The sequence below is a fragment of the Pseudomonas syringae genome (assembly GCF_002157375.1).
GTDB lineage: Bacteria > Pseudomonadota > Gammaproteobacteria > Pseudomonadales > Pseudomonadaceae > Aquipseudomonas > Aquipseudomonas syringae_T.
The window spans coordinates 115,344-160,631 of the sequence record NZ_MTSA01000015.1 but is presented as its reverse complement, the minus strand read 5'-3'; the positions used below and the strand labels follow the sequence as shown (position 1 = coordinate 160,631).

Annotated in this window: 41 protein-coding genes (1 of these 41 cut by a window edge); 14 read left to right on the top strand and 27 right to left on the bottom strand. The window is 58.7% G+C overall.

Annotation, left to right across the window (positions count from 1 at the left end):
- On the bottom strand, nucleotides 1–85 hold an 85-nt coding region (locus BW686_RS27235), incomplete at its 3' end, for a hypothetical protein (RefSeq protein WP_256898946.1).
- Nucleotides 86–250: 165 nt separating this feature from the next.
- Here BW686_RS27235 and rpiA point away from each other — a divergent pair.
- Nucleotides 251–922: a ribose-5-phosphate isomerase RpiA gene (gene rpiA, locus BW686_RS19685; protein WP_084919171.1), complete on the top strand. Its 672-nt coding sequence runs from the start codon at nucleotides 251–253 to the stop codon at nucleotides 920–922.
- A gap of 43 nt (nucleotides 923–965) precedes the next feature.
- Here the strand turns inward: rpiA and BW686_RS19680 are convergent, their stop codons facing one another.
- The 4 genes from BW686_RS19680 to BW686_RS19665 all read right to left on the bottom strand — a co-directional run bounded on the left by BW686_RS19680 (nucleotide 966) and on the right by BW686_RS19665 (nucleotide 5,182).
- Entirely contained in the window at nucleotides 966–1,871 is a 906-nt protein-coding gene (locus tag BW686_RS19680) for an SdiA-regulated domain-containing protein (protein WP_084919170.1), read from the bottom strand.
- A 110-nt stretch (nucleotides 1,872–1,981) separates the two neighbouring features.
- Nucleotides 1,982–2,914, bottom strand: a complete 933-nt coding sequence (locus BW686_RS19675; RefSeq protein ID WP_084919169.1) for an SdiA-regulated domain-containing protein — start codon at nucleotides 2,912–2,914, stop codon at nucleotides 1,982–1,984.
- A 153-nt stretch (nucleotides 2,915–3,067) separates the two neighbouring features.
- Nucleotides 3,068–3,733: a fumarylacetoacetate hydrolase family protein gene (locus BW686_RS19670; RefSeq protein WP_084919168.1), complete on the bottom strand. Its 666-nt coding sequence runs from the start codon at nucleotides 3,731–3,733 to the stop codon at nucleotides 3,068–3,070.
- A gap of 54 nt (nucleotides 3,734–3,787) precedes the next feature.
- The gene (locus BW686_RS19665) at nucleotides 3,788–5,182 is read right to left on the bottom strand and encodes an FAD-binding oxidoreductase (RefSeq protein WP_084919167.1); all 1,395 of its coding nucleotides are present in this window, start codon (nucleotides 5,180–5,182) and stop codon (nucleotides 3,788–3,790) included.
- 158 nt (nucleotides 5,183–5,340) lie between these two features.
- Between BW686_RS19665 and serA the strand changes: the two genes are divergently transcribed.
- Nucleotides 5,341–6,570, top strand: a complete 1,230-nt coding sequence (serA, locus tag BW686_RS19660; protein ID WP_084919166.1) for a phosphoglycerate dehydrogenase — start codon at nucleotides 5,341–5,343, stop codon at nucleotides 6,568–6,570.
- Nucleotides 6,571–7,676: 1,106 nt separating this feature from the next.
- Here the strand turns inward: serA and BW686_RS19655 are convergent.
- Entirely contained in the window at nucleotides 7,677–8,114 is a 438-nt protein-coding gene (locus tag BW686_RS19655) for a DUF4399 domain-containing protein (RefSeq protein WP_084919165.1), read from the bottom strand.
- Between the two features lie 140 nt (nucleotides 8,115–8,254).
- A complete protein-coding gene (locus tag BW686_RS19650; RefSeq protein ID WP_179149321.1) occupies nucleotides 8,255–8,890 on the bottom strand; it encodes a 2OG-Fe(II) oxygenase in 636 nt (211 codons plus the stop codon).
- A gap of 141 nt (nucleotides 8,891–9,031) precedes the next feature.
- Between BW686_RS19650 and BW686_RS19645 the strand changes: the two genes are divergently transcribed.
- Entirely contained in the window at nucleotides 9,032–9,790 is a 759-nt protein-coding gene (locus tag BW686_RS19645; RefSeq protein ID WP_084919163.1) for a DUF2059 domain-containing protein, read from the top strand.
- 51 nt (nucleotides 9,791–9,841) lie between these two features.
- Complete coding sequence (locus BW686_RS19640; protein WP_084919162.1) at nucleotides 9,842–10,033, top strand: hypothetical protein; 192 nt, start codon at nucleotides 9,842–9,844, stop codon at nucleotides 10,031–10,033.
- Here BW686_RS19640 and BW686_RS19635 read toward each other — a convergent pair.
- Nucleotides 10,030–10,971: an alpha/beta hydrolase gene (locus BW686_RS19635; RefSeq protein WP_084919161.1), complete on the bottom strand. Its 942-nt coding sequence runs from the start codon at nucleotides 10,969–10,971 to the stop codon at nucleotides 10,030–10,032. The two genes, BW686_RS19640 and BW686_RS19635, sit on opposite strands and share 4 nt — an antisense overlap.
- A 279-nt stretch (nucleotides 10,972–11,250) precedes the next feature.
- Between BW686_RS19635 and BW686_RS19630 the strand changes: the two genes are divergently transcribed.
- Nucleotides 11,251–13,638, top strand: coding sequence for a penicillin acylase family protein (locus BW686_RS19630; RefSeq protein ID WP_084919160.1), 2,388 nt, complete (start codon nucleotides 11,251–11,253; stop codon nucleotides 13,636–13,638).
- Between the two features lie 1,289 nt (nucleotides 13,639–14,927).
- On the opposite strand, the gene BW686_RS19620 is transcribed toward BW686_RS19630, so the two are convergent.
- The 7 genes from BW686_RS19620 to BW686_RS19590 form a co-directional block, all read right to left on the bottom strand.
- Nucleotides 14,928–15,809, bottom strand: a complete 882-nt coding sequence (locus tag BW686_RS19620) for an ABC transporter permease subunit (protein ID WP_084919158.1) — start codon at nucleotides 15,807–15,809, stop codon at nucleotides 14,928–14,930.
- Nucleotides 15,806–16,726, bottom strand: coding sequence for an ABC transporter permease subunit (locus tag BW686_RS19615; RefSeq protein ID WP_005896142.1), 921 nt, complete (start codon nucleotides 16,724–16,726; stop codon nucleotides 15,806–15,808). The genes BW686_RS19620 and BW686_RS19615 overlap by 4 nt, the downstream gene beginning before the upstream one ends.
- Entirely contained in the window at nucleotides 16,723–17,865 is a 1,143-nt protein-coding gene (gene potA / locus BW686_RS19610; protein WP_084919157.1) for a polyamine ABC transporter ATP-binding protein, read from the bottom strand. The genes BW686_RS19615 and potA overlap by 4 nt, the downstream gene beginning before the upstream one ends.
- A gap of 55 nt (nucleotides 17,866–17,920) precedes the next feature.
- Entirely contained in the window at nucleotides 17,921–19,015 is a 1,095-nt protein-coding gene (locus BW686_RS19605) for a polyamine ABC transporter substrate-binding protein (RefSeq protein WP_084919156.1), read from the bottom strand.
- 172 nt (nucleotides 19,016–19,187) lie between these two features.
- The gene (locus BW686_RS19600; RefSeq protein WP_084919155.1) at nucleotides 19,188–20,285 is read right to left on the bottom strand and encodes a polyamine ABC transporter substrate-binding protein; all 1,098 of its coding nucleotides are present in this window, start codon (nucleotides 20,283–20,285) and stop codon (nucleotides 19,188–19,190) included.
- A 129-nt stretch (nucleotides 20,286–20,414) separates the two neighbouring features.
- Nucleotides 20,415–21,782, bottom strand: coding sequence for an aspartate aminotransferase family protein (locus tag BW686_RS19595; protein WP_084919154.1), 1,368 nt, complete (start codon nucleotides 21,780–21,782; stop codon nucleotides 20,415–20,417).
- 69 nt (nucleotides 21,783–21,851) lie between these two features.
- Nucleotides 21,852–23,210: a glutamine synthetase family protein gene (locus tag BW686_RS19590; RefSeq protein WP_084919153.1), complete on the bottom strand. Its 1,359-nt coding sequence runs from the start codon at nucleotides 23,208–23,210 to the stop codon at nucleotides 21,852–21,854.
- A 599-nt stretch (nucleotides 23,211–23,809) separates the two neighbouring features.
- Between BW686_RS19590 and BW686_RS19585 the strand changes: the two genes are divergently transcribed.
- Complete coding sequence (locus tag BW686_RS19585) at nucleotides 23,810–25,186, top strand: glutamine synthetase family protein (RefSeq protein WP_003413528.1); 1,377 nt, start codon at nucleotides 23,810–23,812, stop codon at nucleotides 25,184–25,186.
- Between the two features lie 724 nt (nucleotides 25,187–25,910).
- On the top strand, nucleotides 25,911–26,552 hold the full coding sequence (locus tag BW686_RS19570) for a TetR/AcrR family transcriptional regulator (RefSeq protein WP_084919151.1): 642 nt from the start codon (nucleotides 25,911–25,913) through the stop codon (nucleotides 26,550–26,552).
- Here BW686_RS19570 and BW686_RS27230 read toward each other — a convergent pair.
- The 8 genes from BW686_RS27230 to BW686_RS19525 form a co-directional block, all read right to left on the bottom strand.
- A complete protein-coding gene (locus BW686_RS27230) occupies nucleotides 26,542–27,672 on the bottom strand; it encodes an RHS repeat-associated core domain-containing protein (RefSeq protein WP_084919150.1) in 1,131 nt (376 codons plus the stop codon). The two genes, BW686_RS19570 and BW686_RS27230, sit on opposite strands and share 11 nt — an antisense overlap.
- Nucleotides 27,673–27,985: 313 nt before the next feature.
- Complete coding sequence (locus BW686_RS19560; RefSeq protein WP_084919149.1) at nucleotides 27,986–29,098, bottom strand: RHS repeat-associated core domain-containing protein; 1,113 nt, start codon at nucleotides 29,096–29,098, stop codon at nucleotides 27,986–27,988.
- A gap of 133 nt (nucleotides 29,099–29,231) precedes the next feature.
- The gene (locus BW686_RS19555) at nucleotides 29,232–29,447 is read right to left on the bottom strand and encodes a TOBE domain-containing protein (protein ID WP_002555770.1); all 216 of its coding nucleotides are present in this window, start codon (nucleotides 29,445–29,447) and stop codon (nucleotides 29,232–29,234) included.
- A gap of 26 nt (nucleotides 29,448–29,473) precedes the next feature.
- A complete protein-coding gene (ssuB, locus tag BW686_RS19550) occupies nucleotides 29,474–30,289 on the bottom strand; it encodes an aliphatic sulfonates ABC transporter ATP-binding protein (protein ID WP_084919148.1) in 816 nt (271 codons plus the stop codon).
- Nucleotides 30,286–31,083, bottom strand: a complete 798-nt coding sequence (ssuC, locus tag BW686_RS19545; protein ID WP_084919147.1) for an aliphatic sulfonate ABC transporter permease SsuC — start codon at nucleotides 31,081–31,083, stop codon at nucleotides 30,286–30,288. Before ssuC ends, ssuB begins: the two co-directional genes overlap by 4 nt.
- 28 nt (nucleotides 31,084–31,111) lie before the next feature.
- Entirely contained in the window at nucleotides 31,112–32,077 is a 966-nt protein-coding gene (locus BW686_RS19540) for a sulfonate ABC transporter substrate-binding protein (RefSeq protein ID WP_084919146.1), read from the bottom strand.
- A 972-nt stretch (nucleotides 32,078–33,049) separates the two neighbouring features.
- Complete coding sequence (locus BW686_RS19530) at nucleotides 33,050–33,688, bottom strand: peroxiredoxin (RefSeq protein ID WP_084919145.1); 639 nt, start codon at nucleotides 33,686–33,688, stop codon at nucleotides 33,050–33,052.
- Between the two features lie 169 nt (nucleotides 33,689–33,857).
- Nucleotides 33,858–35,216 (bottom strand): OprD family porin, encoded by a 1,359-nt coding sequence (locus BW686_RS19525; protein ID WP_084919144.1) that lies wholly within the window; start codon nucleotides 35,214–35,216, stop codon nucleotides 33,858–33,860.
- Between the two features lie 758 nt (nucleotides 35,217–35,974).
- Between BW686_RS19525 and tauA the strand changes: the two genes are divergently transcribed.
- From tauA to tauC, 3 genes are read left to right on the top strand one after another with little or no spacing between them, the layout of a single operon-like run.
- On the top strand, nucleotides 35,975–36,952 hold the full coding sequence (tauA, locus tag BW686_RS19520) for a taurine ABC transporter substrate-binding protein (protein WP_084919143.1): 978 nt from the start codon (nucleotides 35,975–35,977) through the stop codon (nucleotides 36,950–36,952).
- A gap of 26 nt (nucleotides 36,953–36,978) precedes the next feature.
- The gene (gene tauB / locus BW686_RS19515; protein WP_084919142.1) at nucleotides 36,979–37,764 is read left to right on the top strand and encodes a taurine ABC transporter ATP-binding subunit; all 786 of its coding nucleotides are present in this window, start codon (nucleotides 36,979–36,981) and stop codon (nucleotides 37,762–37,764) included.
- Nucleotides 37,765–37,775: 11 nt separating this feature from the next.
- Nucleotides 37,776–38,600, top strand: a complete 825-nt coding sequence (tauC, locus tag BW686_RS19510; RefSeq protein ID WP_373271042.1) for a taurine ABC transporter permease TauC — start codon at nucleotides 37,776–37,778, stop codon at nucleotides 38,598–38,600.
- A gap of 347 nt (nucleotides 38,601–38,947) precedes the next feature.
- On the opposite strand, the gene BW686_RS19505 is transcribed toward tauC, so the two are convergent.
- Nucleotides 38,948–39,388 (bottom strand): hypothetical protein, encoded by a 441-nt coding sequence (locus BW686_RS19505; protein ID WP_084919141.1) that lies wholly within the window; start codon nucleotides 39,386–39,388, stop codon nucleotides 38,948–38,950.
- Between BW686_RS19505 and trmL the strand changes: the two genes are divergently transcribed.
- On the top strand, nucleotides 39,387–39,842 hold the full coding sequence (trmL, locus tag BW686_RS19500) for a tRNA (uridine(34)/cytosine(34)/5-carboxymethylaminomethyluridine(34)-2'-O)-methyltransferase TrmL (protein ID WP_084919140.1): 456 nt from the start codon (nucleotides 39,387–39,389) through the stop codon (nucleotides 39,840–39,842). The two genes, BW686_RS19505 and trmL, sit on opposite strands and share 2 nt — an antisense overlap.
- A gap of 128 nt (nucleotides 39,843–39,970) precedes the next feature.
- On the opposite strand, the gene secB is transcribed toward trmL, so the two are convergent.
- Genes secB through BW686_RS19485 form a run of 3 tightly spaced genes read right to left on the bottom strand, consistent with a single transcriptional unit; the run spans nucleotide 39,971 to nucleotide 41,167 of the window.
- Nucleotides 39,971–40,459: a protein-export chaperone SecB gene (secB, locus tag BW686_RS19495; RefSeq protein WP_084919139.1), complete on the bottom strand. Its 489-nt coding sequence runs from the start codon at nucleotides 40,457–40,459 to the stop codon at nucleotides 39,971–39,973.
- Between the two features lie 40 nt (nucleotides 40,460–40,499).
- The gene (gene grxC, locus BW686_RS19490; RefSeq protein WP_084919138.1) at nucleotides 40,500–40,751 is read right to left on the bottom strand and encodes a glutaredoxin 3; all 252 of its coding nucleotides are present in this window, start codon (nucleotides 40,749–40,751) and stop codon (nucleotides 40,500–40,502) included.
- 2 nt (nucleotides 40,752–40,753) lie between these two features.
- A complete protein-coding gene (locus tag BW686_RS19485) occupies nucleotides 40,754–41,167 on the bottom strand; it encodes a rhodanese-like domain-containing protein (RefSeq protein ID WP_007252710.1) in 414 nt (137 codons plus the stop codon).
- A gap of 144 nt (nucleotides 41,168–41,311) precedes the next feature.
- On the opposite strand from BW686_RS19485, the gene gpmI reads away from it, so the two are divergent.
- The 3 genes from gpmI to BW686_RS19470 form a co-directional block, all read left to right on the top strand.
- On the top strand, nucleotides 41,312–42,844 hold the full coding sequence (gene gpmI, locus BW686_RS19480; RefSeq protein WP_084919137.1) for a 2,3-bisphosphoglycerate-independent phosphoglycerate mutase: 1,533 nt from the start codon (nucleotides 41,312–41,314) through the stop codon (nucleotides 42,842–42,844).
- Between the two features lie 152 nt (nucleotides 42,845–42,996).
- Nucleotides 42,997–44,322: a murein hydrolase activator EnvC family protein gene (locus tag BW686_RS19475; RefSeq protein ID WP_084919136.1), complete on the top strand. Its 1,326-nt coding sequence runs from the start codon at nucleotides 42,997–42,999 to the stop codon at nucleotides 44,320–44,322.
- 33 nt (nucleotides 44,323–44,355) lie between these two features.
- Nucleotides 44,356–45,288, top strand: the 5' portion of a protein-coding gene (locus tag BW686_RS19470) for a S41 family peptidase (protein ID WP_084919135.1). Its footprint extends 405 nt past the window's final position; only the first 933 of its 1,338 coding nucleotides appear in the window; the start codon lies at nucleotides 44,356–44,358; its stop codon lies off the right edge, out of view.

The window sequence follows — 45,288 nt, the reverse complement described above, 5'->3', positions numbered from 1 at the left end:
GCTGACGAGCGCCCTGCAACGGCGTTTCAATGGCAACGTCGTAAACGCGGGAGGTGAGGATCTTCTTGACGTAGTGCTCAAGCATTGGGGCGGCATCACTGACGAAGCGGGCAAGGTCGGGAAGTCTACCCTGCGCACACAAGCACGACCATACGAATGACAGGGCTTTGCGGCGCACTCGCCGCTATAATGCGGGCCTTTTTGCTACCCCTCACTCTCTTTTACCTACATCAGGCACCGTGGAGCCCGCATGACCCAGGATCAACTCAAACAGGCAGTCGCCCAAGCCGCTGTCGATTTCATCCTTCCAAAGCTCGATGACAAGAGCATTGTGGGTGTCGGCACCGGCTCCACGGCCAATTGCTTCATTGATGCACTGGCGAAACACAAGGCAGCCTTCGACGGCGCGGTCGCCAGCTCGGAAGCCACCGCTGCCCGCCTGAAAGGGCATGGCATTCCGGTCTATGAACTGAACACCGTCAGCGACCTGGAGTTCTACGTCGACGGCGCTGATGAAAGCGATGAGCACCTGAACCTGATCAAGGGCGGCGGCGCAGCGCTGACTCGCGAGAAGATCGTTGCGGCGGTGGCCAAGACGTTCATCTGCATTGCCGACGGCAGCAAGCTGGTGCGGGTGCTGGGCGCGTTTCCGTTGCCGGTCGAAGTTGTTCCGATGGCCCGCAGCCATGTGGCAAGGCAACTGGTAAAGCTGGGCGGCGACCCGGTATATCGCGAAGGCGTGTTGACCGACAACGGCAACATCATCATCGACGTGCATAACATGAGCATCACCAACCCGGTGGAGCTGGAAGCCAGCATCAACGCCATCGTCGGCGTGGTCACCAACGGCCTGTTCGCTGCACGTCCGGCTGATCTGCTACTGCTGGGCACCGCTGAAGGCGTGAAAACCCTCACCCGCTGACAAACCCGCTCATGCCCACTGACAGTGGGCATGAGCCTTGGCCTCAAGGCTTGCGGAACACGTAGAACAGGTTCGGCTCGCTCACCAGATACAACGTCCCTTCATCGTCCATCGCCATGCCTTCGGCCTGTGGCACGCCCTTGCTCAGCCCCATCGACCCCTTTGCCAACGAGCCGCTGCCAATAGGGTGACCGCTGGTGTCGAGCTCCAGAATCCGCTTCGACTCATCGGACAGCGCCAGCAAGTGACCACTCGCGTCATCGAATTGCAGGCTGGACAGGTCACGGACGGACAGCTTGCCGTCGCGCTTGCCGTCCGTGATGACCTGAAGATTGCCCGGGGCACCGGCATTGACCCTGGGAAAGCCGCGCACCTCGATGATCTGCACCGGATCGCGCTCGCGAGCGACAAACAGACGCTTGCCACGCGCGTCATAGGCCAGACCTTCGTAGCCCTTGTTGCCGCTGGCCGTCAGCCCCAGCGTCAATTGCTCGGCATCCGCGGCGTTCAGGCTTTTTGTGCTGTCATCGACGTGAATCTGAATCAGCCGTAACTGACGCTCGTCACTGATCACGTAAACGCCTGGGCTGATGTATTCGACCGCTTCGGCATCCCCAAAACCGATCAGCGGAATACGCCGCAACACGCGACCGTCCAGGCTCAGCTCGACCAGTTCGGGGTTCTGATTGGTCACTGTGAACAGGCTTTTGCGGTCAGGGTCGTAGCTCAGGCCCGACACATCATCTTCAAGCCCGACGATGACCTGCCCTTCTGTCACAGCTCGGTATTGATCAAGGCCGATGGCCTGGAGCGAGTCGGACTGCCAGAACACCTGCCAGTCGAACAGTACGCGCTCGACATAGCGGTACCGTTCATTGGCGAGCATGAACAGCCCTGCCAGCGGGACAAGGGCGAGGACCAGGAGTAAAGAGCGGGTAGAGCGGCGCATTGAGGTGACTCGGGCAGGTTAAGCGGGCGGCATTGATACCACGCCATTCTGAAAGCAAACTGAATGGCGTGGCGCTATTTGATGACCAGTGATGTGGCTGCCGTCCTGGCTCAGTGCTTGCGGAAAGAATAGAACAGGTTCGGCTCGCTCACCATGTACAGCGTCCCGGCCTCGTCCAGCGCGACCCCTTCAGCACGGGGGATCGTGTCTTTCAGGCCGTTCATGCCGCCCAACAGGGTCATGAAACTCACCTGTTCGCCCTGCTCGTCCACTTCCAGCAACAAATGCGAATCTGCCGAAAGCGCCAACATATGGCCGGTGCGCGGGTCGATGCTCAGCGAGGACAGGTTGCGCATGTCCAGCGAACGGCTGGGAAGCTTTTGCTTGTCGCCTTGCAGCACATCGCTGCCGTTGCTTTTCCAGGTGTACAGCGCAGGGGGGCGTTCTTCACCCAATATCAACTGTTGACGAAGCGGGTCCCAGGCAATGCCTTCGAAACCCTTGTTCTGGTTATCCGATTTGCCCAACTCGTACTGAGGAAAATCCGCGATGTTCAGGGTGGCGGTATCTGCCGTCACCTTGACGACAGTCAGCTTGTGCTGACGCTCATCGGTGATGGCAATAAGGCCATCGTTCATGACCGCCACGCCTTCAGGGTTGCTCCAGCCCACCAAGGGGATCTTGCGCAATACGTCGCCCTTGAGCGTCAACTCGACCAGAAACGCGTTCTTGCCCATGACCGCAAACAGCGTTTTGCTGACCGGGTTATACGACAGGTCCGATGCCTCGTCCTTTTCCATGCCCGGCAACGCTTTGGCGTCGATGTCCACGTGATAGTCCGGCAGCCAGATACTGGCGTGGCGGCCAGCCTTGGTCTCGAACCGCTCCTGAAACCAGAGCAGCGCGCGGTCGTCCCAATGCATCGCAAACGCCAGGCCATAGCCCATCAGGACAACCACCAACAGCCATGAATACCAGCGCATGTTTCGTATGAAGGCGAGGCGTTTTTTGGCGCGAGGCGGCTTTGAGGCAGGAATGGCCATTCAAGTGTTCCTGAGCAAGTGAGACTTCGTGACGACGTGGATGCCCGCGCAGGGCCGGCGGGATTATCCAGAGCAGGTGTGAAAAAAACGCAAAACCGGCCACCCGAGAAGGCTCTCGCGTGGCTTGCGGTATTGCCTGATGCGCGTCTGCGATCAGCGAACAACGCTCTCGAAAGGCGTCTGACCGGTCAGCTCCAGGACGATTTCGTCGCCTGCTTCGAACGGACCTACACCGGCAGGCGTACCGGTCATGATGAGATCACCGGCCTGCAACGAGAAGCTGGCTGCCATGTGCTGGATCATCGGCACAATCGGGTTGAGCATCAGGCTGCTGTTGCCGTCCTGAACCACTTTGCCGTTGATGGTCAGGCGAATGCCGATGTCGGTCAGGTCAGGAAAGGTGCCCGCCGGAACGAACGGAGGAATCACTGCTGCACCGTCGAAACACTTGGCCAGCTCCCACGGCAGGCCTTTTTCGCGCAAACGCGACTGGACGTCACGCAGCGTCAGGTCCAGCCCTGGCGCGAAGCCGCTGATTGCATCGAGCACTTCTTCGCGAGAAGGGTTCTTGCTCAGGGGCTTGCCGATCAACACCACGATCTCGGCTTCGTAATGCACCGAACCACGGTCTGCCGGGATGGTAAAACCGCCCTCAAGCGCAACCACTGCACTGCCGGGCTTCATGAACAGCAGCGGCTCGGTAGGCACCGGGTTACCCAGCTCTTTGGCATGCTCGGCATAGTTGCGACCGATGCAGACCACTTTGCCCAGCGGGAAGTGGATGCTCGTTCCATCGACATATTTGTGCTGGTAGCTCATGACGTCTCCTGAGTCTGATAAGTGTGGCGTGGCTGTATAAGGTACGACAGGAACTCAAACCGCGAATATCTTTCCCGGGTTCATGATGCCGTTGGGGTCAAAGACCGCCTTCAACGCCTTCATGTATTCGATTTCTACTGGCGAACGACTGTACGTCAAGTAGTCACGCTTGGTCATCCCGACGCCGTGTTCCGCAGAGATAGAGCCGTTGTACTTCTCTACCGTCTCGAACACCCATTTGTTGACCCGCGCGCATTTGACGAAGAACTCGTCCTTGTCCAGGTTCTCGGGCTTGAGAATGTTCAGGTGCAGGTTGCCGTCACCGATATGGCCGTACCACAGCACTTCGAAGTCCGGGTAATACTCGGCAACGATAGCGTCGATCTCAGCCAGAAACTCCGGCACTTTCGAGACAGTGACCGAGATGTCGTTTTTATAGGGCGTAAAGTGCGAGATGGTCTCGGAGATGTATTCGCGCAGCTTCCACAGGTTGCGCAGCTGCTGTTCGCTCTGGCTCATCACGCCGTCAAGTACCCAGCCCTGCTCGACGCAGTGCTCAAAGGTCGCCAAAGCCTGATCGGCAAGGTCCTCGGTGGTCGCTTCGAATTCCAGCAAGACGTAAAACGGACACGGCGTGTCGAAAGGCGACGGCACATCGCCGCGTGCCATGACCCGGGCGAACGACTTGTCGGAGAAGAATTCGAAGGCGGTCAGGTCGAGTTTTCCGTGAAAGGCATGCAGCACCGGCATGATCGAATTGAAGTCGGTGGTGCCCAGCACCATCGCGGTGAGATTCTTCGGCGCACGGTCCAGACGCATGGTGGCCTCGACCACGAAACCCAGCGTGCCCTCGGCGCCGATGAACAACTGCCGCAAGTCATAACCGGTGGCGTTCTTGATCAGGTCCTTGTTCAGCTCAAGCAGGTCGCCCTTGCCGGTCACCACCTTGAGGCCCGCGACCCAGTTGCGGGTCATGCCGTAGCGAATGACCTTGATCCCGCCGGCATTGGTGCCGATGTTGCCACCGATCTGGCTGGAGCCCGAGGACGCGAAGTCCACGGGGTAATAAAGGCCGTTGTCTTCGGCCAGCGCCTGCAACTGGCGAGTGATCACACCGGGCTGGCACACCGCCGTGCGGTCAGTCAGGTTCAGGTCCAGCACCTGGTTCATGTAATCGAACGACACCACCACTTCGCCATTGGCCGCCACCGCCGCCGCAGAAAGCCCGGTGCGCCCGCCAGACGGCACCAGCGCCACCAGACGCTGATTGGCCCAGCGCACGATAGCCTGAACCTGTTCAGTGGTCTTTGGAAACACGATGGCCATTGGCGCAGGTGTGAATTGCTTGGTCCAGTCCTTGCCGTAGGTTTCCAGAGAACCGCTGTCCGTCAGCACTTTGCCGGGGTCGACCAGGGTCTTAAGCTCATCAATCAACGCGGGATCGGTCATCGACTCAACTCTCGAACAATTCATGGGCATCCTGAGAACGGTTCACGTTCTGGAATGGGGTTTCGCGGGGCTCGTATGCTAGCATATGCCCCCCGTGAATCGTGCCCAGCGCCGATCCGGCCCCCCTGCCATTTTCTCCGGGACACAGGTTTACGCAGATGAGCAAGACTTCCCTCGACAAGAGCAAGATCAAGTTCCTTCTTCTCGAAGGCGTTCATCAATCCGCTGTCGATGTCCTCAAGGCAGCCGGCTATACCAGCATCGAGTACCACACCAAGTCTCTGCCGGAAGCCGAACTGAAGGAAAAGATCGCCGACGCTCATTTCATCGGCATCCGCTCCCGCACCCAGTTGACCGAAGAGCTGTTCGATTGCGCCAAGAAGCTGGTTGCTGTCGGCTGCTTCTGCATCGGCACCAATCAGGTTGATCTGAACGCAGCGCGCGAGCGCGGTATCGCGGTGTTCAACGCGCCCTACTCCAACACCCGTTCGGTCGCCGAGCTGGTGCTGGCCGAGGCGATCCTGCTGCTGCGCGGTATCCCCGAGAAGAACGCTTCCTGCCACCGTGGCGGCTGGATCAAGAGCGCTGCCAATTCTTTCGAGATCCGTGGCAAAAAGCTGGGCATCATCGGCTACGGCTCGATCGGTACTCAATTGTCGGTTCTGGCTGAAGGCCTGGGCATGCAGGTGTACTTCTACGACACGCTGACCAAGCTGCCGCTGGGCAACGCCACTCAGGTTTCCAGCCTGACCGAGCTGCTGGGCATGTCCGACATCGTGACCCTGCACGTGCCGGAAACCATTGAAACCCAGTGGATGATCGGCGAAAAAGAAATCCGTGCGATGAAAAAGGGCAGCATCCTGATCAACGCCGCACGCGGCACGGTCGTCGAACTGGACGCCCTGGCCGACGCGATCAAGGACAAGCACCTGATCGGCGCCGCCATCGACGTGTTCCCGGTCGAGCCACGTTCGAACGACGACATTTTCGAAAGCCCGCTGCGTGGCCTGGACAACGTGATCCTGACCCCGCATATCGGCGGTTCGACGGCTGAAGCACAAGCCAACATCGGTCTGGAAGTCGCGGAAAAACTGGTCAAGTACAGCGACAACGGTACGTCGGTGTCCTCGGTCAACTTCCCGGAAGTGGCCTTGCCGGCTCACCCTGGCAAGCACCGTCTGCTGCACATCCACGAAAACATCCCGGGCGTGCTCAGCGAGATCAACAAGGTCTTCGCCGAAAACGGCATCAACATCTCCGGTCAGTTCCTACAGACCAACGAGAAGGTCGGCTACGTGGTCATCGACGTCGACGCCGAATACTCCGACCTCGCCCAAGCCAAGCTGCAACAGATCAAAGGCACCATCCGCAGCCGCGTGTTGTTCTGATCAGAGTGTTCTGATCAGCGCCATATCCACGCTGCGCCAAACCTCCTGTGGGAGTGAGCTTGCTCACAAAGGCGGCGGTTCGAGCACCCTGTTTTCGAGGGGCTGTACTGGGCTAATTCGCGAGCAAGCTCGCTCCCACAAGGATCGCCTCCAGACCAGCGCTCTGCGTCACCCATCATCAATTGCAGGGTGCGCTGGCCCGGCGGCAGGTTGAGTTCGGTTTCGGCCTGGCCGCTGTGTGGGAGTGAGCTTGCTCACGAAGGCAGCGGTTCCAGCACCCTGTTTTCGAGGGGCTGTACTGGCCTAATTCGCGAGCAAGCTCGCTCCCACAAGGATCGCCTCCAGACCAGTGCTGAGCGTCACTCATCATCAATTGCAGTATGTGCTGGCCTGGGTTCGGTTTCGGTCTGGCCGCTGCGCCAAGCCTCCTGTGGGAGTGAGCTTGCTCACGAAGGCGGCGGTTCAAGCACTCTGTTTTCGGGTGCTGTTCTGGCCTATTCGCGAGCAAGCTCGCTCCCACAAGGATCGCCTCCAGACCAGCGTTGAGCGTTAGCCATCATCAATTGCAGAGTGTGCTGGCCTGGGTTCGGTTTCGGTCTGGCCGCTGCGCCAAGCCTCCTGTGGGAGTGAGCTTGCTCACGAAGGCGGCGGTTCCAGCACTCTGTTTTCGGGTGCTGTTCTGGCCTATTCGCGAGCAAGCTCACTCCCACAAGGATCTCTTCCAGACCAGCGCTGAGCGTCACTCATCATCAATTGCAGTATGTGCTGGCCTGGGTTCGGTTTCGGTCTGGCCGCTGCGCCAAGCCTCCTGTGGGAGTGAGCTTGCTCACGAAGGCGGCGGTTCAAGCACCCTGTTTTAGAGGGGCTGTACTGGCCTATTCGCGAGCAAGCTCGCTCCCACAAGGATCGCCTCCAGACCAGCGCTGAGCGTCACTCATCATCAATTGCAGTAGGTGCTGGCCTGGGTTCGGTTTCGGTCTGGCCGCTGCGCCAAGCATCCTGTGGGAGTGAGCTTGCTCACGAAGGCGGCGGTTCGAGCACCCTGTTTTCAGGGGCTGTACTGGCCGATTCGCGAGCAAGCTCCCACAAGGATCTCATCCAGACGCCTATTTCACATTGATCGTGATCTTCTTCGATTCGACCGGTGGGTTCAGTGGCATGTGGCCTTTGTCACCCATCATCAACTGCAGGGTGTGCTGGCCTGGCGGCAGGTTGAGTTCGGTTTCGGTCTGGCCTTTGCCAAAGTGGCGGACGTTGTCGCTGACCGGCAACGGTGCATCCATCGCAGGCTGGTTTTTGACGTCGATCAGCAAGTGATGGTGACCGGTGTCAGGAACGTCCACTCCCGCTGGCGCGACGCCCATGCCTTTCAGGCCGAACTGCACAGTGAACGGCGAGGTCACGGTTTCGCCGTCCTTGGGCGAGATGATGTACACCTCGGCGCCTTCGGGCGATGCGGTGCGCGGGATGTCTGCGGCGCTGGCCAGCATGGACGCGCTCAGCAACAGGCCCGCCACTGTCGTTCCAGAAAATAAGGATTTCATGATTGCTCCAGGTCCAGATTCAATTGACGTAAGTCCGACCCTGCACCAGGCCTCCCGGTTCAGGAGCATTCACGATAGCCCGCAACCGGGTTCAATGGCTGGCAGCGTTCATGAAACAGTTTTCATGGAAACTGCTGAGGTCAGGAGAACAGTTCGTTACCGCGACGCCGGAACCAGCCGGTCAACGAGAGACGGTCACGGCTGGCGGGCATGACTTCGTGGGGGATGTCGCCGGACATGAATACCACCAGACACCCGCCCGTAGGCTGAACGTCGTACGCCACATTGTCCTTGAGGTACATGCGCAACTGTCCGCCATGCTCGGGCAGCCAGGCGTTATTGAGATAGAGCACCGCTGACACCATGCGCCGGTCATCGTCGCGAAAGCGGTCCACATGCCGAAGGTACCGCGCGCCCGGCGGATACAGCGCAAAGTGGCTTTCATAATCTTCCAGACCCAGAAACAGCCCGCGATTGAGCGCCTGGCGCAAGCTGTCCATCAACTCCAGATAACTGTCGCAGCACTGCACCTGACCGGCTTCGAGCCACTGAATGCGATCACCGCGAATTCCCTCGCGTATTTCCAGTGCAGGCCCTTTGCCAACACCGGCAGGCTCAAGCTCGCCTTCAGCAGCGCGCTTGCGGCACTCTTGCTCCAGCTCAAGGGTCAGAGCTTCGGGCAGGAAAATGTTCTGCTGCGACCAGCCATTGGCAACCAGGTCGTCGACGATTCGCAGCAGCAATGGGTGGTCAGAGGGTATGCGCATGGCGTGCATAGTATCCATAAGCCCTGAAATCCGACAGTGGTGCATATGCGCAGCGTCACGGGCATGAGATTTCATTCGCCAAGGGCAGTCATAACTCGACAAATCCACGCGAACACCCGGAGAATAGCGGCCTGCCGACAGGAGTCCCCAATGCGTCGTTTGTTTGTTTTGCTGTTGATGTTCTGCACCGTACCTGCCTGGGCAGACAACTACGATCAGCTGTACAAGGCCGCTGGCTGGCCGGATCAGCGCGCGCATTTCAACGATGCCCTCAAGGCCGCTCAACAGCGCTACAGCAACAACCTGCCGCCTGCGGTTTATCAAGCGCTGGTGAATAACAGCAATCAGCGCTTCGACCCTCAGGCAATGGACCAGCGCGCCGCAAAACGTCTACGCGAAAGCCTCAAGGACCCGACCCCTGCACTGCAATTCTTTCAGTCTCCGCTGGGTCGCAAGATCGTCAACGCCGAGCTGACCGCAACCCGCGCCGATCAACTGGCCAAACACGCGCAGGGGCTGCCGCACATTGAAGCGGATGCAACACGCCAGTTGCTGATCGGCCACCTTGCCCAGGCGCTGCCCGCCAAACAGGCCGGTGCCGAAGTCAGCCTGGCCATTGCAGGCGTCGCCGCCGACAGCCTGAGCCAGATGATTCCCGGACTCTTGGGCGGCGGACAGGCGCAAGGCATGCTCGAAGGCCAGCGCGAACGTTTGATGGCACAGATCAGTGCCGACCTGAACAACACGCTGCTGTACGTCTATCGAGACCTGTCGGACCCTGAGCTGGAGGAATTCTCGACCTTCGCCGAATCACCGGAAGGCAAGGCCTACTATCAAGCCGCACTGGCCGCAATTCGTGCGGGGCTGGCAGTCGGGCAAAGCGCATCGAGCCTGAATCCCGGGCAGTAAACACCGCTCAGGCGTTGACGCGCCTGAGGTCAAAGGAATGGACGCACTCGAATGAAAGACGCTCTCGCTTTACTCGCCACCGCCGTCGTCATGGCCTTTTTCGCCTCTTTGTTCTGGCGTTCGCTGGGGCAAGACGCCTTTGCCGTCCTCGGGACGTTGATGCTCGTTGTGCTGGCCGTTGACAACTTTCGCCTGCGCCGACAAGTGAAAGCGCTTCAAACCGGCAAGACCGGGAGCGCCTAGCGCAACCGCGTGGACACAAAATCCAGATACCTCTCCCGCATCTCCGGCGTTTCATTGGCCAGGTGATGCCGAGCCTGGCTGAGCATGAGGATTTGCGGCTGACTGAATTTATCTTTCAGGACCGTCAGGTTATGTGACCAATCGACCGTCATGTCGGACTCCCCCTGAATGATGATCGGACTGCGACGGCTGCGGGGCGCTCGCTCGATACGCGTGATCCACTTCGCCAGCGCGCCGACCCAGGCGGTCGGCAGGCGATTCGGCTGCAAGGGGTCTGCGAGCAGAAAGGGCAGGAATGCCGGGGCATTGGAGTTTTCAGTGAAGCGCCGGGCGATGCCGGTCACGAACGGTCTGAGCGCGTGATAACTCAGGCGCGACCAGCCCCATGCCCGCGGCCGCACCAGCGGAGCCAGCAGGATCACCTCGCCCTGCGCCGGTGTCTGTGCGTCTTGGTGAAGCAAGTGATCGATCACAATCGCGCCGCCCATGCTTTGCCCGCACAAATGCCAGGGGTGCGGCAGCCCGAGCCCTTCGGCCTCAAGCAGCAGGCGCTGCAACACGGCCTGATACTCGGCAAAATCACCGATGCTGGCACGACTGCCGCTGGACAGCCCATGCCCGGGCAGGTCACAGGAGATCACTGCAAACCCGTGGGCCAGCGCCCACTCGACCACATGCCGGTACAGCCCCATGTGGTCATAGAAACCGTGAAACAGGAACACTGTCGCAACCGGGCTTTCAGGCAGCCACACCTGCCCGACAATCTCGTACCCGTCGACGTCGAGGCGGCCGAGCCAGCTGCGCACCACATTCTCACCACCGAGACCGCCAAGACCGTAGAAGCGCTGATACGCCTGGCCATCCAGCGAAAGCGGGTCAACGGCGTTCAGCGGCAGCAGGCTGGCTCTCAGGTTGTCAGGGTCGAACGTGACGGACATGTATTTTCCAGACTCCGGCGAGGGGCTCGTAAAGTTGTGTAACGATATTCTTCTGTATGCTTCGGCATGGCAAGCTGCGCAGCTGTGATCGCCCACCTCTGGCACGAGGCCAGCCTATCGCCAAGGCCGGCATGATAGCGAACACTATCTTAATGCCTGCACTGCGCTCGATCACGGTAGGCTTTCGTGTTGTGCGCGGCCCGGCTGCATGCCGGCCTGCTGCCATGTTGCACAACCATAGCCGTCACCCCTGCCTCACGCCACTCACAGAGAACCCGGATGAAACGCAGCCTCGTCATTCTTGCCATCATCATTGCCATTCTCGCTGGCGGCGCTGGCTGGTACGTACACAGTAAACAGCCGCTTCGCGATGGCGAAATCGCCATGAGCCGTCTCGAGGCCCCTGTCACCCTGCGTTACGACGAGCGCGGCGTGCCGCACATTAGCGCCGAAAACGAAGCGGACCTGTACCGCGCGCTGGGTTACGCCCATGCGCAGGACCGGCTGTTCCAGATGGAAATGCTGCGCCGTCTGGCACGTGGCGAGCTGGCTGAAATCCTGGGACCGAATCTGGTCGAGACCGACAAGCTGTTTCGCAGCCTGCGCATTCGTGAACACGCCGATGCCTATGTCGCTCGTCAGGACAAAAACACGCCCACCTGGAAGGCGCTGGAAGCCTATATCGATGGCATCAATCAGTATCAGGACACCCACGCAAAACCGATGGAGTTCGATGTGCTGGGCATCCCGAGAAGGCCTTTCACGACTCAGGACACGATGAGCATCGGTGGCTACCTGGCTTACAGTTTTGCGGCGGCGTTCAGGACCGAGCCGCTGATGACGTATGTGCGCGACCAACTCGGCCCGCAGTACCTGAACGTGTTTGATCTGGACTGGCATTCGGACGGCGTGCTGAACGCCAAGCCCGCTCTTGCCGACAGCGACTGGAAAAGCCTGAACGAGCTGGCTCAGGTGAGTCACAAGGCGCTTGAAGACGCAGGCCTGCCGCAATTCGAGGGCAGCAATGCCTGGGCGATTTCCGGCAGCCGTACGCAAAGCGGCAAGCCGATACTGGCGGGCGATCCTCACATCCGCTTTTCGGTGCCTTCCATATGGTACGAAGCGCAGTTGTCAGCGCCGGGCTTTGAGTTGTACGGGCACTTCCCTGCGCTCAATCCGTTCGCGTTCCTTGGGCACAACATGGACTTTGGCTGGAGCCTGACCATGTTCCAGAATGACGACGTGGACCTGATTGCCGAGAAGATCAACCCTGACAACCCCAATCAGGTCTGGTATCACGGGCAATGGGTGGACATGACCCGCACCGAACAGCAGATTGCGGTCAAAGGCGAGGCGCCCGTTAGCCTGACCCTGCTTGAATCGCCGCACGGCCCCATCGTCAATAACGTGATGGGCAAGAACGCTGGCCATACGCCGATTGCCATGTGGTGGTCGTTCCTGGTGTCCGCTAACCCGGTGATGGATGGCTTCTACGAGGCCAACCGTGCCGACACGCTGGAGAAGATGCGCAGCGCCGCCGAGAAGATCCAGTCGCCGGGCCTCAACATCGTATGGGCCAACGCCAAGGGCGACATCGGCTGGTGGGCCGCGGCACAACTGCCGATCCGTCCGGAAGGCGTCAATCCGGCGTTCATTCTGGATGGCAGCACTGCGCAGGCCGACAAACTCGGCTTCTACCCGTTCAGCGCCAACCCGCAGGAAGAAAACCCCGCGCGCGGCTACATTATTTCGGCCAATTTCCAGCCACTGTCGCCGACCGGAATGCAGATTCCCGGTTATTACAACCCGCCTGAGCGCGGACAGGAACTGAACCGGCAGCTGAGCGATTCCAGCATCAAGTGGGACCTGACGAGCAGCAAGGCGCTGCAACTGGGCACGCAGACCGATTACGCACCGAGCATTCTCAAACCGTTGATTCCCGTGTTGCGCAGCGTGGTCAGCGACCCGGACGAGCTCGCGCTGGTGGAACGCCTGGCCAGCTGGAAAGGTGATTACCCGGTCGATTCGGTCGGTGCCACGCTGTTCAATCAGTTTCTGTTCGATTTGACTGAAGAGACTTTCCACGACGAGCTGGGCGATGCGCTGTTTGACACCCTGTTGTCGACCCGCGCGCTGGATTCCGCCCTGCCGCGACTGGCTGCCGATGCCAATTCGCCTTGGTGGAACAACCGCAATTCGCCTCACGAAGAAAGCCGCGCCAATACCGTCAAGGTGGCCTGGCGGGCCAGCGTTTCACACTTGAAGTCGCTGTACGGTAACAACCCGGATGAATGGGTCTGGGGCAAGGCCCATACGCTGACGCAAAGTCATCCTCTGGGTTCGCAGCCGCCGCTGGACAAAATCTTCAACGTGGGTCCGTATGCCGCGCCAGGCACCCACGAGGTGCCGAACAACCTCTCATCGAGCATCCGCCCTGCCCCGTGGCCCGTCGGCTATGGCCCCTCGACCCGCCGCCTGATCGACTTCGCCGACCCGGCCCACAGCCTGGGCATCAACCCGGTGGGACAAAGCGGCGTGCCGTTCGACAAGCACTACTCGGATCAGGCCAAGGCGTTCGTCAATGGCGAGTACGTGCCGCAGCGCTTCAGCGAGAAAGACGTGGTCGAACATACGGAAGGAGTGTTGCGGTTGGTGCCGGGGGTGTAGCGACACTTTCTGCGCCGAGCCCGGAATGGAGCTGAAATTCGTGGGAGCGAACCTGCTCGCGAAGAGGCTGGTACAGCCCCCAAAAATAGGGCGTTTGGACCAACGTCTTCGCGAACAAGTTCGCTCCCACGCCCTCCGGGCAGAATCAAGAGCGGACTTGCGCATCGCGCACGATCAGGTCGGTTGGTGCCGGGGGTGTAGCAACACTCTCTGCGCCGAGCCCGGAATGGAGCTGAAATTCGTGGGAGCGAACTTGTTCGCGAAGAGGCGGGTACAGCCCCCAAAAATAGGGCGTTTGGACCAACGTCTTCGCGAACAAGTTCGCTCCCACGCCCTCCGGGCAGAATCAAGAGCGGACTTGCGCATCGCGCACGATCAGGTCGGTTGGTGCCGGGGGTGTAGCAACACTCTCTGCGCCGAGCCCGGAATGGAGCTGAAATTCGTGGGAGCGAACTTGTTCGCGAAGAGGCTGGTACAGCACCCACAAATAAGGCGTTTGGACCAACGTCTTCGCGAACAAGTTCGCTCCCACGCCCTCCGGGCAGAATCAAGAGCGGACTAGCGTATCGTGCGCGATCAGGTCGGTTGGTGCCGAGGGCCTAGAAACACTCTCTGCGCCGAGCCCGGAATGGGGCTGAAAGTCGTGGGAGCGAGCTTGCTCGCGAAGAGGCTGGTACAGCCCCCAAAAATAGGGCGTTTGGACCAACGTCTTCGCGAACAAGTTCGCTCCCACGCCCTCCGGGCAGAATCAAGAGCAGACTAGCGTATCGTGCGCGATCAGGTCGGTTGGTGCCGGGGGCGTAGCGACACTCTTTGCGCCGAACCACGGAATGGAGCTGAAATTCGTGGGAGCGAGCTTGCTCGCGAAGAGGCTGGTACAGCCCCCACAAATAAGGCGTTTGGACCAATGTCTTCGCGAACAAGTTCGCTCCCACGCCCTCCGGGCAGAATCAAGAGCGGACTTGCGTATCGCGCACGATCAGGTCGGTTGGTGCCGGGGGTGTAGAAACACTCTCTGCGCCAAGCCCGGAGAAAGTCGTGGGAGCGAGCTTGCTCGCGAAGAGGCGGGTACAGCCCCCAGAAATAGGGCGTTTGAACCAATGTCTTCGCGAACAAGTTCGCTCCCACGCCCTCCGGGCAGAATCAAGAGCGGACTTGCGTATCGCGCACGATCAGGTCGGTTGGTGCCGGGGGTGTAGAAACACTCTCTGCGCCGAGCCCGGAATGGAGCTGAAGTTCGCTCCCACGCCCTCCGGGCAGAATCTTGCGTATCGCGCACGATCAGGTCTTCAGGCAGCCGGAGCGCGCCTCGGATCAGGCTGCTTCCAGGCGTCTGCGGCGCTTTCCTCGATAGCCTGCTGAATCGCCCGTTTGCGGTTGTTTTCAGCGCGTCGGGTGAAGAACCAGACCAGGAAGGTCGCCAGTGAAACCGCCAGCAGGATCAGGCTCGCGACGGCGTTGATTTCAGGTTTCACGCCCAGTCGCACGGCGGAGAATACTTCCATCGGCAGGGTCGTCGAGCCAGGCCCGGAAACGAAGCTGGCGAGTACCAGATCGTCCAGCGACAAGGCAAACGACATCATGCCCCCGGCTGCCAGCGACGGCGCGATCATCGGGATGGTGATCAGGAAAAACACCTTCCACGGACGCGCCCCCAGATCCATCGCTGCTTCTTCGATCGACAGGTCCAGCTCACGCAGCCGCGCCGACACCACCACCGCCACGTAGGCCGCGCAGAACGTCGTGTGGGCGATCCAGATGGTCATGATGCCGCGCTCCTGCGGCCAGCCGATCAACTGCGCCATCGCCACGAACAGCAGCAACAGCGACAGGCCGGTGATCACTTCCGGCATCACCAGCGGCGCCGTGACCAGCCCGCCGAAGAACGTCCGGCCCTTGAAGCGGCTGATACGGGTCAATACAAACGCCGCCATCGTCCCCAGCGCCACCGCGGCAACGGCGGTGTAGCAGGCGATTTCCAGCGAGCGCATCACCGAGCCCATCAGTTGCGAGTTGTCCAGCAGGCCGACGTACCACTTCACCGACCAGCCGCCCCAGACCGTCACCAGTTGCGAGGCGTTGAAGGAGTAGATGACCAGAATCACCATCGGGGCGTAGATGAACAGCAGGCCGAAGATCAGCATCAGGTTCGAGAATCGAAAGCGGTTCATGCCTTGCCCTCCAGCTCTTTGGCCTGACTGCGGTTGAACAGGATAATGGGCACGATGAGCACCAGCAGCATGATAACCGCCAGCGCCGAAGCCACGGGCCAGTCGCGGTTGTTGAAGAATTCCTGCCACAGCACACGGCCGATCATCAGGGTTTCCGGGCCACCCAGCAGCTCGGGAATCACGAACTCGCCGACCACCGGGATGAACACCAGCATGCAACCGGCGATCACCCCGTTCTTGGACAACGGCACGGTGATTTTCCAGAAGCTGTTGAAGGTGCTGGAACCCAGGTCGGACGCAGCTTCCAGCAGGCTGGTGTCGTGCTTCACGAGGTTGGCGTAGAGCGGCAGGATCATGAACGGCAGGTAGGAATAGACCACGCCGATGTACACCGCCAGATTGGTGTTGAGGATTTGCAACGGCGAATCGATCAGGCCCAGCCACATCAGGAAGGCATTGAGCAGGCCGTTGTTGCTGAGGATACCCATCCAGGCATAGACGCGGATCAGGATCGCGGTCCAGGTCGGCATCATGATCAGCAGCAACAGCACGGTTTGCAGGTCTTTACGGGCACTGGCGATGGCATAGGCCATCGGATAGCCGATCAGCAGGCAAAGCAAGGTGCTGATGAATGCCATTTTCAGCGACCCGAGGTACGCCGAGACGTACAGGTCATCGCCACTGAGCAAGGTGTAGTTGGCGAAATTGAGCACCATCTGCAGCTTTTCGTCGGCGTAGCTGAAGATCTCGGTGTACGGCGGGATCGCGACATCGGCTTCGGCGAAGCTGATCTTGAGCACGATCAGGAACGGCAAGGCAAAGAACAGGAACAGCCAGAGGAACGGCACGCCGATGACCATCTGCCGCCCGTTGGGCTTGATGCGCTCGAACGCGCGCTTGATCTTGCGGATCTTCATGAGCGCAGCACCACGCCACTGTCGTCTTCCCACCAGACGTAGACTTCATCGCCCCAGGTAGGTCGCGCGCCCTGACGCTCGGCGTTGGCCACGAACGACTGCACCAGTTGGCCGCCCGGCAGTTCGACGTAGAACACCGAGTGACCGCCCAGATACGCGATGTCGTGGACCTTGCCGCGTGACCAGTTGTACTCGAAGCCAGGCTGCTCGGTGGTGATCAGCAGTTTTTCCGGGCGCAGCGCGTAGGTGATGTGTTTGTCTTCAACCGACGTACTGACGCCGTGGCCGACGTAGATATTGCGCTCCAGCTCCGGGCTTCGGATCAGCGCGTGGCCTTCCATGTCCTCGATCACTTCGCCTTCGAACAGGTTGACGCTGCCAATGAACTCGCAGACCAGACGGCTGGTCGGGGTTTCATAGATGTCGATCGGGCTGCCGATCTGCGCAATCCAGCCCAGGTGCATGATCGCGATGCGCTCGGCCATGGTCATGGCCTCTTCCTGATCGTGAGTCACCATCACGCAGGTCACGCCAACGCGCTCGATAATCTCCACCAGTTCCAGCTGCATTTGTGAGCGCAGCTTCTTGTCCAGCGCGCCCATCGGCTCGTCGAGCAGCAACAGCTTGGGTTTCTTGGCCAGCGAACGGGCCAGCGCGACGCGCTGACGCTGACCGCCGGAAAGCTGATGCGGCTTGCGCTTGGCGTATTGGGTCATCTGCACCAGCTTGAGCATCTCGGCCACACGGGCTTCGATTTCCGACTTGGCGAGTTTGTCCTGCTTCAGACCGAAGGCAATGTTGTCCGCCACGGTCATGTGCGGGAACAGCGCGTAGGACTGGAACATCATGTTGATCGGGCGTTCGTACGGCGGCATGTCGGTGATATCGACACCGTCGAGGTAGATGCGCCCCTCGGTCGGACGTTCGAAACCGGCCAGCATGCGCAGCAGTGTCGACTTACCGGAACCCGAGCCGCCGAGCAGGGCGAAGATCTCACCCTTGTTGATCTGCAGGGACACGTCGTCCACGGCAATCGTCTCGTCAAACTTCTTGGTGACCCGGTCGATCTTGACCAGCACCTCTTTGGGTTGCTGACCGCCTTCAATGGCTTTCTTGTAGGCGCCGGAGGCAACTGCCATGGGTGAAACTCCCAACTGGTAGGCAACCCGGCCAAAACGGCCGGGTGCTGAATATTTATTTGCCCGACTTGACCTTGGTCCAGCTGCGGGTCATGAGGCGTTGCACTTTGGGTGGCAACTCACTGTTCACGAACAGGCGGTCCAGCACTTCTTGAGGTGGATAGACCGCTTCGTCGGTACGAATGCTCTGCTCCATGAACTCCCCGGCGGCGGGATTGGGGTTGGCATAGCCGACTTCATCGCTGACCTTGGCGATTACTTTGGGGTCGAGCATGTAGTTGATGAACGCGCTCGCCGCCTTGACGTTCGTCGAGTCAGCCGGGATCGCCAGCATGTCGAACCACAGGTTGCCGCCCTCTTTCGGAATGCTGTAGGCCAGCTTCACGCCCTTGCCTGCTTCCTCGGCACGGGACTTGGCCTGAAACACGTCCCCCGAAAAGCCGGCCGCAACACAGATGTCGCCATTGGCCAGGTCGGTGATGTATTTGGAGGAATGGAAATAGGTCACGTAAGGACGAATCGCCATCAGCTTGGCTTCGGCCTTTTTGTAATCGGCTTCCTTGGTGCTGTTGGGGTCCAGCCCGAGGTAGTTGAGCATGGCCGGCAGCATTTCATCGGCGGAATCAAGAAACGCTACGCCGCAACTGGAGAGTTTCTTGATGTTTTCAGGCTCGAACAGCACCGCCCAGGAGTCGATCTTGTCGACACCGAGCACCGCTTTGACCTTGTCGACGTTGTAGCCGATGCCGTTGGTGCCCCACAGGTACGGCACGGCGTACTGGTTGCCCGGATCATTCTTCTCCAGACGCTTGAGCAGCGCCGGGTCGAGGTTCTTGTAGTTGGGCAGCAACGACTTGTCGAGCTTCTGGAACGCGCCCGCCTTGATCTGCTTGCCGAGGAAGTGATTGGACGGCACCACCACGTCGTAACCGGTGCGCCCGGCCAGCAACTTGGCTTCCAGGGTTTCATTTGAGTCGAACACGTCGTACATCGGCTTGATGCCGGTAGCCGCTTCGAAGTCCGCCAGCGTGGTCTTGCCGATGTAATCGGACCAGTTATAAATATGCACGGTGGATTCAGCCTGAGCACTGACCGTCAGTGTCAGCCCGGCAGCCACCAGCAAGGCTTTGGACAAAATAGAAATAGACAAAGAATGAGTCCTTATAACAGAGGGGCCTGAGCGCCGGAGCGCGTCCGGAAAACCAGAACCGGCGCGCAACTTACCTTCTATGCGTCCAACCAGCAAAGATTCAGGCAATATTCCTGTCTGCTGGACGCTGCGCGGTCGAGGCTACGCAGCATCCACAGGTTTGATGACAGGCTTATTTACCTGACTTTATCTTGGTCCAGCTGCGGGTCATGATCCGTTGGGTAGCCGCCGGCAGGTCCGCGATTGCGTACAGTTTGGCCTGTACGTCAGCAGGCGGGTAAACGCCCGGATCACTGGTGATCTCTTTGTCGACCAACGGTGTGGCCGCCGCGTTACCGTTCGGGAAGCGCACTGCGTTGGTGATTTCAGCCATGATTTCCGGCTTCATCAGGAAGGTCATAAACTTGTAGGCGCCTTCGACGTTTTCGGCATCCTTGGGGATGGCGACCATGTCGTAGAAGCTGCCGGCCCCTTCTTTCGGAATGTTGTAAGCGACTTTGACCTTGCCACCGGCTTCAGCAGCACGCGACTTGGCCTGGTAGATGTCACCCGAGTAGCCGACCGCTACGCAAATGTTGCCGTTGGCCAGGTCCGAGATGTACTTGGACGAGTGGAAATAGCCAATCGACGGACGAATCTTCATGAACAGCGCTTCGGCTTCGGCGAGCTGCTTCTTGTCCTGAGAGTCGGTCGGGTAGCCGAGGTAATGCAGCGCAATCGGCAGCATCTCGGTGGGCGAATCGAGGAAGCTGATGCCGCACGACTTCAGCTTGGCAGCGTTTTCCGGCTTGAACAGCAGGTCCCACGAATTGACCGGCGCATCAGCACCCAGCGCGGCCTTGACCTTGTCCGGGTTGATGCCGATACCGATTGAACCCCACATGTACGGGAATGCGTGCTTGTTGTCCGGGTCGCTGACCGACACGGCCTTGAGCAGCGATTCGTTGAGGTTTTTCCAGTTCGGCAGCTTGGACTTGTCCAGTTCCTGATAAACGCCCGCCTTGATCTGCTTGGCCAGGAAGTTGTTGGACGGCACGACGATGTCATAGCCGGACTTGCCGGCGAGCAATTTGGCTTCCAGCGTCTCGTTGCTGTCGAAAACGTCGTAGACCACCTTGATGCCCGATTCTTTCTCGAACTTGGCCACGGTGTCCGGCGCGATGTAATCGGACCAGTTGTAGACGTGCAGCACTTTGTCATCGGCCTGCGCAGCAGTGGCCACAACGCCCATCAGGGACAGCGCGAGAAGGGTCTTGCCAAATGTTTTCATGCGTAGCTCCAATGTATTTTTATCACTGACCGTCGGTTAGCGGCTTGTAGCCATTAGTCTGGCAAGTTCCAGGGCAGGCTTTCAAGCTGCCCCTTGTTAAACAACGCACATCCCGCGCTTTTTACAGATTCAGCCCTGCAAGGCAGCCAGCGTCAGATCCAGGCATTTGCGAGCCTTCTCTACCAGCTCATCGATTTCCGCAAAACTGATCACCAGCGGCGGCGCGATGATCATGGTGTCGCCCACGGCCCGCATGATCAGGCCATTCTCGAAGCAGAAGGTTCGACAGATCATTCCCGCGCCCTTGTCGGTGTAACGCTCGCGCGTGGTCTTGTCCTTCACCAGTTCGATAGCACCCAACAGACCGACGCCACGGACCTCGCCCACCAGCGGATGATCGCTCAGCTCACGCAAACGCTTTTGCAAATACGGTGCCGTTTCCGACTTGACCCGTTCGACGATCTTTTCTTCGCGCAGGATACGGATGTTCTCCAGTGCGACCGCTGCTGCCACCGGATGCCCCGAATAGGTGAACCCATGATTGAAATCGCCTCCCTCGTTGAGCACCGCCACGACTTCGTCGCGCACGATCAGGCCGCCCATCGGCACGTAGCCGGAGGTCAACCCTTTGGCGATGGTCATCATGTCGGGCTTGAGGCCGTAAAAATCGCTACCGAACCACTCACTGGTGCGCCCGAAGCCACAGATCACCTCATCAGCGGCGAACAGAATGTCGTAGCGGAAGAGGATCTCCTTGATTTTCGGCCAGTAAGAATCAGGCGGGACAATAACGCCGCCCGCGCCCTGAATCGGCTCGGCAATGAATGCACCGACGTTCTCGACGCCCAGTTCGAGGATTTTCTGCTCCAGTTGCTCGGCGGCCCAGACACCGAACGCGTCCGGCGTCATGTCGCCGCCGTCACCGAACCAATAGGGCTGCGGGATGTGGACGATCCCCGGAATCGGCAGGTCGCCCTGCTCGTGCATGTAGGTCATGCCGCCCAGGCTCGCACCGGCAACCGTTGAGCCGTGATAGCCATTGACGCGACTGATGACGGTTTTTTTGTTCGGCTGGCCTTTCAGCGCCCAGTAATGACGAACCATACGCAGCATGGTGTCATTGCCTTCGGAGCCTGAACCGGTGAAGAACACGTGGTTCATGCCCTGCGGGGAGATCTCGGAAATGACTTTGGCCAGCTCCAGCACCGGTGGGTGAGCGGTCTGAAAGAACAGGTTGTAATACGGCAGCTCGCGCATCTGTTTGCTGGCCGCATCGGCCAGTTCTTCGCGGCCATAACCGATGGCCACGCACCACAGACCGGACATGCCATCGAGGATCTTGTGGCCCTCGCTGTCCCACAGGTAAACGCCCTCGGCGCGGGTAATGATGCGCGGGCCGTTTTCCTTGAGTTGTTTGTAGTCGCTGAACGGTGCCAGGTGATGCTTGCTGCTCAGGGCCTGCCACTCGAGGGTTTGCGGGGTTTTGTCGGCACTCATGCAGCAGCTCCTTTTAGTCAGGTCGGTGGTCAGGACGACACGCGTTCAACCGCGCGCCGCCCTGCAGAATCAGACGGCGAAGAGCAGGAATTCCCGCTCCCACGAGCTGATCACACGCTTGAAGTTTTCATGCTCGGCGCGCTTCACGGCGACGTAACCGATGATGAACTTCTTGCCCAGGTACTTCTCGATGGTCTTGCTGTTTTCCATGCGCTCCAGCGCGTCTTCGATGGTCAACGGCAAGCGCAGATTGCGACGTTCGTAACCACGCCCGACCACCGGCGCACTCGGGTTGATGCCTTCGACCATGCCGATGAAACCGCACAGCAGGCTGGCAGCAATCGCCAGATAGGGGTTGGCATCGGCACCCGGCAGACGGTTTTCCACACGGCGGTTCTGCGGCACCGCATCCGGCACGCGCAAACCGACGGTGCGGTTTTCTTCGCCCCATTCGACGTTCACCGGTGCTGAGGTGTCGGGCAAGAAGCGCCGAAACGAATTGACGTTGGGCGCAAACAGCGGCAACAGCTCGGGGATGAACTTCTGCAAACCACCGACGTGGTTCAGAAACAGCTCGCTCATGGTCCCGTCTTCATTGGAGAAAATGTTCTGGCCGGTCTCAATGTCGATGATGCTCTGGTGCAAGTGCATGGCACTGCCCGGCTCGCCGGTCATCGGCTTGGCCATGAACGTTGCCGCGACGTCGTGCTTGAGCGCCGCTTCACGCATGGTGCGCTTGAACACCAGAATCTGATCAGCCAGCGACAGAGCATCGCCGTGACGGAAATTGATTTCCATCTGCGCCGTGCCGTCTTCGTGGATCAGCGTGTCGAGGTCCAGATGCTGCAGTTCGCACCAGTCATAGACATCTTCGAACAGCGGATCGAATTCGTTTGCCGCCTCTATGGAAAACGACTGACGCCCGGTCTCCGGACGCCCAGAGCGACCGACAGGCGGTTGTAACGGGTAATCCGGGTCGTCACTGCGCTTGGTCAGGTAAAACTCCATCTCCGGCGCCACGATGGGCTGCCAGCCTTGATCGGCGTAGAGCTTGAGCACCTTCTTCAACACATTGCGCGGCGACAGCTCGATCGGGTTGCCCTGCTTGTCGTAAGTGTCGTGGATCACCTGTGCGGTAGGCTCGACGGCCCAGGGCACGACATACACCGCATTCTGATCAGGGCGGCAGATCATGTCGATGTCTGCCGGGTCCAGCAACTCGTAGTAGATCTCGTCCTCTACGTAATCGCCGGTCACTGTCTGCAGCAGCACGCTTTCGGGCAGACGCATGCCTTTTTCGGCGATGAACTTGTTGGTCGGCGAGATCTTGCCGCGGGTAATGCCGGTGAGGTCGGACACCATGCATTCGACTTCGGTAATCTTGTGTTCTTTCAACCAATCGGTGAGCTGGTCGAGGTTGGTACTCATAAATACCTCAGGGTTTTCTTGTCCTGATCGTGATCAGGCGTTTTTTCGACGCATCCGCGTCATGGTGTACAACTCGTTTCGGCAGGAGCCGATTAGGGGTAAGGTGACACCTGCAGAGCCGGATTTCCAGACGGTCGTGGTCACACTGACGACGCCGTTAAAGTGGTAATGTCCAGCCTTGAGAATAGAAGCAGACGGGCCTTGATGGCCGCCGGAGTGTGTCGCAATGTGCGTCAGTTCACCACGAGCACGGGTATCACAGGCATGATGACCGCTGTGCAGGCTTGCTGCCCGGGTGCCGGGCAAAAGGCGGTGATGCATTGAACACCCGCTGCTATTGTTTCTGTAAGGGGTTGCGATCGAGCTTAGCCTCGTTCATTTTTTTATACAACAGCCCGTTAAATATAGAAGACGGGGCGCTGTAGCCCTTATTTAAAGTCTGCAAGAAACAGGAAAAAACGCCCTAAATAGCAGCAAAAAAGGCCATCTGGCGCAGTTTTAGGGCAAAAAAGGCTCTATTGACTTCATCATGGCTTTCGGATTGACTGAGATCCGCAATCATTGATGATTGATATTTTTAACAACAAAGGTGTTGCATCATGTCGGTACCCCCGCGTGCCGTTCAGCTTAACGAAGCGAACGCGTTCCTTAAGGAACATCCTGAGGTTCTGTACGTTGACCTTCTGATTGCAGATATGAATGGTGTGGTGCGTGGCAAACGCATCGAGCGCACCAGCCTCCATAAGGTTTACGAGAAAGGCATCAACCTGCCTGCCTCTTTATTTGCTCTGGATATCAATGGCTCCACGGTGGAAAGCACCGGCTTGGGCCTGGACATCGGCGATGCTGACCGAATCTGTTATCCCATTCCTGACACCCTGTGCAACGAGCCTTGGCAGAAGCGCCCTACCGCGCAATTGCTGATGACGATGCACGAACTCGAAGGTGATCCGTTTTTCGCCGACCCGCGTGAAGTCTTGCGTCAGGTCGTCGCCAAGTTCGATGAAATGGGCCTGACCATCTGCGCCGCATTCGAGCTGGAGTTCTACCTGATCGATCAGGAGAACGTGAACGGTCGTCCGCAACCGCCGCGCTCCCCGATCTCCGGCAAGCGCCCGCATTCGACTCAGGTTTACCTGATCGACGACCTCGACGAATACGTCGACTGCCTGCAGGACATTCTTGAAGGTGCGAAGGAGCAAGGCATTCCTGCGGACGCCATCGTCAAGGAAAGCGCCCCGGCGCAGTTCGAAGTGAACCTGCACCATGTGGCAGATGCCATCAAGGCGTGCGACTACGCCGTGCTGCTCAAGCGCCTGATCAAGAACATCGCCTACGATCATGAAATGGACACGACCTTCATGGCCAAGCCCTATCCGGGTCAGGCAGGTAATGGTCTGCACGTCCACATCTCGATTCTGGACCGCGATGGCAAGAACATCTTCACCAGCGAGGATCCCGAGCAGAACGCCGCATTGCGTCACGCGATCGGCGGTGTGCTCGAGACCCTGCCGGCGCAAATGGCGTTCCTGTGCCCGAACGTCAACTCGTACCGCCGGTTTGGTGCCCAGTTCTATGTGCCTAACTCGCCGACCTGGGGCCTGGACAACCGCACCGTTGCGGTCCGCGTGCCCACCGGCACCGCCGATGCCGTGCGTATCGAACACCGCGTCGCCGGCGCCGATGCCAACCCGTATCTGGTGATGGCTTCCGTACTGGCAGGTGTGCATCACGGCTTGGTCAACAAGGTCGAGCCCGGCGCACCGGTTGAAGGCAACTCGTACGAACAGCACGAGCAGAGCCTGCCGAACAACCTGCGCGACGCACTGCGCGAGCTGGACGACAACCCGGTCATGGCCAAGTACATCGATCCGAAATACATCGATATCTTTGTGGCCTGCAAGGAAAGCGAGCTGGAAGAGTTCGAACACTCCATCTCCGACCTTGAGTACAACTGGTACCTGCATACGGTCTGATTGAGGCCGAGCAGCACAAGACGCCGCAGGCTTTGAGCTTTGCGGCGTTTTTGTATCCGGGGATACCCCCGTTCCTCACGCTCCAGCGTGGGAATGCATTTCATGACGCTCTGCGTCACTACTCTGCGCGCCAGTTCAAGATCGGACGCAGAGCGTCCAGAACTGCGCTACCACGCGCAGCGTGGGAGCGATAATCGTTTGGCAACGTATCCGGGAACTCTCGTTCCTCACGCTCCAGCGTGGGAATGCATTTCATGACGCTCTGCGTCACCACTCTGCGCGCCAGTTCAAGATCGGACGCAGAGCGTCCAGAACTGCGCTACCACGCGGAGCGTGGGAGCGATAATCGTTTGGCAACGTATCCGGGAACTCTCGTTCCTCACGCTCCAGCGTGGGAATGCATTTCATGACGCTCTGCGTCACCACTCTGCGCGCCAGTTCAAGATCGGACGCAGAGCGTCCAGAACTGCGCTACCACGCGCAGCGTGGGAGCGATAATCGTTTGGCAACGTATCCGGGAACTCTCGTTCCTCACGCTCCAGCGTGGGAATGCATTTCATGACGCTCTGCGTCACCACTCTGCGCCGCCAGTTCAAGATCGGACGCAGAGCGTCCAGAACTGCGCTACCACGCGCAGCGTGGGAGCGATAATCGTTTGGCAACGACAGAGATTCATCCAGTCAGAATCCCTTACAATACCGCTGCCCAACCAAGAGCCACGCCCATGACACGCGCCGCCGCCCCCCGTAAACCTCAAGCACGCAGCCAGGCCAGAATCGATTCGATTCTCGACGCCGCCCGCACGCTGCTTGCCGAACAAGGGGTGGCCAGCCTGTCGATCTACAGCGTTGCCGAACGGGCCAGCATTCCGCCATCATCGGTGTATCACTTCTTCGCCAGCGTCCCGGCGCTGCTGGAAGCCCTGACCGCCGACATTCACGCCGCCTTCCGCGCATCGCTTCAAGCACCTATCGATCATGACCAACTCACCACCTGGCGCGACCTGTCACGCATCGTCGAACTGCGCATGCTCGCCATCTACAACGCCGACGCCGCCGCCCGCCAATTGATCCTCGCCCAACACGGCCTGGCAGAAATCAACCAGGCCGACCGTCAGCACGACATCGAACTGGGGCACTTGATGCTGGAGGTCTTTGATCGCCACTTCCAGCTGCCTGCGCTGCCGGATGACGTGGACGTGTTTGCGCTGGCAATGGAACTGGGGGACCGGGTGTATGCGCGATCTGTGCAGTTGCACGACGAAATCACACCGCGCATGGCCGAGGAAGGCATGCGCGTGTTTAATGCTTATTTGGGGTTGTATTTGCCGGTGTTTTTGGGGAAGCGCTTGAAAGTCACAACCTGATAGATTCATTCAGACGTGCCGGATGTTGTAAATACTTAGCGTAGTTTCTTTTTTCACGCGCCACCACAGACCTCTTATTAATAAAAGTCGAGCGATTAAAAAGGGCAGACCCTTCACGCTCAAGACGCACCATATAATCGACCTGTGCTTGGCGGTATTGAACTTTCGCCTCATAGGGTCTGGTAAACAGCTGACCATTACGATAAATAGGACGATCAGGATGAATCGTTTTAAGGCCTACCTCCTTAAGCGCGGATTTATACTCCTTAAGCGCGGCTTCGACAGTAAGATCAGTACTAGCAAACCGTTTCCGGACACCGCCTCGTCGTGTCCTAAGTGAACTCGAACCCCCTGACGCCTTTATCTTCATGCCTGGAGCAGTAGATGCAAAGCTATTACTACCCATGACTGACGATGACTGATTGACTGCAGAACCAAAAAATGGGGCTGCTCCCGTACTCGTAACAACACTCGATTGATCATTCTGAGAAACTAGCTGCTTTAGTTTGCTGGTGACCGGCTTGGATATTATCCTGGCTTTCCTAAAAGACAAGAAGCCAACCTTGCTTATTGCTCTTATAGCAACGATTGTGATATGCCCCGTCGGATCCACAAACCCAACCGGATCCCCACCCACATACCCATACGCATTCAACCCGCCCTCATCAAACGGGCTCAAGTTGTCCGGGCTATTAAACCGCATCAACACCGGGTTATAAGCCCGGTAGCCATTCCCCAGCAGATAATGCCCGGTCGCCGGATCGCAGCGTTCGCCATTGAACCCCAATAAACTGGTCAATCCGCTTTCAGCCGGATGATGACCGTAGACGCTGTAAGCCATAGGCTCAGTCCCGGTTTTATCCACAAGCTGCAAGACCGAGCGCTGCTGATCGGTCGCCAACAGCGTGGTGTCTAACCGGTCATCAGTACGCCGCTGCTGGGCCAATAACAGGTCTTCATGCTGAAACACTGTGCGCCGCACTGTGCCCTGTATCTCGGTCGCCAGCCGGTTCTTCTGGTAGAAGCGCTGAACATCCGCCTGCCCGGCCAGCGAGCTGGATGCCAGACGATCCAACGGGTCGTAGCGGTAGCGACATAAAACTGCTTGTGGAGCGGCCATGACTGAACCCTCCGTGGTGAGCCAGCATTTAGCATCCTGCAAAAGCCTTGTATGGCCTACCTGACAAAACTGCTAGGTCAACACCTACGGACCCACATTGACACGGAACATTAGCAGGCTCGGGTGTTTAGTGACTCGTGCTGTCGGATGACGTGGATGTGTTTGCGCTGGCGATGGAACTGGGGGGAGCGGGTGCGCGCGGTCGGTTCAGTTGCATGGCCACACACCGCATGGCAGAAGAACACATGCGGGAGATTGAAGCTCGTATGAGGTTGTATTCGTAGTTCTTGGCAAAGAGACTATCAAAGCAACCTTATTTCATATTTTTTTCATAGCGCGTAATCATCCGCTTAAATTTAACTTCATAGCGAGTTTTATAACCCGCCTGCGCATCCCGATAACCCGTTAGCATATTTTCATACCGCATTAAGCTCGCTGCATTAGACGCGTTGTCGGGAGCATTTCGAGGCTGCTTAGTATAATACTCCACCAATGCCTCTGCTCCCCTAACCTTTAATTCATGCAGTTTAAGTCTTCTTTTCGCAGCATTATATTTTTTAGGCAATTCTGCACTCGCTTCCGTCCAAAGCCAGCGCTTCATACTCTGCCGATACGGAACCCCAGACATCTTACCCACTACATCACTTACACTACTGTTCAATAATTCATCACCAACGTCTGAACTACGAGCCAGCAATTTTTTGAAAGAGGCGAAAGACTTATCTGGAGAGACATGCGCTGATGATGTAGGGATCTGATCGTGTAAAGTAACTGACGTATTAACACTTGATGAAGGCGGCTTCCCGACAGTAGATGCCACTGGCGTAACAATACGCTTAAACTTCGTCCCAGACACACTATCGATAGACCGTCTACCGGACATCGGAGTGAACCGTGCATGCCCCGAAGAATCCCCAAACCCAACCGGATCCCCACCCACATACCCATACGCATTCAACCCGCCCTCATCAAACGGGCTCAAGTTGTCCGGGCTATTAAACCGCATCAACACCGGGTTATAAGCCCGGTAGCCATTCCCCAGCAGATAATGCCCGGTCGCCGGATCGCAGCGTTCGCCATTGAACCCCAATAAACTGGTCAATCCGCTTTCAGCCGGATGATGACCGTAGACGCTGTAAGCCATAGGCTCAGTCCCGGTTTTATCCACAAGCTGCAAGACCGAGCGCTGCTGATCGGTCGCCAACAGCGTGGTGTCTAACCGGTCATCAGTACGCCGCTGCTGGGCCAATAACAGGTCTTCATGCTGAAACACTGTGCGCCGCACTGTGCCCTGTATCTCGGTCGCCAGCCGGTTCTTCTGGTAAAAGCGCTGAACATCCGCCTGCCCGGCCGGCGAACTGGATGCCAGACGATCCAGCGGGTCGTAGCGGTAACGGCATAGCACCGTTGAGTCTGGAGAAGTCATGGCAGATACTTCAAAGGGAACCGGTCTTCAGCATCCGGCAAACCCGCTCCTACGCCTACCACGTAGAACTGCTAGGCCAACAGCAAAAAACCCCGGAGGGTCAGGACCGTCCGGGGTGTTTTTTGCGCATCGGTTACAGCTTGGCGATGGAAACTTCAGTCGATTTCACGAAGGCGATGACCTCGCTGCCGACGACCAGCTCCAACTCTTTGACCGAGCGGGTGGTGATGACCGACGTCACGACGCCGGAAGCGGTCTGTACGTCGATTTCCGACAGTACGTCACCGTGGACGATTTCCTTGATGGTGCCTTTGAACTGGTTGCGAACGTTGATGGCTTTGATAGTCATGGCATGTCTTCCTTTGGGGATCGGGGTTAATTTGCCCAGCGTAATTGCGTAGGCAGTGGCGAAAACGGTTCCGGGTCGGGTGGCGAGCCGGGCAGTGCCAACACGCGGTTGAGCACTTCGGCTTCCAGCGCCGCAAGACGGTGCGAGCCGCGAGCACGTGGACGAGGCAGATCGACCAGCAGGTCGAGGCCGATCTGCCCTTCTTCGATCAGAATCACCCGGTCGGCGATGGCGACGGCCTCACTGACATCGTGGGTAACCAGCAGAACAGTGAAGCCGTGCTGACCCCACAGCTTTTCGATCAGTTGCTGCATTTCGATCCGCGTCAGGGCATCCAGCGCACCCAGTGGCTCATCGAGCAGCAGCAGGCGCGGCTTGTGAATCAGCGCACGCGCCAGCGCGACCCGTTGCTTTTGCCCACCGGACAGTGCGGCAGGCCACTCATTGGCCCGTTCGGCCAGCCCGACGGCTTCAAGCGCTTCGAGCGCCTGCGCACGCCAGTCACCGCTGAGGCCCAGGCCGACGTTGTCGATGATCTTTTTCCAGGGCAGCAAGCGCGCTTCCTGGAACATCAATCGTGTGTCTTCGCGAGCATCGTCCAGCGGCGCAGAGCCTGCCAGAAGCTGGCCCTGCGTCGGCTTGTCGAGACCGGCGAGCAAGCGCAGCAAGGTACTTTTGCCGCAACCGCTACGCCCGACGATGGCGACGAACTGACCGGCCGGAATGTGCAGGTCGATATCCTTGAGCACTTCCCGGGTGCCGAACGCTTTTTTCAGGCGGTGTATCGCCAGCGGAATGCCGCGCAGCAGATGCGGCGGTGGCTGCTGTTTAAGACTGGTCATGCGGCACCGCCTTTGCTCGTTTGATAGGCCGGATGCCAGCGCAGGCAAACGCGCTCCAGGCCTCGCGCAGCCAAGTCGGCCAGTTTGCCGAGGACGGCGTACAGCACGATGGCCAGCACCACGATGTCGGTTTGCAGGAATTCCCGCGCATTCATCGCCAGGTACCCGATGCCGGAGCTGGCAGAAATGGTTTCGGCCACGATCAGCGTCAGCCACATGAAGCCCAGCGCAAAGCGCACACCCACCAGAATCGAAGGCATCGCACCCGGCAGAATCACATGACGAAACAGGCTGAAACCGGACAGGCCATAACTGCGGGACATTTCCACCAGCGCCGGATCAATGTTGCGGATGCCGTGGTAGGTGTTCAGGTAGATCGGGAACAGCGTGCCGAGCGCAACCAAAAAGACCTTGGCGGTCTCGTCGATGCCGAACCACAGAATGACCAGCGGAATCAGCGCCAGATGCGGGATGTTGCGGATCATCTGCACCGAACTGTCCAGCAGACGCTCGCCCCATGAGCTCAGGCCGGTGATAAAACCCAGTGCCAGGCCGATGCCGCCACCAATGGCGAAGCCGATACCGGCGCGCCAGCCGCTGATTGCCAGGTGAGTCCAGATTTCACCGCTGGCCACCAGTTTGACGCCCGCTTCAATGACGGCGCTGGGTGCCGGCAGGATGCGCGTCGACAACCATCCGGCGCTGACCGACAACTGCCAGACCGCCAGCAACAGGACAGGAAGTGCCCACGGCGCCAGCCGATGAACAATGCGTTGCGAAGCACTAAGGCTCATGGAGTTGTCTCCTCATGGGGCCTGATCATCACTGTGCCTGGGCCACAGCAGCAGGTGGCGTCCAGACCACATCAGCAATGCTGAGCGGCTTGGGGATCAGTTTCAGTTGGAAAAACGTGTCAGCGATCTTCTGCTGCGCGGCGACAACCGGCGGGGTGATGAACAGCGCGCCGTAGCCCTGTCGCTTCACCGAGGTCAGGGTAATGTCGGCAGGCAGACCCAGCAGGGGTGCAACCTGTTTGGTCACTTCTTCGGGGTGAGCCTTGGACCATTCACCCACCGCCCGCACTTCTTCGATCAGGGCCTGGATGACTTTCGGGTTGTTTTGCGCGTACGGCCTGGTCGCCAGATAGAACTGGTGGTTGTCGACGATGCCGGTGCCGTCTTTCAGCGTCCGGGCTTGCAATTGCTGCTCAGCCGCAGCCTGGTAAGGGTCCCAGATGACCCAGGCATCCACACTGCCGCGTTCGAATGCGGCACGCGCATCCGCCGGGGGCAGGAAGACGGTCTGGATATCGGAGTACTTCAGGCCCGCATCTTCCAGCGCCTTGACCAGCAGGTAGTGAACGTTCGAGCCTTTGTTAAGGACGACTTTTTTACCTTTCAGGTCTTTTACTGAAGTGATCGGCGAATCCTTGGGCACCAGTATGGCTTCGCTGTTGGGTGCTGGCGGTTCGTAGGCGACATACAGCAGATCCGCGCCAGCCGCCTGAGCGAAAACGGGAGGTGTTTCACCGGTCACGCCGAAGTCGATGGAACCGACGTTCAGGCCTTCGAGCAACTGCGGCCCGCCGGGGAATTCGGTCCATTGAACCTTGACGCCCTGCTCGGCCAGGCGCTTTTCCAGCGAGCCTTTGGCCTTGAGCAGCACCAGCGTGCCGTACTTCTGATAACCGATGCGCAGGTCCTGTGCCTGGGCCTGAGTAACCACGCCAAGAGCGACCGCAGCAGCAAACAGCGCGACAAGACCTCGACGCAAAATGACAGTGCGCATGCAGCGCTCCTTTACCGGGTATTGGACAGTGCCAGCTCGGTCAGTCACAGACGAGCAAAGCGGGAATAGAGACGACCTTAGCAGCACTTTTTTATATCTATAAATCTTATTTATTCATTTAGTTATTCCATAAATGAATATAAAGACCACACTACTGTTTGCGTATCGCGGCCAGGTGACGCCGAGCGTCACGCAATGCATTCCCACGCTGGAGCGTAGGAACGAGCGGTGATCGGAAGAACACCTATCGTGCCCATGCTCCGCGTGGGCATGCCGTTCTGGACGCTCTGCGTCCGATCTTGAGTATGCGGTGCGGCGCAGATGTGTGACGCAGAGCGTCACGCAGGGCATTCCCACGCTGGAGCGTAGGAACGAGCGGTGATCGGAAGAACACCTATCGTGCCCATGCTCCGCGTGGGCATGCCGTTCTGGACGCTCTGCGTCCGATCTTGAGTATGCGGTGCGGCGCAGATGTGTGACGCAGAGCGTCACGCAGGGCATTCCCACGCTGGAGCGTAGGAACGAGCGGTGATCGGAAGAACACCTATCGTGCCCATGCTCCGCGTGGGCATGCCGTTCTGGACGCTCTGCGTCCGATCTTGAGTATGCGGTGCGGCGTAGATGTGTGACGCAGAGCGTCACGCAAGGCATTCCCACGCTGGAGCGTAGGAACGAGCGTTGGTCGCAAGAACACCTATCGTGCCCATGCTCCGCGTGGGCATGCCGTTCTGGACGCTCTGCGTCCGATCCTGAGTATGCGGTGCGGCGCAGATGTGTGACGCAGAGCGTCACGCAATGCATTCCCACGCTGGAGCGTGAGGAACGAGCGTTGGTCGCAAGAACACCTATCGTGCCCATGCTCCGCGTGGGCATGCCGTTCTGGACGCTCTGCGTCCGGGCCAAGCGTGTTCGGGCGGCATAAAAAAGGGCCGTTAAACGGCCCAAATACCCCACGCTTGGTTGATCGAACAATCAGCGGTTTGGCTGTGGCGTCAGTCGCAGGTAAGGCGTGACTGCCTTGTAGCCTTTCGGAAAACGTTGCTTGATCTCGGCCTCATCCTTGATCGACGGGACGATCACTACATCATCGCCGTCGACCCAATTGGCAGGCGTGGCCACTTTGTAGTTGTCGGTCAGTTGCAAGGAGTCGATGACCCGCAGAATCTCGTGAAAATTGCGCCCCGTGCTAGCCGGGTAGGTAATGGTCAAACGAACTTTCTTGTTCGGGTCGATCACAAACAGCGAGCGCACCGTCAGCGTGTCATTGGCATTGGGATGAATCAGGTCGTACAGGTCGGACACCTTGCGGTCGGCATCGGCTAGAATCGGAAAGTTGACCTGTGTGTTCTGCGTGGTGTTGATGTCGTCGATCCACTTGATGTGCGAATCGACCGGGTCTACAGACAGCGCAATGGCCTTCACGCCGCGCGTGGCAAACTCGTCTTTCAATTTGGCAGTGAAACCCAGCTCCGTGGTGCAGACCGGCGTGAAGTCGGCCGGATGAGAAAACAACACACCCCAGCTGTTGCCGAGCCATTCATGGAAACGGATACGACCTTCGCTGGATTCCTGCTCGAAGTCGGGGGCGATGTCGCCAAGTCGCAGAGTCATGGTGTTGCTCCTCGTCATGTTCAGGTGTGACTTGATATGAACTGACTGTGCGCCTCGCAAGCGAAAATTAAAAAGAATAAATAACGCCGCGCATATACCCATATGGAATATTGAAAAACAGACAAAAGAAACCCCGCACTGTGCGGGGCTTCTTCACGCTTCAGTACACTTACATGAAGTTGTAGGTGTAGTTGAAGATCAGACGGGTTTGATCGGTGTTGGACGAGTTGTTCAGGTCGCCATCGGCACGGTAAGTACCGTGACGCAGCGTTGTACCGAAACCTTTCATCGGACCGCTCTGGATCACGTAGTCAACACGCATGTCGGTTTCCCACTCCGAGTACTCTTCTTTACCGGTAGTGCGATCACGAATGTCGTCTGCGTGCAGGTAGGCGATTGCAGCTTTCAGGCCTGGAATGCCTGCTTTGGCGAAGTCATACGAGTACTGACCGAAGGTGGTGTTCTCACCTGCACGGTTGAAGCCGTTGACCATCGAGTCAGTGAACAGGTAGAAGCTAGAACCGCCGTTACCTTCAAGGCTCGAAGTGCTGGTGCCGTTCTTGGTGACGTTACCCTGGTTCAGGAAAACCATACCGCCGTCATCGCCGACCTGTTGATGGCCAACCATGAATGCATGGCCACCCAGGGCGTAAGTGAACATGGCGGACCAGGTGGAGTTATCCACTTCGCCAGCGTTCTTGGCGTAACCGTTGTTGTTGTTGAAACGGTAGCCGGTCGCTGCGTCGCTGTTTTTGCCGTCAGAGCTGCTGTTGAAATAACGCAGGTCAGTCTTGAAGGACTGGTTGTCGCTGATCGGGTAAACATGAACCAGGCCCAGGAAGTGTTGCTTGTAGAAGTCTTCCAGGTTGGCGTAGTAGTACTGCAGGGTCAGGTCTTTGGTGACTTTCCAGTCAGCACCGGCGAAGCGGAACTGATCGGCAGTCTCGGAAGCGCCGGCAATGGACAGGTCAGTCCAGTTGCTCGAAGCACGGCCGATGGACTTGTTCAACTGACCAGCAGTGAAGGTGACGGTGTCCAGATCCTTGGAAGTCAGGATGCCGCCCTGGAAAGCCTGAGGCAGAAGACGACCGTCGTTGCTGACCAGGATTGGCAGGTTAGGTGCCAATGCATTACCGACTTTCAGCTCGGTCTTCGAGAAGCGTACCTTGCCGTTGGCGCCCAGACGGCTCCACTCGCTGACAGCAGAACCGTCGCTGTCGGTAGGCAGAATGCCGCCATTGGCTGCAGCGGCGTGGTTGCCACGGCCGCCATCAAGGTGAACACCGACCAATCCCTGGACGTCCAGACCAAAACCGACAGTGCCTTGAGTGAAGCCCGACAGGTAGTCGAATTTCAGGCCAGTGGCCGTCTCACGGTTGTTGTGGGTAGTGCCTTCGCGGAAATCGTTATCGAAATACAGAGTACGAGAACTAACGGACGCTTTGCTGTCTTCAAGGAAACCAGCTGCACCGGCCTGCTGGGCCAGTACACCGACGGTTACGGCCAAGGCCAGGGTGGACTTCTTCATTAACTACGCTCCTCGTGAATCTAATTTTTTATGTCCTTGGTGCCGGGCGTTGCCCTGACCCAAGGATTTCGCGAAAGGCGACAGTCCCGACCTGGAGGTCAATGGATTCTGTCTACCCCGACTTTGACTAGACCGCGCATGTCAGAGGCCGTACGTGCGTGAAAACCTTAATATCCAAAAAGCCAAAAAATGCAGGCCTTAAAGAACATTCAGGCATATGTCACAACTCGTGTCAGCCCAGACGTCACGGAGTGTATCGACCTAATTGAGCAATTCCCAAAATTTATTTTGGTACCGTTCGTCAGATCTGTTGTTTTTATGCCACCGACCGGCCAAGTCACGACCAAGCGGTCACAGACGCCCACGACAGAACCCAATCAGCCTGTCAGCAAAAGCCTTGTAAAACGGGCACTTCGGGGAGATTAGGGAGTAAATGTGACAGTTGTCACCACTTTGACGCCAGTCCGTCCCAGGTCGTGAAAAAAATTCGAAATTCCGCTTTTCAGAAGGCATTTGAGGCCCTTTTCAGGGGTTCGGGCACGTCGTCAACTGTAGTCGAGATGAACAAAAAGGCAATTCCGGTGTCGTGCGCGTCTTTGTTCGGGCTGATCGGCAGATGCAAAAGCTTGATGCCCTGTGCATTCGCAGGGCAAAACACCTCATAAGCTAATGCTTAAAAGTTATTTATTTTGAAATTCTTAGATCAATTAGTCTCTGTTTCCAGCCAGTCTTCGGCCCGTCTGATTCGGAGCTTCACCATGAAACTGCACTTTTCCCTGCGCTTGCTGACCGCGTTATCGTTGACTGGCGCAACCTTTCTCGCGCAAGCGGCCGACTTTACGGTTGCTTACCAGACCACGGTCGATCCGGCCAAAGTGGCACAGGCCGATAACACCTACGAGAAGGCCACTGACTCAAAAATTGCCTGGCGCAAATTCGAGAATGGGGCCGATGTCATCACCGCCATTGCCTCGGGCGACGTACAGATCGGCTATCTCGGCTCAAGCCCCTTCACGGCGGCCGCTACGCGCAAGCTGCCGGTCGAGACGTTTCTGATCGCCACGCAGATTGGCGCCGCCGAGGCGCTGGTTGCCCGCAACGGCTCGGGGATCAATTCGCCACAGGACCTGATCGGCAAAAAAATCGCCGTGCCGTTTGTGTCCACGGGTCACTACAGCCTGCTGGCTGCACTCAAGCACTGGAACATCAATCCGGCCAGGGTCACGATTCTGAACCTCGCCCCGCCCGCCATCGCCGCAGCCTGGAAACGCGGTGACATCGACGCCACCTACGTCTGGGACCCGGCGCTGGGCGTGGCCAAGGAAACCGGCAAGGTGCTGATCACGTCCGGCGAACTGGCCAAGGTCGGCGCGCCCACGTTCGACGCCTGGATTGTGCGCAAGGATTTCGCCGACAAACACCCGGAAGTCGTCAAGGCTTTCGCCAACGTGACGCTTGAGGCCTACGCCCGTTACCGCCAGGACCCTGCTGCCTGGATCGCCGATACGACCAACATCGACAAGCTGACCCGGCTTTCCGGCGCCAAGGCCTCTGACGTGCCGGGCCTGCTGCAAGGCAATGTCTATCCGCTGGCCGCCGAGCAGCGCGCGCTGCTCGGCGCACCGACCATCGAGGCGGTGACCAAAACGGCGGTGTTCCTCAAAGAGCAGGGCAAGGTCGACGCCGTGCTGCCTGATTACTCGCCTTACGTCAGCGCCCGTTTCATTGCCCCGTAAGTGCGCTGAACGCGAGGAGACACAGCATGGCTCTGTTAAAACTGGAGCGCATCGGCGCTCATTATCCCGGCGCAACCGCACCGGTATTGGCGGACATCAGCCTGAGTCTGGGGCCGCAGCAACTGTTGGTCGTGCTCGGGCCGTCAGGCAGCGGTAAAACCTCACTGCTGAACCTGATTGCCGGTTTCATCCAGCCCGGCAGCGGGCGTATCACGCTGGACGGTATTGCCGTAGAAGGACCAAGCGCAGAGCGCGGCGTGGTGTTTCAGGACGATGCGCTGTTGCCTTGGCAGGATGTGCTGGCCAATGTTGCATTCGGCCTGGAACTGGCCGGTGTCAACCGCAGCGAACGTGAAGCACGGGCGCGGGAAATGCTTGCGCTGGTGGACCTGGCGGGCTTCGAGCAGCGAAGAATCTGGCAGTTGTCTGGCGGGCAACGGCAACGCGTCGGCCTCGCCCGGGCACTGGCCGCAGACCCGCGCATCCTGTTGATGGACGAGCCTTTTGGCGCACTGGATGCCTTCACCCGTGAACAGATGCAGGAGTTGCTGCTGCAAGTCTGGCAGCGCACTGCCAAACCGGTGTTTCTGATTACCCACGATATAGAGGAAGCAGTGTTCCTCGCCACCGACCTGGTTCTGCTGGCCCCCAACCCAGGGCGCATCGCCGAACACCTGCACCTGGACTTTGGTCGCCGCTATCGCAACGGCGAATCGGCGCGTGCAATCAAGTCTGACCCGCGCTTCATCGAGACCCGCGAGCAGGTGCTGGCCAGCGTGTTCTCTCAACGTAACGAGGAAAAGCACGCATGAGCAGCCCCGAACTGATCGATATCGAGCGCCGAGAGATAACGCTACCTGACGCCGGAACCGCGGATGTTCGCTTGAGCACCCGAGCCATCAGCGCGCTTACACTCGCAATACTCTTGACCCTGTGGTGGGCCGTGACTGCCGGAGGCTGGATCGAGCCGCTGTTCCTGCCATCGCCTGCGGACGTACTGGGCAAAGGCTGGCTGCTGCTGACCAAGGGCTACATGGATTCCACGCTCTGGCAACATCTGGGTGCCAGCCTGCAACGTATCGGTCTGGCACTGGGCGCGGCGATTCTCACGGCGATTCCGGTCGGCATTGCCATCGGCCATAACCGTATCGCGCGCGGGATTTTCGACCCGCTGATCGAGTTTTACCGTCCCATACCGCCACTGGCCTACCTGCCGCTGATCGTGATCTGGTTCGGCATCGGTGAATTCTCCAAGGTGCTGCTGATTTATCTGGCGATCTTCGCGCCGATTGCCATCGCCACAGCCACCGGAGTTCGCACCGTGGACCCGAACAGGGTGCGTGCAGCCCAATCGCTGGGGGCCACGCGCGGACAGCTGATTCGCCACGTCATACTGCCCAGTGCGCTCCCGGACATCCTCACGGGGATTCGCATCGGCCTGGGTGTGGGCTGGTCCACATTGGTAGCGGCCGAGCTGATCGCCGCCACCAGCGGGCTTGGCTTCATGGTCCAGTCAGCTGCGCAGTTTCTGGTGACAGACGTGGTGGTGCTGGGGATTCTGGTGATCGCCGTTGTCGCTTTCGGCATGGAACTGGGCCTGCGCGCACTGCAACGCAAGCTGGTGCCCTGGCACGGTCAACATCATTAATGCATCAGTATGGGTTTTTGCATCGCGGTGGTGCGCAAATAGAGTGCATCTCCTGAAGTGGCACGCTCGGGCCAATAGCCCCATGAATCTTTTTGGGGGCCGAAAGGGCAGCGTTAACGAGGACTCTTCAGAAAAACGGCACAGGCCTGATGAGCGCGCAATAAATTCATGATTTTCAATGAATTATGAATTTAAACGATGCAACTATCAGGCGATAAACAGCTTGGCAGCGCTATAAAACATCGCTCTTTCGGGTTAAAGCTCAAAAACTGGCACGCACTCTGCAATAGGTCTTGTAACACCAGTTTTGGGGACCTTGGTACAGGCAGGCCGGGGATTCCCCTCTTTTATTCCTCCCGGAGACTGACCTCCAGTCTCCAGCGCCCGTCCACACACTCTGTGCGCCAGTCGCCATGAAGCGGACGGGCTGCCAGGAGCGTCAGCACCAAGCCCTTCTCTCCCCGCTCAACCTTCCAGCGCGCCACCTTGTTGTCGAAGGTCAGTTCGCCGTTCCACGGTCGTCCAGACGCTGCGACGTTCACCACCACCGCGCCATCCACCGTCGCTCCCTGATACTTGGGTTCTTCGTTGAACCAGAGTGCAAGGCCTGCAGGCAACTCTTCAATCTGCTCCAGCTCGACAGGGTCCGGCTGCTGCAAGCGACCAATGATGGTGCCTACCGTAAAGCCGACAATCGCCATCGAACCAAGAACACGCGGCCATAGCTTCGGTCTCGGGTCCTCTTCGGGGGTAGAATGCATCCCGTCCTTTCGTTCGGAGCCGTGCATGTTTCACGTCATCCTTTTTCAACCAGAAATTCCGCCGAATACCGGCAATGTCATCAGGCTATGCGCCAACAGCGGCTGCACCCTGCATTTGATCGAACCCTTGGGTTTCGAGCTGGACGACAAGCGCCTGCGCCGTGCCGGTCTCGATTATCACGAGTATGCCACGCTGCAGACGCACGCAGACCTGGCGACCTGCCTGGAGAAGATCGGCAACCCGCGATTATTCGCCTTTACCACCAAAGGCTCACGCCCCTTCCATGATGCGAGCTTCGAGCCAGGTGATGCGTTTTTGTTCGGTCCTGAAAGCCGCGGGCTGCCCGCTGACATTCTCGACTCGCTGAGCAGCGACCATCGCCTGCGTCTGCCCATGCGCGAAGGCTGCCGCAGCCTGAACCTTTCCAACACAGTGGCCGTGGCGGTTTATGAGGCGTGGCGTCAGCACGGGTTTGCTTAGGCCTAAGTACGGCCGCACTCTGCATCGTCAGTGCCATCGCGATAAAAAGCACCCATGGCCCAGCCGCCGTTCTTGAGCAGACACAAAAAAGCGCCCCGAAAGGCGCTTTTTGCTTGCAGCGGTAACACTTACTGAACAGTCGGCGTTTCGCCAGCTTCCTGCATGCGTTGCAGCTCTTGCGCATACAGCGCATCGAAGTTCACCGGGGCCAGCATCAGCGCAGGGAAAGAACCGCGTACGACCAGGTTGTCGATGGCTTCGCGAGCATACGGGAACAGGATGTTCGGGCAGAACGCGCCCAGTGTGTGGCTCATCGCGCCGTCGTCCAGACCCTTGATCAGGAAGATACCGGCCTGCTGAACTTCGACGATGAACGCCACTTCGTCGCCATTGTTGACGGTGACGGAGAGGGTCAGCACGACTTCGTAGAAATCGCCTTCCAGCTGCTTCTGACGGGTGTTGAGGTCCAGGCTGACGGTCGGGGTCCATTCCTGGCGGAAAATTGCCGGGCTTTTTGGTGCTTCGAACGACAGGTCGCGAACGTAGATACGCTGCAGGGAAAATTGTGGGCCGTTTTCTTCGTTTTCAACAGCGCCGTTGTTCGGTTGATCGGTCATCTCGGATCCTTGTCAGATAGGGCTGAAAGATTAAGGGGAATCAGGCCAGCAGCGCATCGAGCTTGCCGGCACGCTCCAGAGCAAACAGGTCATCGCAGCCGCCCACGTGGGTCGAGCCGATCCATATCTGGGGTACAGACGTGCGACCGGCCTTCTTGGTCATTTCGGCGCGAAGCTGAGGCTTGCCGTCGACCCTGATTTCCTCGAAGGCCACGCTTTTGCTCTGCAACAGCTGCTTGGCACGTATGCAATACGGGCAGTAGTCGCTGGAATAGACGATGACTTGAGTCATTTTCACTTCACCAGAGGAAGGTTGTCGCCGCGCCAGCTGGAAATGCCGCCGGACAGTTTGGCCGCCTTGAAGCCGGATTTGAGCAGTTCACGGGCGGTGCTGCCCGCATGCTGCCCCATTGCGTCGACGATGATCAACGTCTTGTCCTTGTATTTCTGCAGTTCAGCGGTGCGGGTCAGCACCTTGTCCTGCGGAAAGTTCAGGGAACCGACGATGTGGCCTGCCGTGAAATCCTTTTTCGAGCGCACGTCGATGACCACCGCCTCATCGCGGTTGACCATCGCCGTCAGCTCGCGAGTGCTGAGGCTGGCGCCGCCTTTGCTCAGTTCGTAGGCAATCAGCAGTGCCAGCAGAATGACGAAGGCGCCGGTGATCAAATAGTGGTTAGTGGCGAATTCAAGCAGGTGAGCAACCATCAGTAGGTTCCAGGGCGTTAAAATGTCGGCCAGTATACACAGCAGCCAAGGTCGGCCAAAGTCCGTACGGCAGTGACGCCGTTTGAACTTGTCCTTAAAATGCCGTTCCCTTGTACTTTATCCAACCAGCATCGAGTGGGTTCTATGACTGCCACGCCAAAACCTCTGGTTCTTATCATCCTGGATGGCTTCGGACACAGCGAAAGCCACGAAGGCAATGCCATCCTGGCCGCGAAAATGCCCGTCATGGATCGCCTTTATGAAAGCATGCCCAACGGCCTGATCTCCGGGTCGGGCATGGATGTCGGTCTGCCGGACGGGCAGATGGGCAACTCCGAAGTCGGGCACATGAACCTCGGCGCAGGCCGCGTGGTGTATCAGGACTTCACTCGGGTGACCAAGGCGATTCGTGACGGTGAGTTCTTCGAGAACCCGACCATCTGCGCCGCCGTGGATAAAGCGGTCAGCGCGGGCAAGGCCGTCCACATCATGGGCCTGTTGTCCGATGGCGGCGTTCACAGTCATCAGGACCATCTGGTGGCCATGGCCGAGCTGGCGGTCAAACGCGGCGCGGAGAACATCTACCTACACGCGTTTCTCGACGGTCGTGACACACCACCGCGCAGTGCAAAAAAATCCCTTGAGCTGATGGACGACACCTTCGCCCGCCTGGGCAAAGGTCGCACTGCCACGATCATTGGCCGTTACTTCGCAATGGACCGCGATAACCGCTGGGACCGGGTGTCCGCGGCTTACAACCTGATCGTCGACAGCAGCGCCGAATTCCACGCAGACAGCGGTGTGGCGGGGCTGGAAGCGGCCTACGCGCGTGACGAGAACGACGAATTCGTCAAAGCCACGCGCATCGGCGAACCGGCCCGGGTGGAAGACGGCGACGCCGTGGTGTTCATGAACTTCCGTGCCGACCGCGCCCGTGAGCTGACCCGCGTGTTTGTCGAGGATGACTTCAAGGACTTCGAGCGCGCTCGTCAGCCCAAGGTCAACTACGTCATGCTGACCCAATACGCGGCAAGCATCCCCGCGCCCTCGGCCTTTGCGGCGGGCAGCTTGAAGAACGTGCTGGGTGAATACCTGGCAGACCACGGCAAGACACAACTGCGCATCGCCGAAACCGAAAAATACGCCCACGTCACCTTCTTCTTCTCCGGCGGCCGTGAAGAACCGTTTCCGGGCGAAGAACGCATCCTGATTCCATCGCCAAAAGTCGCGACCTACGACCTGCAGCCGGAAATGAGTGCCCCGGAAGTCACTGACAAGATTGTCGACGCCATCGAGCATCAGCGTTATGACGTGATCATCGTCAACTACGCCAACGGCGACATGGTGGGCCACAGCGGCATCATGGAAGCAGCGATCAAGGCCGTTGAATGCCTGGACGTGTGCGTTGGACGCATTACCGAGGCGCTGGAAAAAGTCGGCGGCGAAGCGTTGATCACTGCTGACCACGGCAACGTCGAGCAGATGACCGACGACTCCACAGGCCAGGCACATACCGCCCACACCTCGGAGCCAGTGCCGTTCATTTATGTCGGCAAACGCCCGTTGAAAGTTCGCAAAGGCGGCGTTCTGGCTGACGTGGCGCCGACCATGCTGCATTTGCTGGGCATGGAGAAACCGCAAGAGATGACGGGGCAGTCGATCCTCGTAGACGAGTAAACCGCTGAAAACCGGCCTTTAGCCATCAAGGCAGGCCGGTTTTTATGTCTTCAGCCCTAAAGCATTCGCTGCGGGGCGTTTTTTTTGCAGCGCATGGCGGGCATACTAGGCCTGACATTTTTTCTCACAATTCCTCGGTATCGCCCACCCACATGCTCCGCGCCTTGATTGCCCTTGCTTTGATCTGCCTGCTCAATCCGGCGTTTGCCGAAGACGAGCGTGTGCAAACCCAAAAACAGATAGATGCTGCGCGTCAGGATGTGACGGAGCTGCAAAAAGTCCTGGGCAAACTTCAGGAAGAACGTGCCGGTGTCCAGAAGGACCTGCGCACCACTGAAACCGAAATGGGTACGCTGGAAAAGCAGGTCGAGGTCCTGCAAAAGGAACTAAAAAAGACGGAAACCGAGCTGCAAAAGCTCGACAGTGAGAAAAAAAAATTAAACAGCGCCCGCGTTGAACAGCAACGCCTGATTGCGATCCAGGCCCGCGCCGCCTATCAGAGTGGCCGCCAGGAATACCTCAAGCTGTTGCTCAATCAGCAGCACCCCGAAAAGTTCGCACGGACCCTCACCTATTACGACTACCTGAGCAAAGCGCGCCTGGAGCAATTGCGCGGTTTCAATGAAACCCTGCGCCAGCTGGCCAACGTCGAAAAGAATATCGACCTGCAACAGGCACAACTGCTGGTGCAAAAGAGCAACCTGGACAGCCAGAGCGAAGAGCTGGCCAAGGTTCGCCAGGAGCGTCAGCAGGCCTTGGCCAAGCTGAATCAGGACTACAAGGCTCGCGACCAGAAGCTGCAGGCCCGCCAACAGGATCAAGCCGATCTGGCCAAAGTCCTCAAGACCATCGAGGAAACCCTGGCGCGTCAGGCGCGTGAAGCCGAAGAGGCCCGCCAGAAGGCGCTGGTTGCCGCCCGCGAGGCTGAAGAGAAGCGTCAGCGCGAAGCCGAGGCCGTCGCCCGCAATAACAGCAGCAGCAACAGTAGCAAAAGCGATGATGAACCCGCACCGCGCCGCCCGGTCAAAGCCCCCGGCGCAGTCGTTTCCAGTGCCGGTGTCTCGTATGGCGGTCCTTTTGCACAGGCCAAGGGCAAACTTCCATGGCCTATCGATGGTCGACTGCTTGCGCGTTTCGGTGAAGCACGCGGTGATGACGAACGAACCAAATGGGACGGCGTCATGATCAGCGCGGCAGCCGGCAGTCAGGTACATGCCGTACACGGCGGACGAGTGGTGTTCGCTGACTGGTTGCGCGGTGCCGGGCTTCTGGTCATTCTGGACCATGGCAATGGCTATTTGACCCTATACGGGCACAACCAGAGCCTGCTCAAGTCGGCAGGTGACATTGTAAAAGCCGGTGAAGCGATTTCCACGGTCGGCAATAGTGGTGGTCAGGACACGGCAGCGTTGTACTTTGCTATTCGTCAGCAGGGTCGCCCCAGCGATCCGGCCCAATGGTGCCGCACTCAAGGATAAGTCGGCGTCAATATCTGTAGGAGTTCGTTAGACATGCTGCATTTGTCCCGCCTCACCTCGCTGGCCCTGGCGATTGCCATCGTTATCGGCGCGCCACTGGCGCAAGCTGCCGAAAAAACCGCGCCAGCCACGCCTGCAGCAGTCGCGCCCGCCAAAGCCAATGCCACCGCCAAACCGCCGCTGCCACTGGAAGAGCTGCGCACCTTTGCGGAGGTCATGGACCGGGTCAAAGCTGCCTACGTCGAGCCGGTGGACGACAAGACACTGCTGGAAAACGCCATCAAGGGCATGCTCAGCAACCTTGACCCGCATTCCGCGTACCTCGGCCCGGAAGACTTCCAGGAGCTGCAGGAAAGCACCAGCGGCGAATTCGGCGGTCTGGGCATCGAGGTGGGCGTCGAAGACGGCCTGGTCAAAGTGGTTTCCCCCATCGACGACACGCCCGCTTCCAAGGCAGGCATCGAGGCTGGCGACCTGATCGTGAAGATCAATGGCACGCCGACCCAGGGCCAGAACATGCAGGAAGCGGTCGACAAGATGCGCGGCAAGATCGGCGAAAAGATCACCCTGACGCTGGTGCGCGATGGCGGCACGCCGTTTGATGTGACGCTGGCGCGGGCGACCATTCAGGTCAAGAGCGTCAAGGCGCAGATGCTGGAAAACGGCTACGGCTATATCCGCATCACCCAGTTCCAGGTCAAGACCGGTGAAGAAGTCGGCAAGGCGCTGGCCAAGTTCCGTAAAGACAACGGCAAGAAAATGAGCGGTCTGATTCTCGACCTGCGCAACAACCCGGGCGGCGTGCTTCAGTCGGCTGTGCAGGTGGCGGATCACTTCCTCACCAAAGGCCTGATCGTTTACACCAAAGGCCGTATCGCCAACTCCGAATTGCGCTTCTCGGCGGACCCGGCGGATGCCAGCGAAGGTGTGCCTCTGGTCGTGCTGATCAACGGCGGCAGCGCCTCT

Excerpts from the sequence above, each read along its gene's own strand:
- rpiA (WP_084919171.1), top strand. The coding sequence starts at position 251 with ATGACCCAGGATCAACTCAAACAGGCAGTCGCCCAAGCCGCTGTCGAT.
- BW686_RS19655 (WP_084919165.1), bottom strand. The coding sequence starts at position 8,114 with ATGAAATCCTTATTTTCTGGAACGACAGTGGCGGGCCTGTTGCTGAGC.
- BW686_RS19555 (WP_002555770.1), bottom strand. The coding sequence starts at position 29,447 with ATGACTATCAAAGCCATCAACGTTCGCAACCAGTTCAAAGGCACCATC.
- gpmI (WP_084919137.1), top strand. The coding sequence starts at position 41,312 with ATGACTGCCACGCCAAAACCTCTGGTTCTTATCATCCTGGATGGCTTC.
- BW686_RS19475 (WP_084919136.1), top strand. The coding sequence starts at position 42,997 with ATGCTCCGCGCCTTGATTGCCCTTGCTTTGATCTGCCTGCTCAATCCG.
- BW686_RS19665 (WP_084919167.1), bottom strand. The coding sequence starts at position 5,182 with ATGACCGATCCCGCGTTGATTGATGAGCTTAAGACCCTGGTCGACCCC.
- BW686_RS27230 (WP_084919150.1), bottom strand. The coding sequence starts at position 27,672 with ATGGCCGCTCCACAAGCAGTTTTATGTCGCTACCGCTACGACCCGTTG.
- BW686_RS19635 (WP_084919161.1), bottom strand. The coding sequence starts at position 10,971 with ATGTCCGTCACGTTCGACCCTGACAACCTGAGAGCCAGCCTGCTGCCG.
- BW686_RS19620 (WP_084919158.1), bottom strand. The coding sequence starts at position 15,809 with ATGAACCGCTTTCGATTCTCGAACCTGATGCTGATCTTCGGCCTGCTG.
- trmL (WP_084919140.1), top strand. The coding sequence starts at position 39,387 with ATGTTTCACGTCATCCTTTTTCAACCAGAAATTCCGCCGAATACCGGC.
- BW686_RS19595 (WP_084919154.1), bottom strand. The coding sequence starts at position 21,782 with ATGAGTGCCGACAAAACCCCGCAAACCCTCGAGTGGCAGGCCCTGAGC.
- grxC (WP_084919138.1), bottom strand. The coding sequence starts at position 40,751 with ATGACTCAAGTCATCGTCTATTCCAGCGACTACTGCCCGTATTGCATA.
- BW686_RS19645 (WP_084919163.1), top strand. The coding sequence starts at position 9,032 with ATGCGTCGTTTGTTTGTTTTGCTGTTGATGTTCTGCACCGTACCTGCC.
- serA (WP_084919166.1), top strand. The coding sequence starts at position 5,341 with ATGAGCAAGACTTCCCTCGACAAGAGCAAGATCAAGTTCCTTCTTCTC.
- BW686_RS19615 (WP_005896142.1), bottom strand. The coding sequence starts at position 16,726 with ATGAAGATCCGCAAGATCAAGCGCGCGTTCGAGCGCATCAAGCCCAAC.
- BW686_RS19650 (WP_179149321.1), bottom strand. The coding sequence starts at position 8,890 with ATGCACGCCATGCGCATACCCTCTGACCACCCATTGCTGCTGCGAATC.
- BW686_RS19640 (WP_084919162.1), top strand. The coding sequence starts at position 9,842 with ATGAAAGACGCTCTCGCTTTACTCGCCACCGCCGTCGTCATGGCCTTT.
- potA (WP_084919157.1), bottom strand. The coding sequence starts at position 17,865 with ATGGCAGTTGCCTCCGGCGCCTACAAGAAAGCCATTGAAGGCGGTCAG.
- BW686_RS19585 (WP_003413528.1), top strand. The coding sequence starts at position 23,810 with ATGTCGGTACCCCCGCGTGCCGTTCAGCTTAACGAAGCGAACGCGTTC.
- BW686_RS19540 (WP_084919146.1), bottom strand. The coding sequence starts at position 32,077 with ATGCGCACTGTCATTTTGCGTCGAGGTCTTGTCGCGCTGTTTGCTGCT.
- BW686_RS19570 (WP_084919151.1), top strand. The coding sequence starts at position 25,911 with ATGACACGCGCCGCCGCCCCCCGTAAACCTCAAGCACGCAGCCAGGCC.
- BW686_RS19590 (WP_084919153.1), bottom strand. The coding sequence starts at position 23,210 with ATGAGTACCAACCTCGACCAGCTCACCGATTGGTTGAAAGAACACAAG.
- tauA (WP_084919143.1), top strand. The coding sequence starts at position 35,975 with ATGAAACTGCACTTTTCCCTGCGCTTGCTGACCGCGTTATCGTTGACT.
- BW686_RS19600 (WP_084919155.1), bottom strand. The coding sequence starts at position 20,285 with ATGAAAACATTTGGCAAGACCCTTCTCGCGCTGTCCCTGATGGGCGTT.
- BW686_RS19630 (WP_084919160.1), top strand. The coding sequence starts at position 11,251 with ATGAAACGCAGCCTCGTCATTCTTGCCATCATCATTGCCATTCTCGCT.
- ssuC (WP_084919147.1), bottom strand. The coding sequence starts at position 31,083 with ATGAGCCTTAGTGCTTCGCAACGCATTGTTCATCGGCTGGCGCCGTGG.
- ssuB (WP_084919148.1), bottom strand. The coding sequence starts at position 30,289 with ATGACCAGTCTTAAACAGCAGCCACCGCCGCATCTGCTGCGCGGCATT.
- BW686_RS19485 (WP_007252710.1), bottom strand. The coding sequence starts at position 41,167 with ATGGTTGCTCACCTGCTTGAATTCGCCACTAACCACTATTTGATCACC.
- BW686_RS19505 (WP_084919141.1), bottom strand. The coding sequence starts at position 39,388 with ATGCACGGCTCCGAACGAAAGGACGGGATGCATTCTACCCCCGAAGAG.
- secB (WP_084919139.1), bottom strand. The coding sequence starts at position 40,459 with ATGACCGATCAACCGAACAACGGCGCTGTTGAAAACGAAGAAAACGGC.
- BW686_RS19675 (WP_084919169.1), bottom strand. The coding sequence starts at position 2,914 with ATGGCCATTCCTGCCTCAAAGCCGCCTCGCGCCAAAAAACGCCTCGCC.
- BW686_RS19530 (WP_084919145.1), bottom strand. The coding sequence starts at position 33,688 with ATGACTCTGCGACTTGGCGACATCGCCCCCGACTTCGAGCAGGAATCC.
- BW686_RS19680 (WP_084919170.1), bottom strand. The coding sequence starts at position 1,871 with ATGCGCCGCTCTACCCGCTCTTTACTCCTGGTCCTCGCCCTTGTCCCG.
- BW686_RS19560 (WP_084919149.1), bottom strand. The coding sequence starts at position 29,098 with ATGACTTCTCCAGACTCAACGGTGCTATGCCGTTACCGCTACGACCCG.
- BW686_RS19525 (WP_084919144.1), bottom strand. The coding sequence starts at position 35,216 with ATGAAGAAGTCCACCCTGGCCTTGGCCGTAACCGTCGGTGTACTGGCC.
- tauB (WP_084919142.1), top strand. The coding sequence starts at position 36,979 with ATGGCTCTGTTAAAACTGGAGCGCATCGGCGCTCATTATCCCGGCGCA.
- BW686_RS19670 (WP_084919168.1), bottom strand. The coding sequence starts at position 3,733 with ATGAGCTACCAGCACAAATATGTCGATGGAACGAGCATCCACTTCCCG.